Source organism: Raineyella antarctica (genome assembly GCF_900092135.1).
Taxonomy (GTDB): Bacteria; Actinomycetota; Actinomycetes; order Propionibacteriales; family Propionibacteriaceae; genus Raineyella; species Raineyella antarctica.
In genome coordinates this window covers 57,672-102,209 of record NZ_FMYF01000014.1, presented here as the reverse complement: position 1 = coordinate 102,209, position 44,538 = coordinate 57,672, and the positions used below count along the sequence as shown (strand labels likewise).

Here is a 44,538-nt window from a genome sequence, read left to right as displayed (position 1 = left end):
AAGGCCTGCGGCTCCTGCTGCACACGACCACCCTTCAGGCCGCCCGACAGGCCTGGACGCGGCTCGAGGACTGGGTGGAGGCCGCTGACACCGACGAGACCCGCCGGCTCTGGAACACGCTGAACGTGTGGTGGTCGGCGATCGAGGTGTTCATTACCAGCCGGGTCACCAACGCCCGCACCGAGGCGGCGAACACCGCGATCAAACACATCAAGCGGACCGGGCGTGGCTACCGCAACAACGAGCACTACCAGGCACGTATCCTTCTGCGCAGCGCCCGCAGAACCTGCGGCGCCGCCCATTGACCAGCCAAGGCACCACGGTCAACTACGAATAGCCGGCAAGCGGGCCGGACCACCTCCAACTGGCGCCGCCGACTCGCGGACCGCCGGATGGCGCCACGCGCGCAGGCAGTCGATCTCCCTGCCAGTGTGGGGTGGGGCTGCTTCAGCGTTCGTCAACCGGGGACACTGCTGGTATGTCGCTCGCACCAGGAACCCGCACGCTCACCCAGGACGACGGGGAGTTCCTGCTCCTCACCACGGTGGAGGGGCGGATGGCCCGCATGGGCCACGAACTGGCCCTCAGGATCGACCGCTGGACCGCCACCCTCACTGTGGGGCCGGAGGTCAGCGCGACCGCGCTGCAGGTCAGTGCCGACCTGCGCTCCCTGTCCCTCAAGGGCAGTCGGGACCCCGGCAAGCCGGTCTCCGAGAAGGACGCCCGGGACATCCTCTCGAACGCCCAGAAGACCCTTCAGGTCCAGCAGCACGCCGAGGTCAGCTTCACCTCGACATCGGCCGAGGGCACCTGGGAGGCGGTGACGCTCCAAGGGGATCTCACCCTGCACGGCCACACCCGACCACAGGTCCTGCGGGTCGTGGCCACCGAGTCCGGCTACCGGCTCACGGGCCAGGTCGCCCAGTCCGACTTCGGGATCAAGCCCTACAGCATCATGATGGGCGCCCTCAAGGTCGGGGACCGAGTGGACGTGGAGGTGAGCGTACGACTCTGAATTGCGGCCTCACCAGCATGGCGGGCCCTGGCGAGCCGCCAGGCTCACGCCCGCGGGATCGACCTCACCGGTGACACCGACGCCCCGGCCGGCCCCGTCCTGGCTCAGGCCCGACGGAGGGCCGCGAAGGCGTCGAGCAGGTCCCGGGCGGTGCCGTCGACATCGGTGAGCTTCGACAACCCGAAAAGGCCGATCCGGACGGCCCGGTAATCCGGCCGCTCGCCGAGCTGCAGGGGAACCCCGTTCGACACCCGGATGCCGGTGCCGCCGGTGTCGCCCGTGGCCAAGGCGTCGTCGGCGTACACCACCACGACGCTCGGGCTCTCGAAGTCTGGGGCGGCGACCGACGGGTAGCCGAGGTCAACCAGGCCGGCGCGCACCCGGGTGCCGAGCTCCCACTGGCGCGCCCGGGCGGTATCGAAGCCGAGGTCGCGCACCGCCGCCAGCATGCGGGAGTTGGCGATGATCGTGTCGGTCGGCAACGTCGCGTGGTAGTCGACCTTCATCGCGCGGCCGCTGTCGGCGATGCGGGTCCAGTGGGCGAGGTCGAGGGCGAACGAACTGGTCGGCTTCAGCCCGGCCTTCACCGCGTCCGTCATCATCACCATGGCCCCGCACGGGGTTCCGCTCCAGGTCTTCTGGGGGGCGGAGATGACGACGTCGGCCCCGACTGTGGGCATGTCGACGAACAGCGGGCCAGCGGCGATGGCGTCCACCACCAGGAGTCCGCCGACCGCGTGGGCGGCCTCGGCGACCCGGGTGAGGTAGTCGTCGGGCAGCAGCATGCCTGCCGACGTCTCGACCTGGGGCACGAACACGACCTCGGAGCGCTGCTCGGCGATCGCGGCGACCACCTCGTCGACCGGCGGCGGAGCGAAGGGGGCGGTGGGGGCGTCCTCGACCTGGCGGGCCTTGAGGATGCGCACCTCGCGGGCGATCTGCGCCGCGTCGAGGATCGCCGACCATCGGAACGAGAAGAGCCCGTTGCGTACGACTAGGCAGCGCTTGCCGGGGGCGAGTTGGCGCGCCACCGACTCCATCCCCCCGCTGCCCGTGCCCGGGACGAACGTCGCCGAGCCGGCCCGGTAGGCCTCCTGGACGATCTCGAGCGTCAGCTTGAACGCCTCCATGAATTCGGGCGCCGCGTGGTGCGTGGCGTGGGCGGTGTAGACGACGGAGAACTCAGTGTGGGGCATCGGTGGGTCCCTTCGGTGGCGTACCCCCGAATCTAGGCGGCGAGGCCCCGCGGGGCCAGCGGCGCGCGGCGCGGGCATGAATGGGTTCGGGGGCTTTGCCCCCACGACCGCCTGGCCGGCGCGTCCCTGGGCCTGGAGCGGGCCGAGGGCGTGCCCAAGGCGTCCGAGGTCGTCGGCTGGGAGCACGCGGCCCGCCTTGCCGCCGCCACGGAAGCCGTCCGCTCCTTCTACTGGTCCCGCTCGGCCGACCACAGCCGCGAACTGCAGGGCGATCAGCAGGACGTCTGGGAAGCGATCCAAACCTGGGTTCGGCTATCGCGGTGGCGGGAGGACTTCGACTCCGACATCATCCCCAGCACGCACGCCCCTTGGTCGCTGGCCGGCCCCGAGGTCGAGATCCAGCGCATCTACTGAAAGGAACTCCACCGATGGACATGGTCACCGCTGCCAAACAGCTCGCCCATTACCCAAGTACGCGAAACTGGGGCTGCGCGCGTTCTGCATCGGGCACGGACCGTGGTGAACAGGTGTCCACCGCCGAGCATTCTCCCGTTGATCCTCCGCTCAGGGCATGTCCTGCGCCGGCCGCCCGGGAACCGGTCGGGACGGAGCTGCAAGGCGGGTGTCGAAGCGCGTGCTGGCGAGCCGACGTTCAGCAGAGGTGATGAGATCGAGCACTTCGTCGGCGACATACGCCGTGGCATTGCGCTCGATCTTGCGGGTCGTGAGGACCTCCGCCTGCTTCAACTCCTCGAGGGCATTGCCTGCCGCGGGAGCACTGACCCCCAGGATCCGCCTCACCGTGGAAGCCGTCAGCACGGGCGCCTCCGGAAGCGATTCCAGGATGCGTGATGTCGCCGAGCCGGCCCGTGGAGCGGGACGTACCCCCTGTGCCGCACGATAGGCCGCCACCCGTTCAGTCCACTCGGCGCGCAGGTCGTCGATCTTCTGCACCAGTTCCCTGGACTGCTCGACCGCAACCGAGGCGGCGGAGACGAACGTCTCGAGCCACTTCCCCACGCCCAGCCGGGCCGCCGGATCAGCGGCGTTCTCCCCATGACGATAACCGGTCAGGCCGACGACGTACGTTTCGCTCAGGGTCGCCAGCACCAGACTGATCGGCAAGACGGCCGCGGTCGTCACTCCTCGCCTCGCCAGAACAGTGTGGATCAGGGCGCGACCCACCCGGCCGTTGCCGTCGGCGAAGGGGTGGATCGTCTCGAACTGCGCATGCACCATGGCTGCCTGCACGAGCGGACCATGAGCCGATCCATTGAGATAGTCCACCAGATCTGCCATCAGGTCCGGAACATGCTCAGGGGCCGGAGGCACGAACTCGGCTTCCAGGGGATGTCTGCTCGAGCCGCCGATCCAGTTCTGGCGCTCGCGAAGACCATGGAGGCCCGGCTGGTCCGGGAGCAGGGCGCGGTGCAGGTCAACGATGTCCTCCACGCTGACGCGCTCGACCTCGACGAGTCTGGTCGTGGCCTCTCGCACCACTGTCATGTTGTTGGCCACCAAGGCCGCCTGGGTGCTGATGCCACGCACCGGCTCATGGTGCCCCAACTCGGCCAACGCCACCTGCTTGGGCGACGGCGACAACCCCTCGATCTGCGAACTCGCGATCGCCTCAGAGCGCAGCAGGAACCTCGACACGGCGGCGAGCGCGTCACCTCCGGCACCATTGAGCGCCCTGATGCCGCGCTCGACATCCGCCGCCCGTTGGGCGAGAGCCGGCTCCATCACCAGCGGCAGGCCGTCGAACCGATCCGGCACGTACCGCCGGTAAGGTCCACTGACCCGATCCCTGCGAGGCAACCCCTCGGAGTCACCCGCCTCCCAGTACGCCTGCTCCCAGCCGCTCATGCTTTCCTTTCACTACGGCACCATCTATGCAACTTTATGTTGTCAAAGTTTAATGGATGGGCTGTTTGTTGAAGGATGTGAATCTTCGCCACGAGTTCGTGCTGGCTGTCCGGGCCTGTTGACGGGCGCCGCTGGCTGCCGATCAGCCTCTCGGGGATAGATCCTGTGCGTCTGGTTCGAGGACTGTGTTGATGCCCACCCCGATAACGAGCACTGACGTGGTGGCGGCGCTCGCCTCAGCAGCTCAGGAGGCGGGATCGTCCCCGAACTGCCGAAGCTCCTGCGAACAACGGCAGGCGGCGACGATCTTCGCGGCCCAGGCTGTCGAGCAAGCCGGGGCTGTGCGCGTCGTGCATCGGTCGCGGACCGAGCAGCGCCAGGGGGACGACCCCTACCCCGTCGTCGCGCCGGTAGGCCCGCTCCCCCGTGTACACCACCAGACGGTCGACGAGCCGGTCACCGAGCTGATTCGCGAGCCAGGTCAGGTGCACCACGTCGGCGGAGGTGACGGTGTCGGCCAGCTTGACCTCGATCGCCAGCGCGGACCGATCGGGCGCCTCCACCACCAGATCGACCTCGTGCTCGGTGTTCCTGGTCCGCAGGTGCCCGAGCCTCGCGTCAGCAGCCTGCGCATAGACCCTCACCGACTGCGTGACCAGGGACTCGGACAACGCTCCCCAACCAGGTCCCGGTGCCCGGCGAGACCGTACGCCCCTGTCCCCGCAGCAGGCCCGCCTTCCCGACACCGACCAGCCGTGCCTCCAGCGCGGGATCGACCAGGGGGGAAGACATCTTGACGACGCTCTGTTTAACATCCTGCCGCCATTCTCCTTAACATCCTGACGCCAGGTCAACAAGCGCACCGACGAGTACGGCGGCTCCCGGACGCCCGCTCGTCCGACCGTAGGACGGCCCGCTGCTTCCGAGTCTGCTCGCTTCAGGTCGCTGGGCGCCGACCGGCCCTCCGAAGCTCGATCGGACGAAATGGAAACCGGGAGGCCCTGCAGCAGTGGCTCGCCGTGTCACCGTGGTGGGACAGCCTCCGCTTCGTCATCCTGCGGGACCGCGGCGGCATGTTCAACGACGCGTACGCCGGGTATCTCTCGCTTGAGGTTCCTCTTCGCCAGCGAGGTAGCCCCCGAACTCCACATGTGGTGCCGGTCGGGATCATCCGTGAGCGGGTGCCGCCATATGCTCAGGCATGCCTCAGACTGGCCATCTCTTCGTCGTCCAAGCCGATCTCACCCGACTCGCTGCCGATGCCTTCCTCGTTCCGTGCGACACCTACCTGAATGTGGCCGGCGGGTGGCGGCCGTTCCTCGAGCCGGGCACCCAGGAGCAGGCATCGGAGCTCTGGTTCACGCCGCCGGGACTCCAGAACGAGGACGTGTTCCACTTCCTTCCTGACGCCACTCCTGACGTCGAGAAGCCTGCGCCCGACGAGGTCGTCGGTCTGCGCGTGCTCGTCGACACGGTCAAGGCCGAATCCATCCCTGAGATGGTCGAGCATTCGCTGTCTGCCGTGCGGTTCGCGGCGACCAGGGCGACTACACGCGGCGGCCGGGCTCTGCCCCTGATCGCCATGCCGATCCTCGGGGTGGGAGAAGGCAACTTCCGCGGGCACCGGGCCGAGGTCATCAGCGAACTCATCGGGCAACTCCTCGCGTTCGTCAGCGAGGAGCCGGTCGACGTCGCACTCGTCCTGCGCCGCCCCGCGGACTTCGCGGCTGCGCAGTGGGCGCGCGGTCAGGTCACCGACGCCGACAAGACGGCCTGGCCTGAACTCAGCGCCGAACACTTGGCGTTGGCGGATCGTCTGGGGAAGAAGGCCGCCGGGGGTGAACTCTCGATCTTCGCGGGAGCGGGGGTGAGCAAGCCGGTCAACTTCCCGGACTGGGATGAGCTGCTCCAAGAGCTGGCGGACGCCAACGGGAAGACACTCGTCATCCCGGCCGTCCCGCAGGAGCCGGACTACCCGCAGCTCGCCCAGGACATGCAGATCGAGACTCTGAACGAGGACATCGCCACTCGCTTCCGTACGGAGAAGCACGCCCTGGGGCACGCCCTGCTCGCAGACCTCCGTACCCCATCGCTCGTGACGACCAATTACGACCCATGCCTGGAGAACGCTGCAGCAGCCATCCATACGGACCCGGACCCGAAGCTCCGAGTGATCGCCAGGGAACTGGCCCTTGGGAGCCACCCCTGGCTGCTGAAACTGCACGGGGACATCGCCCACCCGGACACGATCGTCCTGACGACCGACCAATACGAGCGTCTCAGGGGAGAGCACAAGGCCCTTCACGGAGTGGTGCAGACGCTCATGCTCACCAGCCACCTCCTGTTCGTTGGTTTCGGGTTCGCCGACAGCGACTTCCTTGGCATGGCCGAGGCCGTTCAGAATGTTCGCGCCCTCGCACAGGAGGACACCAGCACCTCCAAGGTCGGCACGGCCATCGGCCTACTGGAGCCCCCGGCGCCGCACAAGTCTCCGGAATCCGAGCCCGGGAAGCGTACGTACGCCGAACTCGACTACGAGTACCTGGCCCGGGCCGGGAGCGACGTCTCCGAGGCGGCCCGCCTGCTGGAGATCCTGCTGGACCGCCTCGCCTGGCGCTGCCAGGTCACCGGGGACGTCCGCGCCTCCTTCCTGCTGGACCCCGACTACCAGAAGGGCGCCAGCCCCGAGGACGAAGAACTACGCAGGAAGCTCGTGGAGTTGCAGGAGGTCGCCAACCGGCATCGGGAGAGCGCCGCGTACGGAGCTGTAACTGCTCTGCTCCAGGGGCTGGGGTATCGGGAGGACACTCGGTCCGTTCGTCGGTCATAGCGTCGGCCCAGCGCAGCCGCTTCGCTTTCGGCCAGCCGCCTCGCGTCGACGCGTAGCGGCTGCCTGCAAGCGAAGCGGCTACGGGGCTGGCCCGGACGGGTGACTCCCTCGTTCGGCATCCCCACCACGGCCGATCATCGGGAGCAGGTTGTCCCCGTCCCGGTCCCCTCACCTTTCGTCCTCAGAGTCGCCCTTTTGATTGTTGACAGCGAGAACCGCCACAACGCCTCGTGGGAAGGTGTGATCGGGATGTTCACCATCCGTTCTCGGCGGTGCCAGCAGGACCAGACCGCCGATCGCCGGTTCGATCCGCTCCCGGCCACGCCCTCGACCGCGAGCGCCGCAGCGGCGACGACGGCTTGCGCGACACCTGATAACCGCTAGAACGGGCTCCTCGCCCTCACCACCCGGCGGGCCACGAACCCTGATCCCCAGGGGTTCGGGATACCGGGAGGCCCCCCGCCAGGCAATGTCATGACGTACGACAGCAGTCGAGCCATGCCTGCTTCCTCGTCGGCAACCAGGTATCGCAGGGGGTCGATCACGTTTCCGCTGGGGCCGTAATGGTCGCGCTGGTAGCGTCCAGCCCCGTGGTGGGCAACAGACTCTCTCGGGATGACTTCTACGACAGATTGTCGGCGCTGGACGAAGCCGCGATGAAAAAGGCACTGTGGACGCTGTACTGGCGCGGATCAGCGCCCGTTCGCGAGCGGATCATGGCCGCGATCGACCCGGCATCGGCCACCGCGCAAGCAGCGAGGGCGAACGCACCGGTCGATGCTGACAGGGTCAAGGCCGAGGTCAGGGAGTTCGCGGCCCTGGCGCGGCAGGGGGCCTATCTGGCCGGGGACCGCCGCGTCTCACCGAAGGAACGGACGCGCTGGCGGTTCACGTTCCAACGACTTGCGAAAACGACCACCCAGGCCCTTTCTGGCCGCGATGTCGAGCCGGCGGCATCCGCCATGGCCACGCTGATCGATCTGGCCTGCGAGCTGCGGTCCGTCGACTACTTCCGGTCCGACGACCCTGTGGAGGCTGCCCGGTTCGTCGTCTCCGACGCGGCGGCAGTGGCCTGGGCGGCAGTCCGACGCGAGCAGGGCTACCCCGCGTTCTGCGAGCGAGCGGCCGGCCAGTTGGTGCGCTGGGAGTCACGCTGGGGCTGGACCCGCCGGGGCCACGGGTGGGTGAGCGAGCGGGAGACCTCGCTCGCGCAGGTCGTCGCGGGCATGCTTCCCGCCGCCGACGCGTGGGGCCAGTTCGCGGATGCCTACCTGCGCGCTCTGGATTCGGTGGTCGACCAGCGGGGGCCTGCCGACGGACACCGCCGGAGCAGGAAGGAGCGCCGCGAGGATCTTGCCGAGTGGCACGCGCTGCTGCGGGAGCGACTGTCACATGGGGAGTACCAGGACCGCCTCGACGCGCTGGCGAACCACCCCGCCCTGGTCGGGCGCAGGTGAACCCCTCGCTCATCTGTCGATACCTCCGACCACGGCGGGCCAGGGCGTGAACCGCCAGGCGATGGTGGCGTACGGGACTCCTGCCCGTACGCCACCACCCACCTCACTCGATCCTGGCGATCACCGCTCCCTGGGCCACCTCGGCCTCCTCCTCGACCACCAGCGTGATCACGCCTGAGACCGGCGCCACCACCTCGGCATCGACCTTGTCCATCTGGACCTCGGCCAGCAGCTGGTCCTCGGCCACGGTCTCCCCGTCGGCGACGTACCAGGTCGCCAGCACACCGGTGGCCTGCCCGTCCTCCTTGTTCATCTGCGGGAACGGCACCTCGGTCATGCCATCACCTCACGCACGGCCGCCTCGATGCGCGCGGCGGTCGGCAGCACCGCGTACTCCAGCACATGGGCGTACGGGATCGGCGTGTCCGGGATCGCGACCCGCCGCGGCGGGACCTTCAGCAGGCCCACGTCGGTCTCGACCACTGACGCGATGACCTCACCGGACAGCCCGTACGACAGGTAGTCCTCGTCCACCACGACCAGCCGGCCGGTCTTGCCGACCGACTCCAGGATCGCCTCCCGGTCCAGCGGCACGACCGTGCGCAGGTCGATCACCTCCACCGAGATCCCGCCGGACGCCAGCTTCTCGGCGACGTCCAGCGCGTGGTGCACCGACAGTGACAGCGTGACCACGGTGACGTCGGTACCCTCGGCCGCGACGGCGGCCTTGCCGATCGGCACCACGTACTCACCCTCGGGCACCGGGCCGATGCTGCGACGGTTCTTCGCCATCCAGGGCAGCCCCATCACTCCCTTGTGGTACATGTACACCACCGGCGAGTCGTCGCGGATGGCGGAGGTCATCAGCCCCTTGGCGTCGGCCGGGTTGGACGGCACCACGACCTTCATGCCGGGCAGGTGGGCGAACGTGCCCCACAGCGTCTGGCTGTGCTGGGCGCCGTCGGAGTAGCCGCCGCCGACCGCCGTGGCGAGCACCATCGGGACCTTGACGTTGCCACCGGACTCGTAGTGGATCTTGGCCATGTGGTTGTAGATCTGGTCCAGGCAGACGCCCATGAAGTCGGCGAACATCAGCTCCACGATCGGGCGCATGCCCTCGGTCGCGGCGCCGATGCCCAGACCGATAAACGCGGTCTCCGAGATCGGGGTGTCGATGACGCGCTCGCGTCCGAATTCGTCGAGCAGCCCGGCGGTCGAGGAGAAGATGCCGCCGTACGAGCCGACGTCCTCACCCAGGTAGACGACCGAGTCGTCGACGCGCATCTCCTGGGCGATCGCCTCGACCATGGCCTTGGAGGTGTTGAGCCGGCGGACGGGAGTGGTAACGGTCGATGTCATGATCAGGCCTCCTCGGCGAAGACGTACTTGAGCACCTCTGCCGGATCGGGCAGCGGGCTCTCCTTGGCGAACGTGATCGCCGCCTCCACCCGGGAGGTGGCCTCGTTCGCGATCTGCTCGACGGCAGCGTCATCGAGGACACCCGCCTCACGTAGCCGGGCCTCGTAGCGCGGGATCGGATCGTGCTGGGGGACCTCCGCCAGCTCGGGCCGGTAGCCCTGCGCGTCACCCTCGAAGTGCCCGAGCATGCGCAGCGTCGCCACCTCGATCAGCGATGGGCCCTCCCCTGCCCTTGCTCGGGCCACGGCGCGTCCGGCCGCCTCGTACACAGCCTCGACGTCGTTGTCCTCGATCCGCTCCCCCGGAATGCCGTAGGCGGCGGCGCGATCGGCGTTGGAGGCGATGGCGGTGGAGGCCGTACGGGGCACGGAAATGCCCCACTCGTTGTCCTCGACGATGAAGACCACGGGAAGCTTCCACACCGCGGCCAGGTTGAGCGACTCGTGGAAGGCGCCCTGGTTGGCCGCGCCCTCACCGGTGACGGCCACGGCGATCCGGTTGCCCGGCCGCCGGGAGAAGGCGAACGCCGCCCCGAGCGCGGGCGGATAACCCTCGGCGATGATGCCGGAGCAGGAGAAGTGCACGGCCGGGTCGAACAGGTGCATGTGGCCGCCGCGGCCGCGGCCCAGGCCGGTCTCGCGGCCGAAGATCTCGGCGGTCATCCGCTCCAGGTCGACGCCGTGGGCGATGGCGAAGTGGTGCGGGCGATGGGTGGCGGTGACGGCATCGTCCTTGGTGAGGTGAGCGCAGACGCCGGCGGCGACGGGTTCCTGGCCGGCCGACAGATGCATCTCGCCGGGGACGAGGCCCTTGCCGATGTCGAAGCCCGGTCCCTTGTCGGCGTGGTACTCGCGGACGATGGCGAGTTCGTACGTCCGGGACAGGACCATCGTGGCATAGAGGTTGCGCCGGGTATCGGCGTCGAGGTCGCGCCGGGCGGCCGCCTCGCTGGACACAGGCGGGACGGGCGGGACATCTTGTCCCGGAGCCGGACCGGTGACAGAAGTGGACATCATTGGCCTCCGTTGTCGGTGATGTCCCCACTCTCGACCGGCCCGGACGCCGCCGCCAGAGGCGCGTTTTCAGATGGTGATAGAGATCAGGTGACAGGACTCAGGCCACCGGAGCGTAGGCCAGACCGACCAACTGCGCCGCCCTGCGCAGCGGAGCCGGGTCGTGGAGGACGCGGTCGGCGGAGCCACTGGGCACCGAGATGGCGAGGGATGCGGTCACTCCGCCCGATGTGATGGGCACCGCGACACAGGTCGTGCCCAGCGCGTACTCCTCGCGGTCGACGATCACCGACCCGGCCTCGTCGAGGTCGACCAGCAGCGAACGCACCGTCGTGCGGGTCCGGCGCGTCAAGTCATACATCGGGTGCGTGGTCAGGTAGTCGATCAGGTCGTCGTGCGGCAGTCCGCTCATCACCGCCTTGCCCAGTGCCGTGGCGTGGGCGGAGTGCTGCAGCCCGACCCAGAGGTCGACGCGGGGCGCCGCGGGGCTGTCGACGATGTCCAGCAGGTCGACCTCGCCGTCACGATAGGCGGCCAGGTAGGCGGGAGCCTTCATCTCCTCATGCAGAGTCCGCATGACCTGGTGGACCCGCCGCGGCACCGGGCCCTGCTCCTGGTCCTCGACCAGCCGGGCCGGGACGTCGCCGACGATGTACCCGTCGTCGGTGCGAATGAGATAGCCCTCATGCACCAGGGTGCGGAGCAGGTGGTAGGTCGTCGGCAGGGCGATCCCGGACAGGTGGGCGAGCCGCTTGGCGGGGACAGGTCGGTGCTCGTCCGCGACGAGCTCGAGCAGGTGCAGGGCACGGACCACTGACGCGATGAGTGTGGGTTCGCCGGTCATCAGCCTCCTCGGTCACTCTCCGGTGAACGTAGATCGGGGGTGGGGCGGCGTCAAGCGGTTTGCGGCAGATGGCGTGGGCGGTTGAGTCGTCCACGCCGACAAGCGGATGGGTGAGGAGAACCGGTCAATCTGCTCGGCCACCCGGCTTGCCGGGCCGACCACCAGCAGCGGCTCGAGCCGCCAGTACCGCCTCCCGCTGCTCGTCGCTGAGCGGTTTCACCGCCTCGCGGACCGTCACCCCGGACACCCGTACGGCACGGGGCAGCAACCACGCGAACACCAGGTCCGGCCGCTTCCTCCCGGTGTCGCGCAGCACCCAGCCGATGGCCTTGCGGATGAAGAACTCCTTCTCCTCCAGCATCGCGTCGGCGTAGCGGCCGAACCGGTCGAAGTCTCCTTCGCCCTGCCGCAGCGCCAGCAACTGAGCCAACAGTGCCGAACGGCGGATCCAGAAATCCCCGTCGGCCGCCCAACGGTCCAAAAAGGTCCCGAGCGATGGTTCCCGCTCGACCAGCGGCCCGACGACCGAGGCCGCCAGTACGTCCACCAGTCGTGGTGCGTCAGTCCGTCCTGTCCGACCGACTCGCGGACGGTGGAACGGATCGCCGGTACCGAGGTGCCGTAGTGCTCCAGGTCGCTCTTCAGGTACGCCCTCTCGCCTGCCGCCCGCTCGGGTTGGGCCTTGGCAAGCAGTCCCGCATCGATCTGCTCGGCGAGCGCCCGTGGATCGGTCATGGAGCCATCATCCGCCCGTGCGCGTCGGGCCGCAGACGGGCTCCCATCTCGCATGTACGGGGCCGCAGCGATGGACGGTTTTCGCGCGTGAGGCATCCGTACCCGAAAATGACATCGCCGGCCTCGTCATCGACTGGCAACACACGACTGACAGGCTCCGCGCAGTCCGACACGACGAGCCAGTGACAACAGAACCAGCGGTCATCTCGGCCGGCACGAAGTGGGGGGCACGATGCGGCAGGAAGGCACGATCACGCGGTGGGACGACGCGCGTGGGTTCGGATTCATCACTCCGAAGGACGGAGGAGCGCCCGTCTTCGTCCACGTGAGCGAGTTCTCGCGTACGACCCGTCCTGGTACGGGGGCCGTCGTCACCTTCCGCGTGACCCGGGACGACCGGAATCGGCTGCGCGCCTCGGACGTCGGGTACGCGCCCTCCTCAATACCCCGGGCACCGATGACGCGCGGGGTCCCCGCGGCGGCCGCCATTGCCGTCGCCTTCCTGGGCCTGCTCGCCGTCCTGGCGGTGCTCCACGTACTGCCCGTCAGCGTGGTGGCGCTCGCGGTGGTCCTGAGCGGGGTGGCATTCGCCCTGTACAGGGCAGACAAATCGGCGGCTATCCGGGGAGCATGGCGGGTCAGCGAGTCAACGCTCCAGACCGTATCCCTGCTGGGCGGCTGGCCCGGCGCCCTCCTCGCCCAACGGGTCTACCGCCACAAGACGCGCAAACACTCGTTCCAGACAACTTTCTGGATCACCGTCGTCGTCAACTGTGCAGTTCTGGGTTGGATGGCCATCGGCACACCCTTCCCACTCTGACCACCCCCCGGCGACCGGATGGGGGCCCGCCAGGTGGCGATCAGTCGCTCAGCCCTTGAGTGAATGGCCAGCTCCTCGGTGAAGTCCGGCACCGTCGCGACCCTCTTGGACAGACCTGTTCGTTGTGCTGACTGGGATGGAGAAGCGCGCCGACACTGGCCACTTGCCGCCCTGCCCTGGCTTCCGCCACTCGGCGCCCACGGACGAGAGGACACCACATGTCATCCCACGAGCCGGTCGAGAAGGCTCCGGAAGCCTCCGGCGCATCGGCGCCGGGAAGTGGCGGCCCAGACTTGGACACTCCGACTGGGCGTACGCCTTGAAGCGCGCGGGCAAGGAGTTCTCAGCGGCCAGCGGTATCGATCTGTCGGCCATGCTGACGCACTTCACCGTGCTCTCCCTGGCCCCGTCCTGCTGGCGATCTTCTCCCGTCATCTCCCTGATCCTGACCAGCAGGGCCGCCACCCTGACCTCCCTGGTAGCTGACCTGACCACGCGCTACGTACCGGTCGCCTACCAAAGCCCCGCGGCGAACCTCGTCACCATGATCACGGATTCGGCGAGCGGCAGCGGTATCGCCCTGATCATCGCCGTCGGCACAGGCGACAGGCCGCGAGCTGCGCCTTTCCCGCTCCAGGCAGGCGTCCACGGACGGTGAGGAGTCCTCGCCGACCACGGACCCGAGCGCGCAGAGCCCGGAGAACCGCCCGCACGACTCTCCCCTGCCGACCGGTAGGAACAACGATCCTCCCGGAACATCGGGGCAGGCGCACGCCGCGCCTGACTTCTGACGGACTGCCGCCGAGACCTCGCACACCTCGCTGGGCGTGAGAACGGCACAGAAGCAGTCTTCCAGGTGAACGCCCGGAGAAGACTTCCGCAGTACCTCCCGCAGCCCCCACCCCGTGACCCGCCCATCATTAGCGTCGGCGCAGAGATCAGAGAGATCTCTCCAGCAGGCAGAAGGGACGTGCCTCATGCACATCAACCCATTACCTCCGTCACTCGTGTCGGGAGCGTCCACACGAGAAGCGACGTCTTCGCCTTTAGTCCCCGGCTTGACCCGGCGCGGCGCAACGTCCACGGTGCCGGGCGTGGCCGGCAGAAACGCCTTTCGGGTACAGGTGGGCTTTCGGGTACAGGTGGGAAGGAACGAGGCGCAGCATGCCCATCACCCGTAGAGGAATGCTCAGCATGTCCGCAGCCGGGGTCCTGACCCTGGCATACGCCCGTGTCGGCCGGGCCCCCGAAGCGGTCGCCGCAACCATCCCCGGCGGGACCCTCGACGCACGCAGCATCCAGCAGTTCGTGACGCGCCTGGTCGTCCCGCCCGTCATGGCACGCAACCGGGTCGAGACGACGGCCGAGGGCCAGCCCGTCGACTTCTACGAGCTTCACATACGCCAGTTCAACCAGCAGATGCTTCCCGCCGGCAACCCGAAGACACCCGTGTGGGGATACGTCTCCGCCACCGACCCAAACCCCTTGGTCCACACGCCGGCGGCGACGATCGAAACGCCACGTGACCGTCCGGTCCGCGTGCTGTGGCGCAACAAGCTGGTCGACGAGAAGAGGCGCTACCTGCCGCACATGTTCGCAGTCGACCCCACCCTGCACTGGGCCAACCCTGAGCAGCCCCCCGATGCGGCAGGACGTCCGATGACCGACAGGATGCCGTCTTTCGCCGGGCAGCGCTACGTGCCACGCGACCGATACACGAGCGCGGAGGGGACCTACACCGCCTACACCGGCCCGGTTCCCATCTCCGTCCACTTGCACGGCGCCATGGGTCTGGGTGACGAATCGGACGGCTACCCCGAGTCCTGGGTGCTGCCGGATGCGAGCGACATCCCTGATGGCTACGCCCGTCACGGTCGCTGGTGGCAACACCTGAGCGCCAAAGCCACCGCCCTGACGGGGCACACCGTGCCGATCGACGGTCAGCTGGCGCAGTACCCGAACAAGAACCGGCCGACTGCCCTGTGGATCCATGACCACGCGCTGGGCCTCACCCGACTCAACGTGATGGCTGGCTACACCGGCTTCTACATGATCAGGCCGGCCAAGGACTCGGATCAGCCGCTGGACTCTGCCACCGGGCGCCCCGCCGTCCTGCCTGGCACGGGGGCCGACCCGACACGAGCCGGCGAGTTGCCCCACGAGTTGCCTCTGGCGATCCAGGACCGCTCGTTCAACCAGGACGGCACGCTGTTCTACCCCGACAGCCGGCGGCACTTCGACGCTTCCGACACCTTCCTGCCGGCGTCCGGCATCGCTCCGATCTGGGTTCCCGAGTTCTGGGGCAACGCGATCGTGGTAAACGGGCGCACCTGGCCCTACGCCGATCTGCGGGCGCGCCGGTACCGCCTGATCGCCCTCAACGCCTGCAACTCCCGCTCCCTGTCCCTGGACTTCCGCAAGGTCCCCCGCGTCCAGGTCCATCTGATCGGCAACGACGGAGGTCTGCTCCCTCAGGTGGCGGACCTCTTCGCCTCGAAAAATCCAAACTGGGGACAGCTCCCCCTCGGCCCCGGAGAACGAGCCGACCTGATCCTCGACCTCACCGACACCCCACCTGGCCGCTACGTCCTCGGCAACACCGCCGGCGAGATCCTGTTCCCCGGCACCGAGGGATGGCTCATCGACCAGCAGCCGAAGCCCCACGAGACGACGACCGGCCGTGTCATGGAGTTGCGCGTCGGTCCCGCGCTCGGATCTGACCCCACCACGCCGGCCCGCCGGCTGAGGATGCCGGCCATCCCTGATCTTCCGGCGGCGGACAGCACTGTACGAATAGCACTCGACATGACGCATCAGCGCGAGCCTGCCGAGGGCGTGCCCACCCAGGTGTCGACGACCTACCTGTCACAGATCGTGGGGGATCCGCGGAAGGGCCCGGTGAAGGTGGTCCCGAAGATGTGGTCGGATCCGGTCTGGTTCAACCCGCAGGTGGGTGAGACGGTCGACGTCGAGGTCTACAACTGGTCGGTCGTGCCGCACCCGGTTCACCTGCACGAGGTGTCCTACCAGGTCGTCAGCCGCAGTGCCATCTCGTACGACGACGAGACGGGTGACCTGGCGATCGGCCAGTCCCGGCCTCTCGAACCGATCCAGACCGGTCGCAAGGAAACGATCATGGTCTTCCCCGGAGAGATGGCACAGCTGCGCGCCACGTTCAACCACCCCGGGCAGTTCGTCATACATTGCCACCTGCTCGAACACGAGGACAACGAGATGATGGTCCCGTTCCGGGTCGGCCCGGCGGAAGACGGTGCCCCCGGGTCAGTCGCCCACGAGGTGAGCGACATGACGATGATGGACGGCACCGAGCAGGTCTACGACCTGACCATTGACCGGGCCGACAGCGTGCGTCAGATGATGAACCAACCGATCACCCTCGCCATCGGTGGCGCAGCAGCAGCCGCGGCAGGCGGCGGCGCCGTCCTCGCGAGACACCGCCGCCAGCAGCGCGTCCAGAAGGACACCCCTACCGCACCGTCAAGCGCCCAGGAAGGCCTCCGCGAGCCGCCGGTGCAGGGCAGCAATCGATGACTGGTCCAGCGGCCCCGAGGCGACGAACATGTGCGCCATCCTCCTCGGCCACACCACGTCGACCTCCCGGGTTCTGAAGACACCTCCGATCTGCGGCCAGTCGCCGCCATCAGCTGCTCTGCGAGGATGGCTAGGGTGAGCCAGAAGGCCGTGCGGATCGGGGGGGATGACGTGAGTGGCACTTCTGGGCTTCCGTCCTGGGGTCCGGCCCGTACTACCGGCCCCGATGCGTGGTTCCTCGCCTCGACGCCTGACGGGTTCGTCCTGACGACCTCTGCAGGAGTGATGAACTTCACCGGTCGCGACTGCTCCAGACTCTCGGTCAGCCGGTGGTGGTTCGGACGCTCACTGCTCGTCAACGGGCCCGTGGCCGGCAGGTACCGGGGCGTGAAGTCCCAGGACGTTGCTGCCATCCGCTCCGCCATCGCCGGCCGGCTCCAGAGCGTTGAGCTGGGGCCCGTGCTGGACCGCGCTCGCGCCTTCCGGTCGGACTTCAACCGCTTGCTGGAGCAGCATCGCATGCAGGGCCGGTGGATCCCGTACGACCGCGTGGCGGCCGTCCTGCGGCTGCGGCCAACCGACGACGAGCTCGCCCTCCTTCGAGGATCGATGCGGGAGGCCCTCCTTACCCCCGAGGAACGTGAGGCGCTCGACCTGCTGGGGCGCGACTGGACGGCCATCGTCCGTTCCGTCAATGCGCAGATCCTCAGCGCTGAACTGGCAAGTCGCCGGGACTTCTTCGATCGGATCGAGAAGTCGCCGCTGACCGAGGAGCAGGCCCGCGCGGTGGTGACCTTCGACAATCGGGTCCGAGTGGTCGCCGCAGCCGGCTCGGGCAAGACATCGGTCATGGTCGCACGGGCCGCGTACGCCGTGGCTCGGGGGTTCGTGGCGCCCGAGCGCATCCTCATGCTGGCGTTCAACACCGACGCAGCGGCCGAGCTGCGCGCGCGGGTCGCGGCCCGGCTGGAAGCGGTGGGGCTGCCGACCGCCGGGATCCAGGCCAGCACCTTCCACTCCTTCGGGCTCGCTCTGATCGGCAGGGCGACCGGCCGCAAGCCCAGCGTCGCCTCCTGGGTCGGCCGCCAGAGCACCGAGATCGACAAGGTGCTCGCGATCGTGGACGAGCTGCGGGACTCCTCGCCCGAGTTCCGCTACAAGTGGGACACCTTCCGGCTCCTCTACGGGCGCATGTCCGAGACGCCCGAGACCGGCGACCACGACAGCTATGACCGCGACACCCGGCAGAACGGATTCCGCACCTACCGGGGCGAGACCGTGCGCAGTGAGGGCGAGCGCCTCATCGCGGACTGGCTGTTCCTCAACGGGGTCGAGTACCGCTACGAGCAGCCGTACGCCCACGACGTGGCTGACGCCGACCACTCCCAGTACCGGCCCGACTTCTACTATCCGCAGATCGACGTCTGGCACGAGCACTGGGCGCTGCGGGCCGACGGGACTCCGCCCGAGGCCTTCACCGGCTATGCCGACTCCATGCAGTGGAAGCGTTCGGTCCACCAGCGCTTCGGCACCACGCTGCTCGAGACCGCGTGGCACGAGATCGTCACCTTCAAGGGTTTTGCCGCCCTGGACGCCGAGCTTCGCACCCGCGGGGTGGAGCTGGACTGGAATCCCGAAAGGCCCCGGCCCACCTCCGGAGCGCAGCCGATCGAGCACGAACGCCTCGCCCGGACCATCCGCACCTTCATGTCCAACGTGAAGGCGAACTCCCTGACCCGCGACGACCTCGCCGCGCGGCTCGCCGAGCGGCCCAGCCCCCGTACGCGAATCTTCCTCGAGCTGTACTGGGAGATCCACGACCGCTGGGAGCAGGAACTGCGCGCGGCGGGCGCCATCGACTTCGACGACATGCTGGTCCAGGCCGCTGATCTGCTCGAGCGCAGCCCGGACCTGAGCGCGTACGACCTGGTCCTGATCGACGAGTTCCAGGACACCAGCCACTCCCGGGCGCGGCTGGTCCGGGCGCTGTGCCAGGGGCCCGAGAAGTACCTGCTCGCGGTCGGGGACGACTGGCAGGCGATCAACCGCTTCGCCGGCGCCGACATCACCGCCATGACCCGGTTCGAGCAGATGTTCGGGCCTGCGGAGACCGTCCGCCTGCAGACCACCTTCCGCAACCCCCAGACGATCGCCGACATCGCCGGCAGGTTCGTCAGCCGCAACCCCGCCCAGATCGACAAGCGCGTCGTCTCCGCACGCCGTGCCGCCTCGCACCCTGAGGACGGGCCGCCGGTCACCATCATCCGGGTCGAGACACGCGACGGCCTGCAGCGCGCCATCGACGGCTACCTCACCGACCTGGCCACTCGTGCGGCGCAGAGCAGCATCGACGTGCTCGGGCGCTACCGGCACGAGGAGAAGCTGGTCCCCCGCCATGGGTTCCCCGGCTTGGATGTCACCTTCCGGACCGTGCACGCCGCGAAGGGGCTCGAGGCGGACTACGTCATCCTCCCGAACCTCACCAAGGGGATCTACGGCTTTCCCAGCAAGATCGAGGATGACCCGGTTCTCGGACTCGCCATGCCCGGCGACGACGGCTTCCCCCACGCGGAGGAGCGGCGCCTGTTCTACGTCGCGCTCACGCGGGCCCGGCGGGCCGTCACGATCTTCACCGTGGTTGGCCAGGAGTCCCCCTTCGTCGTCGAACTCCTCGACGATCCCGACGTCGTCGTCCAAGGAATCACCCCGAATGCCACGCGTGTACGCGTCTGTCCGGGGTGCGGCCAAGGCACCCTCGTCCTGCGCCGCGGCCCCTACGGCGAATTCCTCGGCTGCAGCCGATACCCCGCCTGCACTCACAAGGCCAAGCTCGATCGTGGGACGGATTCCGGTCGGCTTCGTGCGGCGAGCCCTCGCATGCCTTAGGCCGCACGATCAGGAGGCGGGATCCTCCCCGAACTGCCGAAGTTCTTGAGAACAACGGCAGGCGGCGGCGAGCTTCGCGGCCCATTCCTGTGCCGCCTCCCGCGAGGGCAGGTCGAGGATCGTGATGCCGCCGCTGAACTCCCTGGTCTGCGGGTAGGTGTCATCGGTGACCGTTCCGTCGCCGGCCACGAGGACGGGGGCCACGTCCTCGTCGATCCCTCCGCCGAAGACGTACACGCCGGCAGCCTTTGCCTCCTGGATCACCGCATGCGCAGCGTCGGACACGGCGGCGAAGTCATCCTCGGACAACACCATCGCCGCGCTGGGAAACGAGATCAGGTACTTGGTCATCGGCCACGCTCCTCCTCAGGCTTGCCTGGGACTCCACCGTAGTGCCGAATCGGTCGAAGCACGTCCGGCGCTGGGAAGGCCAGCTCGCGGAACTGCTGCGGAGCATCGATCGCGTTGGCGGACTGGGAGCCCGGGACGACGTCCGAGAACGGACGGAGATGAGTGACGCCGAGGAGCCGCGTCGCTTCCCTGCAGCCGCGGCCCGTCGACCTGACGCGGCTGCATGGAAGCGAAGCTGCTCGGAACCAACGTGTCGCACCATCAGTCGAGCCGTCGACCACCGCGCTCCAGGTGCTCGCGGCGGCAGATCTGGACATGACGTGCCGCAATGCCGGGACCGCTGTGCGCGGGGCACTCTGGCTCGGCGGCGCACCGGCCGGTCAGGCGGGCCGACCGGGGACAGGTCGGGACGGAGCCTCCAGCTCGGGTAAGCGCTTCGGCGCGGGAGGCATGAAGTCGGCCGCGAGCGGATGCCTGCTCGAGCCGCCGATCCAGTTCTGTCGCTCACGGGGACCATGGAGGGCAGGGTCCTGCGGCAAGAGGGCCCGTTGCAGGCCGACGAGATCGTCGACCGTGACACGATCCAGATCAACGAGTCGCGTGGTGGACTCCCACACCACCGTCATATTGTTCGCCACCGGAGCAGCCTGCGCGCTAATCCCACGGACCGGTTCGTGGGTGCCCGAGCTCTGCCAGCGCCACCTGCTTGGGCGACGGCCACAGCCCCTCGATCTGCGAACTCGCGATAGCTCCGGAACGCAGCAGGAATGTAGAGCGTGGGCATGACCTCATGCTGGCAATCTGCATGCAGGTGGCCGTGGGATCGCGCTGGTAGCGTCCAGCCTTGTGGCGGGCGACAGACTCTCTCGAGATGACTTCTACGACATGTTGGCAGCGTTGGACGAAGCCGGCCTGAAGAAGGCGCTGTGGACGCTGTACTGGCGCGGATCGGCGCCCGTACGGGAGCGGATCATGGCCGCGATCGACCCGACATCCGCCGCCGCGCAGGCCGCCAGGACGAACGCACCTGTCGACGCCCATGCGATCGAGGCCGAGGTCAGGGAGTTCGCGGCCTTGGCGCGGGATGGCGCCTATCTGGCCGGGGACCGCAGGGTCTCGCCGAAGGAAAGGACGCGGTGGCGGTTCACTTTCCAGCGTCTCGTGAAAGCGACCACCCAGGCCCTCGCCGGTCGCGATGTCGAGCCGGCTGCATCCGCCATGGCGACATTGATCGAGCTGGCCTGCGAGCTGCGCTCCGTCGACTACTTCCGGTCCGAGGACCCCGTGGAGGCTGCTCGGTTCGTCGTCTCCGAGGCGGCGGCGGTGCTGTGGGCCGCGGTCCGGCGCGAGCAGGGCCACGCCGCATTCTGCGAACTGGCGGCCGGCCAGTTGGTGCGCTGGGAGTCGCGCTGGGGCTGGACCCGCCGAGGCGAGGGGTGGGTGAGCGAACGGGAGACCTCTCTCGCGCAGGTCATCGCGGGCATGCTCCCCGCCGCCGACGCGTGGGGTCAGTTCGCCGACGCCTACCTGCGCGCCCTGGACGGGGTCGCCGACCAGCGGCGTACTACCAAGGGACGCGGCCGGAGTCGGAAGGAGCGCCGCGAGGATCTGGCCGAGTGGACGGCGCTGCTGCGGCAGCGACTTGCGCACGGAGAGTACGAGGACCGACTCGACGCACTCGCGAACCATCTCGCCCTGGTCGGGCGCAGGTGAGCCGCCCGCGGGCACCGAGGCGTCACGCCTCGGGTCGCCGCAATGCCTCCCTGGCAACGGGGGCGTTCGCTGCCGCGTCCTCCCGCCATCCGTTGAGCGCGTCGAGCACGTCCAGCGTGGGGCGCGCCCACGCGTACGCCGCCTGACGCATGGTTGCGCCGGTGACTGCCCAGCCGAGGTCTTCCAGCAGCGCCCCACCGTCCTCCGCCGAGTCATACCAGTCGTCCCCGGCGGCGTTGGTCAACAGCACCAGGAGGCCAGCGTCTCGCTCCTCCGGCCGACCCAGCGGGAGACGGGAAGCGATGTGCCGCCACAGCCCCCGCGGATCATCGGCCAACTGCTGGCCCGCCTTGGTCGCCAGCAGCATGCCCCGACTCTTGCGCAGCAGTCCGAGCGAGACCGCCGATTCGCGCAGCTGGAGGACCGGGAACGTGGCGTCCTCCCGAGTCCCGATGCGCACCCAGCGCCGCTCGATCACCAGGCCCTTGAAGACCACCTTCATGACCGTCGGCGGCAGGTAGCCCGCCGCGGTCAGCCTCACCCCGTCCCCCACCGTACGCAGCAGATGGGCGTAGGGGTGCACGGCCGCAGCGACTTGCTCGTCGCTCAGCCCGGCCGGCCCACGGGTCGCCCGACTGATCAGCTCACCCACGGGCGACAGCCCCGAGCCCCCGGCCTTGTAGAGCAGGTCGACGATGGCGGGATGCCACTGCGTGAGGTCCGGCATCACCCCGGCCGCGAGCGCCTGGTTGACCTGGTCGACCGAGAACTCCGCCGGGTCGAATCCCTCCGGGAGCCAGGCCAGCCGCTCCGCCATCCACTCGTCGTCGGCGTCCGCGCCGGCCAGCCCGGCCAGGATCTCGTCATAGCCGCCGATCCCGCCGACGTCCTCGGGCGGGCAGGCCTGCTCGCCTGCCACGCACACCGCATCCGGTTCATCGGCCGCGCGCTCCTCGACCGACTCGAGGAGCAGCGTGTGTCGCCAGTTGTCCCCGAAGTCGTAGGTGTACGCCAGCCGATCCCCCGCGCTCGCCAGCACCTCGCCGAGGCGTACGTCCGCCTCCCTGATCCCGTCCTCGTCGACCCCGTCGAACGCATCCATCTCGTCGAACGGAGTGAGGAACGGCTGGACCGGTCCGTCCGTCGCCGCGGCCCCCATGGTGAACTGATGCAGGTGCGAGTCGGTCCATCCCATCACCTCCTGCAGGATCCCGTGCAGCTGGGCCAGGGTCAGATCGCTCGCCAGCCGGACTCTCCGCCAGATCGGCGGCTCGGCATCGTCCAGATCGATGCGTACGACGAAGGTCGCCGGTGTCTCTCGCCGCGGCAGCAGGACCGGCCGGTGCAGCGGCGTCCGACGACCGGGGAACGGGATGACGTTGTCACCCGGACCGGGGTGCATGACCTGATCGGCATCCACGTAGCTCTCCTCCCGTACGCCGACGCCGGAGGCCGACGCTCGACTCTGCAGCGATTCCAGCAAGTACCGTGGGTCAGCGCAACACCGACAGAGGTGGCGCTCGGCGGCAGGTACGTCTGCACGCGTAGACTCGTCGCATGACCTCCGGCAGGATCACCGCGGACCCCGGCATCATGGCCGGGGTACCGACGATCCGTGGCACTCGCGTCACGGTGTCAGCGGTTCTGGGACAACTCGCTTCCGGCTCCACGGTGGAGGAGCTGCTGGCCGATTATCCGTCCCTCACGCGCCAGGACGTGCATGCGGCGCTTGCTTTTGCTGCAGAGTCAATGCCCCAGAACCGACCCGTCGCGGCTGCATGAAGCTTCTGGTCGACGAGAACCTGTCACCCCGTGTCGCCGCGGGGCAAGCAGCCCTGCTGCTCGCCAACTTGGGTGCGCTGGAAAGTGATCTGCTTCAGGGTGTTGTCGTGTCGCTCAGTAACACTCATGTACGGGTGCGACGTCTGCCCCTCGGCCGAGGAACCCCAGCAACGGGCGAGGCCGGCCGACGATGACCGCTGGTGCGCGGTCGGTGACGAGATCGACTGGCAGCACCGCGGCGACTACATCGCCAAGCACCGGCAGACTCCTGACGTCGCGGACGAGGCCTTCGCTGACACTTGCGGGGCTCCCCGCCATGTCCGCCCCGCGCTAGCGTGGCGTCCATGGCCCGCACGCTCGTCCTCATCCGGCACGCCAAGACGAAGAAGACCCATCCACTGGGCGACCACGCGCGCAAGCTCGCTGAGCGCGGCGTCGTCGATGGCCAGGCGCTCGGCCGCTGGCTCCAGGAGGAGCAGTTGCTCGCCGACCTCGTCCTCGTCTCGACCGCCACGCGCACCCTCCAGACCACCGAACAACTGATCGCCGGGGCGGGGGCAGGCGACGTCGAGGTCCGGCCCGAACGCGCGCTGTACGACGGTGGTTCCACAGGCGCTCTCGAAACAGTGCGGGAGGCGCCGGAGGACGTGCGCACGTTGTGGGTCGTCGGCCACGAGCCAACGATGAGCACTCTCGCGCTGGCGCTCGCCGACGAGGCGCGGTCCTCTGCTGGGGCGCTGGACAGCGTACGCAAGCACTTGGCGACGGCAGCCGCCGCGGTGCTTCTCGTCGAGGTCGCCTGGTCCGACCTCGCCCCGGGTCTGGCGAGGCTCGAGACGGTGCACACCGCCCGAGGGTGAGGCGGGCGCCCTGACGTCTGCTCAGTCGTCCATGGCTTCGATGCCGAGTTCGGCCAGCTCGCCCATCCGCTCACGCATGTGCCGGATCAGCTGTGGCTCCGGGGGCTGCCAGTCGAGGATCTCCTCGACGACCCGCACGGGCTCGCTCGTCCGGTAGGAGCGGGTGGGGTTGCCGGGAAAGCGCTTGTCGGTGACGTTCGGGTCATCCTCGATGGTGCCGAGGGGCTCGACCCGGTAGACCCGGCCCGGGCCTTCGCCGTCGGCCAGCGCGGCGGCCAAGGGGGCTCCCTCGCGCCTGGCTGTCAGGTAGATATGGTTGGCCGTCCGCCGCGAGCCGTAGTTCGACCGCCAGCCCGGCCTCAGCAGGTCACCCGGACGCAGATCGGCCTTCGTCCCGTGGAAGAAGGGGCCCGGGTCGTCCACCACGCGCGGGGGTGGTGCCGGATCGCGGAGCATGCCGTCGAGGCGCTGCATGAGGACGGCGACCCGGTTCCGTCCGCCGGGCGCCCGCGGATAGCGGGCCAGCACATCGTGGACGACCGGGTCGGCCCGCTTTGCGGCGGCGGTGATCACGTATTCCGCGACCACCGGGTCGTCGCCGCGTGCCAGCTCGGCCGCCCGGGCGGCATGCGTGGCAGCGCCCAGGATGTGGCGCACTTGCGTCGCCTTCGCCAAGGGATGCAGGTAGGCCGCCGCAGCTGCATCGCCGGCCGCGTACGCGGCGTGCCGGGCGGCCTCGGTCGGTGCCTCTCTCGCCGCGCGGTGGGCCTGCGTCGCGGCCGTCCGCTGGAGACGTGAACGGGCGGCACCCGCACCGAAGGCCCGGGCGGCCTCCAGCGCCGCTGCCGGACGCGGGTCGTCCGGGCAGGCCTTCACGAACAGCACCAGTGACGGCTCGGCGCACGCCACCGCATACCGGACAACGGCGCGCAGCTCCTCCATCGTCAGCTCGAAGTCACCCGACGCCCTCTGCATGTCATCGAGTCTGGCACCACCAGGCGATCGCTAGAAGGCACGAGGTAGAGGGTGTGACGGCGATTCGGACTGGGAGCCCCAGGACGACGTCCGGGACCGGACGGAGATGAGTGAATCCGAGGAGCCGCGTCGCTTCCCGTCAGCCGCGTCGGGTCGACGCGAAGCGGCTGGCTGGAAGTGAAGCGGCTCGGGGACCAATGTGTCGCACAATCAGTCGGGGCGGCGACCACCGTGCTCCAGGGTGCTCGCGACGCCAGATCTCCACTCAACACCTGGCCAGCCTGTGATCTGGCAGCTGGCCCGGCGGCCGGTGAGCCCCACGAGGACGCCCCGAGCGCCCTTGGCCGGGACTACGCTCGATCCATGTCCCGACCGGATGCGTACATCACTCCCCTCGCCGAGGCCGGACCGATCGCCTCGGCCGGCGGCAAGGGGGCCAATCTCGGCGAGCTGGTGCGCGGTGGATTCCCCGTGCCGGAGGGGTTCGCGGTGACCACGGCTGCGTACGACCAGTTCGTGGCCGACAACGACCTCAGCGACCGCGCAGCCGCCCTGGCTGACCACGGCAACACGGACGCCATCGACACCTTGTTCACGGAGGCCGCCCTCGCGCCGGAGCTGGCCGCGGCGATCACCGCGGCGTACGTCGCCATCGGCGAGGGTCCGGTCGCCGTACGCTCATCCGCCACCGCCGAGGACCTGCCCGGCGCCAGCTTCGCGGGCCAGCAGGAGACCTACCTCAACATCAGCGGCCCCGACGCCGTCCTGGCGGGCGTCCGCCGCTGCTGGGCATCGCTGTGGACGCCGCGGGCGGTGGCCTACCGCGCCCACCGCGGGGCAGGTGACAGCGGGACAGACGACATGGGCCCCCTCAGCATCGCCGTCGTCGTCCAGCGCCTCGTCCCGGCGGACGTGTCGGGTGTCCTGTTCACCGCCAACCCCGCCACCGGACGCCGCGACGAGACCGTGATCACCGCGGCCTGGGGGCTCGGCGAATCCGTCGTCGGAGGCCGTGTCGAGCCGGACGAGTACGTGGTCCGTACGACTCCCGAGGGCCCGCAGCTGACCGTACGGGTCGGCGACAAGCAGGTGATGACTGTGCCCACGGATACCGGTTCGGCCGAGGTCTCCACCCCGGACGTCCGCCGCCATGAGCAGACCCTCACCGATGCCCAGGCCCTCGACCTGGCTGCGCTGGGTGGCCGGGTCGCCGCCCACTTCGGCGTCCCGCAGGACATCGAATGGGTGCTGCACGATGGCACCTTCCAGCTGGTACAGGCCCGCGCGATCACCGCGCTGCCCGAGCCGACCGGCGAGGTCCCGACCGAGTGGCCCGTCCCCCGCCACGGCAGCCTGTACTTCCGGGCGAGCATCGTCGAGCAGATGCCGGATCCGCTCAGCCCACTGTTCGCCGACCTCGTCCGGACCGCAGTACCCAAAGGCCTCAGCGGCCTGCTCGGCGAGCTGTCCCCGCGGATGGGCCGGCTCGACATCGACTTCCCTACCATCAACGGCTACGCCTTCTACGACTACAGTCGCCGGGCCTTCAGCGCGATGCTGTCCCTCAGCCCGGGATTGGTGCGATTGATCGGGCAGCCGGGGTTCATTCTCGACCGGTGGCGCGATCGGGAACTGCCGCGCTATCGCGACGCCGTCGCCGTCTGGGCCGACCGCGACCCGGCCACCCTGGCTGCGGCCGATCTGGTCCGCGGCGCCCAGGAACTGCTCGACGCCGGCTGCCTCTACTACACGACGGTCCAGACCATCATCCCGGTCGCCGCCACGGCCGAACTCACCTGGACCGCCCTGTACGAGCGCGCGCTGCGCCGTCCCGGCGGGACCGCAGCAACCGATTTCCTGCTCGGGTTCGACTCCACCCCCATCGCCGTGGAGAAGTCCCTGGCCACGCTGGCCGCCTGGTGCCGTACGGACGCCGGGCTCACCGCGGCGCTGCTCGCGGAGGCAACCGACCCCCTCGGCGAGACGCCGCCGGAAGGGGTGGACGCCTCGGTGTGGACGCAATGGCGTGCGCGACTGGGTGCCCACCTGTCGGCGTACGGGCACACCACGTACAACCTCGACATCATGAACCCGGTCCCGGCCGACGACCCGATGCCGGTCCTGCAGTCACTGCGCTACCGGCTGGGTGGCACGGCGACCGATCCGTCCGAGCGCCAGCAACGACAGGCCGCCGAGCGCGAACGCCTCACCCGCGATCTGTTCGACCACCTCGACCCGGTGCGTACGGCCCTCGCCCGCCGCACCCTGGCGTCCGCCCAGCACTGGGCACCGGTCCGGGAGGACGCGCTCGCCGCGATGGGGCTCGCCTGGCCGGTCATCCGGCGCCTGGTCCGCGAGGCAGGGCGCCGGATGACCGACGCCGGTGTCCTGGCCGCGCAGGACGACGTCTTCTGGCTCACCCTGACCGAACTCCTCGACCTCGGCCCCGGCGCGGACGACGGTGAGACCCTGCCCAGCTTCGCCGAGCAGATCGCCGCGCGCAGGGCCACGTGGCGCGGGCAGGCCCTGGCGACGCCGCCGCAGTACCTTCCGGAGAGCCGCGCGATGCGGGCGTGGGAGGGCTTCCTGCCGGCCCGTGAACAGGACGAGGGGCCGGTACTCACGGGCACCACCGGTTCCGGCGGCCGCGTCACCGGGCACGCCCGCGTGCTGAAGGGGCCGGCTGACTTCGCGTCGTTCGTGCCCGGGGAGATCCTGGTGGCCTCGATCACCACCCCCGCGTACACGCCGCTGTTCGCCCAGGCCGCGGCCGTGGTGACCGACGTCGGTGGCGTGCTGAGCCACGGCTCGATCGTGGCGCGCGAGTTCGGCCTACCCGCCGTCCTCGGCACCGGATCGGCCACCAGGCGCATCACCACCGGCGACCTGATCACCGTGGACGGGATCGCCGGCCAGGTGCTGCTGGAGGGTGCCCCGGAGTCGGAACCGGCGAAGCGCCGGTCGGGCACGCTTGTCATCGCCCCAGTGGCTGCGGTGGTGGCGATCGGCGGCGCCCTGGTCGTCCGCGCATGGCGGCGTTGACATCGAGGGAATGTGCAGGCTCAAGGCGTACGGGCCACCCCCGCTCGCCGGGACTGCAGTGATCTGGTCTCCGCCTCAGGAGCCCCGAGCAGGCCTGGGGTGGTGACGGCGAGCCTCAGCGATCCACGATGACCCCGGAGCCCTCTGGCAGTGCTACCCAGCCGCTTCGGTTCCAGCCAGCCGCTTCGCGTCGACGCGAAGCGGCTGGCTGGAAGCGAAGCGGCTGTTCGCGCGAGATGCCGCCTGTCACGGCCGCTCAGCCCACGTACGACGTGCGTGCGGAGCTCAGAGAAGTTCGCGGATATCCGAGCTGGCCGGCCGAGTACCAGTACGGCGCCGTCAGAGCCGGGAACAGGGGAATACATCTGGGTGTCAGCCCAGCCCGATGTGCGGCGACCTGGAGCAGTTGGGTTCCTGCTCCGGCCGGTGAGGGACTCGAGCGCGTCCACGCTGGGACGTGCCCGGGCGAACGCTGCCCACGCAGGTCGCCCCGGACCTCAGCCATAGGCGTCCAGGACCGTGATCTCCATCGGCATCCGGTTGCGGCGGCGCAGCCGTCCGGCCAGCACGTTGCGTACGCCACGGGTCAGGATCGTCATGCCGGTCAGGTCACGGAACTCCGCCCGGTCGGAGGTCACCAGCCCGAGCAGCGGACGCGCGGCGACCTCCGGGGTCTGTCCCCACAGGCCGACGACGACCTGCAGCCCACCCAGCCGCGTCTCGTAGCCCGGCTGCGAGCTGACCTTACCCAGCAGGTCGGTCATCACCAGGCCCGGGTTCAAGCCGTGCACCCTGACCCCGGTCCCCTTCGTCTCGGCCTGCAGTGTCTCGGTGAACTGCCGGACCCACCGCTTGCTGGAGGCGTACGCGTTCTGCAGCGCCACCGGCCCCCGATCCCCCTGCCCGTAGACGTTGACCAGATCACCGTGACCCTGGCCGAGGAACACCGGCAGCGCGGCCCGCGAACCGTGGAAGGTGCCGAGGATGTTCGTCCGCACCACCCGGGTGAAGTCGTCCACCGGCGTGGAGGCCGTGGGACCATAGACGCCGGAGGCACCGGCGTTGTTGACCCAGATGTCCAGCGTCCCGTGGGCGAGGGCCTCGTCCCGCAACGCCTCGACATCGGCCCACTCCGCCGTGTCACAGCGCCGCCCGTACGCCTCGATCCCCTCGGCCCGCAGCTCGTCCTCGGCGTCCACGACATCGACGTCCGACCTGGCGGCCAGTACCACCGTGGCGCCGCGCCGGCCCAGCAGTCGGGCCATGGCGAGTCCCAGCCCGCGCGTCGATCCGGTGACCACCGCGACGCGGCCCGCGAGAACGTGCTGTTGGGGATCCATGGGACTCTCCTACGCCATCCGGCCCCGAGTGACAAGGGCCCGACGCGCAGCGGTCTCCTTACGTCGCAGCACCGCCTCGCGCTGCTCGTCGCTGAGCGGCTTGACCGCCTCGCGGACCGTCACCCCGGAGGCCCGTGCGGCCCGCGGCAGCAGCCACGCGAACACCAGGTCCGGCCGCTTCCTCCCGGTGTCACGCAGCACCCAGCCGATCGCCTTGCGGATGAAGAACTCCTTCTCCTCCAGCATCGCGTCGGCATAGCGGGCGAACCTGTCGAAGTCTCCGTCGCCGCGCCGCAGGGCGAGCAACAGAGACAGTAGGGCCGAACGGCGGATCCAGAAGTCCTCGTCGGCCGCCCAGCGGTCCAAGGTCGCACCGAGCGAGGGCTCCCGTTCGACCAGCGGCCCCACGACCGACGCGGCCAAGGCATCCACCAGGGCCCACGTACGCGACGCGCGCAGCAGCCGTTCCAGCAGGTCGATGTCACCGGCACCCAGGACACCCCGGTACGCCACTAGGGCCTCGACCGCAGCTGCCCGGCGCTCGTGCACCGGCACCTCCCACAGGGCCTCGACCAGGGCGACGAGTTCGTCGTGCGCCAGGCCGTCCCGCCCGACCACCTCTCGGACGGTGGAACGGATCACCGGCATCGACACGCCGTAGTGCTCCAGATCGCTCTTCAGGTACGCCTTCTCCCCTGCCGCTCGCTCGGGTCTGGCCTTGGCACGCAGCCCTGCATCGATCTGCTCCGCGAGCGTACGTGGATCGGTCATGGACCCATCATCCGCGCTGCCCGGTGCCTGATGGGCCGCCGTCGGACTCCCACCTTGCACAGCGAACAAGAAGGGGGCTTGTCGATAGCCAGAGATGGGGCTGCCACCGACCTACGCTGGAGCCATGTGCCGGAACATCCACCAACTCCACAACTTCGAGCCGCCGGCCACCCAGGACGAGGTGCGCGCCGCGGCGCTCCAGTTCGTCCGCAAGGTCAGCGGGTCCACGAAGCCCTCACAGGCCAACGCGGAAGCGTTCGACCGCGCCATCGACGAGATCGCCGAGGCCACCCAGCGGCTGCTCGATGCCCTCGTGACCACCGCACCTCCGAAGGATCGAGAGGCCGAGGCCGCCAAGGCGAAGGAACGGGCCCGGCAGCGCTACGGCATCCCGGCGTAGCCGCAAGAACCGGGCCGATGGGAGCTCGTCCGGGGCTGGTGACAGAGCGTTGGCTGACCTACGTTGGTTCGATCACCCGAGGTTCGACCGCTTGAATCGGAGGAGGACATATGAGCGATTTCGATGTCACCGTGAAGCGCGCCATCCACGCGCCTGCCGACCGCGTCTGGGCCACTCTCACCGACCCCGCGCTGGTCTCGAAGTGGATGATGGGGACCACCGTGTCGAGCACCTGGAAGATGGGCGCATCCATCACTTGGACCGGTGAGTACCAGGGCAAGGAGTACACCGACAAGGGTGAGGTGGTCGAGGTCGAGGAGAACAAGCGCCTTGTCCACACCCATTTCAGCGGTATGTCCGGGGCCGAGGACAAGCCCGAGAACTACCACCGGTTGGATTGGAAGCTGTCCGATGACGGCGACACCACGATGCTGACACTCGTCCAGTCCGGCGCTCACTCGAAGGAAGAGGCCGACCAGTTCAAGCAGCACTGGGACGCCATGCTGGACGCGCTCCGCGACACCGCAGAGGCTTGATGCCGGCTGGTTCGCCAGGACACCGGCGGAATGCCCGGATGTGCCACAGCGGGCCCGGCATCGCTGTCCGACCTCCTGACGCCGGTGCATGCCTGCAGGGAGGATGAGGGCCGCGGTAGCCGTACGCTCGACCCCCACCGCCCACACGCCGCTAGGCTGTCCCCACCCGATCGCGACGACGCGCGGGTACCGGGAACGACCGCGAGGCAGGGCGACCATGAGCAGCAAGCGACGACGGATCGGCGTGCTCACCGCCGGGGGCGACAGCCCGGGGCTCAATGCGGCGATCCGCGGTCTGGGCAAGGCGGCGATCGGCCGCCACGGGATGGAGGTCATCGGCTTCCGCGACGGCATCCGGGGTCTGGCGGAGAACCGCCACATCCCGCTCGACTCCACCGCCCTGTCGGGCATCCTCACCGTCGGCGGCACCATCCTGGGCACCTCGCGCGACAAACCGCACAAGATGCGCGTCGGCGACGAGGTCGTCGACATGGTCCCGACCATCGTGGAGAACTACGAGAAGGACCGGCTCGAGGCGCTGGTCTGCATCGGTGGCGGCGGGACCGCGAAGAACGCGCAGCGCCTCGCCAAGGCGGGGCTGAACATCATCCACCTGCCCAAGACGATCGACAACGATATCGCGCACACCGACACCAGTTTCGGCTTCTCCACCGCGCTGGGCATCGCCACCGACGCGATCGACCGCCTGCACTCCACGGCCCACTCCCACCACCGGATCATCGTGGTCGAGATCATGGGACACAAGGCCGGCTGGCTGGCCCTCGGCTCCGGGATCGCCGGGGGCGCCGACATCATCCTGCTGCCCGAGATCCCGTACACCCTCGAGTCGGTGGCCGCCTCGATCCAGGCCCGGGCCGCGCGCGGCCACAGCTTCTCCGTGGTGGCGATCGCCGAGGGCGCCCGCGACCTGGTCCGGTCCGCCGACCTGGCCGCCGCCGAGACCCTCGTCAAGGGAGCCGGCACCCCGGAGGCGAAGGCCGCGGCGAGGACCCACCTGCAGACTGTGCTCGCCTCCCACCGCAGCAACGCCTTCGACCTGGCCGAGGCGCTGGAGCAGGCCACCGGCCTCGAGTCGCGCGTCACCGTGCTGGGCTACGTCCAGCGCGGCGGCACCCCCGACGCGCAGGACCGTCTGCTCGGCACCCTGCTCGGCGGGGCCGGAGCCGACCTGATCGCCGAGGGCACCTTCGGGGTGACCGTCGCCTCCCAGGGCCAGGCAGCGGTCCCGGTCCCGCTCAGCGAGGTGGCCGGCAACCTCAAGACCGTGCCGCTCGACCACCCGTGGATCGCGGCGGCGCGAGCCGTCGGCACCGGGCTGGGCGACTGACTCCCTGCCGGCTCCGATCAGCGCTCGAGGTCAGTGCAGATGCAGACCTTGTTGCCGTCCGGATCGGCGAGCACCCAGAACGACGGCGCGTGCGTGTCGTCGACCAGCTTCCCGCCTGCGTCGAGAGCCGCCTTGATCCGCTCCTCGGCTCCGTCGTGCGGCACCCAGACATCGGGGTGCCAGCGCTGCGCGGGCGGCTCCGGCAACGGAGCGGACTGCTGGAACCAGACCCCCGGGGCGTACGGTCCGGTCGCGACGCTCTCCTCGCCGTCCTCGTCCTCGAGGTCCGCGTCGAGGACCGCCGCCCAGAAGCGCGCGAGCCGGGAGCCGTCGTGGGTGTCCAGGCCGTACTCGACCACCGTGTGCCCGGTGTCGGCCACGTGCCCCGCGGTCAGGGCGAGGTCGCTGATGATCCGGGCCAGGGTGAGGTCGCGGTCGGTGACGCCACCGACGTCGTGGCTGGACAGCTTCACCTCCAGGCGCGGGTAGGTCAGGATGACATCGGGATGGTGATCAGCAGCCTCGGCCGCTTCGCCGATCTGCTCCAGCAGCTCCAGGCCGTACGCGAACCCGCCGGTCTCGTACGCGGTGTAGAGGGCGTTGTTGATCATCCGCCAGTCCGGCAGGTCGGCGGCGATGACATCGGCAAGCTTCAATCGGTCGCTCATGCTTCCATCCTTGCGCCGATCCGGGCGACCAGGTCAAGATTCAGTTCGTGGATCGAGCTGCCATCTGGCGGAGGATCATGTCCCGGAGGACCTGTCGACAGCGGTCTGCTCGCCTTCGCGCCCCGGGGCGATGACGACGAGTCCGGCTGCCCGTGCGGCTTCCGCCATCCGCAGGTCGTACGTCACCAGACAGTCGGCGGCGATGCCAATCGCTGATGCCAGATGCACGGCATCCAAGGACCGCAGGTGCTCACCCGGCAGGAGTCCTGCTTGCAGGAACACCGTCGGTGTCACCTCGTACAGGTCGATGCGGTCCAGGAGCTCCGTCACCTGCCGCTGCCGGAGCTCCGGGGAGCGGTGCGCGGCGCGTCGCATCTCGGTCTCCAGCAGGTAGCAGGCCACCAACGTGGGGTGGTCGGTAGTGATCGCCTCGATCAGCGCCTCCGATTCCCGTTCGGCCAGAACGAGCTTCAGCGCCGCCGAGGTGTCCACGTACCAGATGCTCATCGTTCGTCGCGGAGTTCAGCCAGGATCTCGTCGGACGACACCGCCGAGTGCACCAACTCAGTCACGGAGAACACGGCAGGCCGACGAGCCGGACGGAATCCCGCCGCAGTGTCCCGATAGGGGACCAGGCGGGCGACGGGCGCCCCACGGCGCGTGACGGTGAACTCCTGTCCCTGCTCCACCTCGCGCAGGACCCGACCGCTCTCGTTTCGCATCTCGCGCTGGCTGATGGTCTTCACACCTCCAATGTAGCTACGGCGTAGCACTTTTGTAGCCCCTACCGGCAGTAGGCCACGTCTCCACGGGAACCCCAGCCTCCTCGGCCCGCACGCACCCGCACGCCGGCCAGGTGGCTTTCGGTTGAATCAGGCGCCCGGCTGGGGATCAGTCATGTCGCCGGTGCGGAGCGGACCCGCCGGCCCGTAACGCAGGAGCACGGCTCCGTTCTCGGAGGCGATCGGCGGACCCAGGAGTTCGAGGGTTGCGGGCGCAGCGCCGTCAGGGAACACCTTGTTGCCCTGCCCGATCACGAGCGGGTACACCCACCGCCGTAGTTCGTCGTACGCGCCCGCCGCGAGCAGCGAGTGGACGAAGCCGATGCTGCCGATCACATGGATGTTCTCGTGCCGCTCGCGCAGCGCCGCCACGTCGGCGACGGCATCCGTCCCCAGTTGGGTCGTTCCGCGCCAGTCGAGCGCGGGCGTTCCGCGAGAGGCCACGTACTTGGGGATCTCGTCGAATTTGCGGCCGATCCGCCCCTCGCCGTCGCCCTCGGTGTGCTGGGGCCAGTAGGCGGCGAAGATGTCGTACGTCCAGCGGCCGAGCACGAGGGCGTCCATGGCGTCGATGCCCTCGGTGACCTGGCGGCCGACGGTCTCGTCGATGAGCGGCGCCTGCCAGCCGCCGTACGGGAAGCCGTACGAGGTGTCCTCCTCGGGGCCTCCCGGCGCCTGCGCGACGCCGTCGAGAGTGGTGAACAGGTCGATCGTGATGCGTCCGGCCATGGCCGGCTCCTTTCCGGGAAGGGGACACGCTCCGAGCGCGACCCCGGTGTCGATGGGGAACCGTCGTCCGTCCCTCCGATTGTCGACCACTGCAAGGGATTGGCACTCCTCAGGCAGACGTTGATGCCGAAACCGTCGGACCGGTCAGCATCGTGGAAGCATGGAAGGCAGCAGCATCCGCTGAGGAGGATCCCGATGCCCGATCAGGCGCAGCCACCCGAGGACGACGTCGCCGTGCTCCGGAGGCGGAGGAGTGAGCCGTGACAGACCCATGGGTGGTGCGGTACGAGGGTTACGACGCCCAGGACGAGGGCCGCCGGGAGGCCCTCTGCACCGTGGGCAACGGCTACATCGCCACCCGCGGCGCAGCCGCGGACTGCGCCGCCGACGACACCCACTACCCCGGGACGTACGGCGCCGGCCTCTTCAACAGGCTTGAGGATCGGATCGAGGGCCGGACGGTCGAGAACGAGAGCATGGTGAACCTGCCGAACTGGCTGGCGACCCGCTTCCGGATCGACGGCGGACCGTGGTTCGACATCGACCGGGCCGAGATCCTCGCCTACCACCAGGAGCTCGACCTCCGGCGAGCCGTGCTGACCCGTTGGCTCCGGGTCCGTGACGAGGCCGGGCGTACGACCTCCGTCACCGAGCGTCGCCTGGTGAGCATGGACGTCAAGCACGCCTGCGCCCTGGAGATCACGTACGTCCCGGAGGACTGGTCCGGCCGCCTCGAGATCCGCTCGGTGCTCGACGGTACGGTCGGGAACACGCTCGTGAAGCGCTACCGCGCCCTGTCCGGTGACCACCTCGCCCTGGTGCGGACCGCCGTCCCCTCCCCCGAGTCCGTGCTGCTGGAGGTGGTGACCAACCGGTCGGCGATCCGGGTGGCGATGGCCGCCCGTACCGAGGTGTGGGGCAACGGCCGACGCATCGAACCCCAGCGCGGGATCGTGGACGAGGGAGCTGTCGTCGGGCACCACCTGACCCTCGACGCGCACCGGTCGGTGCCCGTGACCCTGGAGAAGATCGTGACGGTCTTCACCGGCAGGGATCCGGCCATCTCCGAGCCGGCCGCCGAGGCGCTCGCCTGGCTGCCGCGGTTGGGCCGGTTCGACGACCTGCTGGAGCGGCATGTCCTGGCGTGGGAGCACCTGTGGGAACGCTTCCACCTCGACATCGACAGCGATGGCGCGACGGTGCGGATCCTGCGGTTGCACCTGCTGCACCTGCTGCAATCGGTCTCCCTCAATTCGGTCGACCTCGACGTCGGGGTCCCCGCGCGCGGGCTGCACGGCGAGGCCTACCGCGGCCACATCTTCTGGGACGAGCTGTTCATCTTCCCGGTGCTCAATCTCCGGGTTCCGATACTGACACGCTCCCTGCTGCGGTACCGCTACCGTCGGCTACCCGAAGCGCGGGTCGCCGCCCGGGAGGCCGGCCATTCGGGGGCGATGTTCCCCTGGCAGTCCGGCAGCGACGGCCGCGAGGAGAACCAGAGCCTGCACCTCAACCCGGTCTCCGGGCACTGGCTCCCCGACCCCACCGCCCGGCAGCGGCACGTGGGGATCGCCGTCGCCTACAACGTGTGGCAGTACTACCAGGTCACCGACGACCGGGAGTTCCTGATCCACTACGGGGCGGAGATGCTGCTGGAGATCGCCCGGTTCTGGGGCAGCATCGCGACCTACGACCGGGCCCGGGGCCGCTACGTGATCCGCGGGGTGATGGGACCCGACGAATTCCACACCGGCTACCCGGGGCACGAGCAGGAAGGCATCGACAACAACGCCTACACCAACGTCATGGCCTCCTGGGTGCTCCGGCGGGGCCTGGAGACCCTGCACCTGCTACCGGCACAGGAGCGCCACGAGCTGCTGGAACGGTTGGACCTGCGGCGCCAGGAACTCGAACGGTGGGAGGTCATCGCGCGCACGCTCTTCGTCCCCTTCCACGACGGCATCATCAGCCAGTTCGAGGGCTACGACGACCTCCTGGAGCTCGACTGGGACGCCTATCGGCAGAAGTACGGGAACATCCGGCGCCTCGACCGCATCCTCGAGGCAGAGAACGACACGGTCAACCGCTACAAGGCCTCGAAACAGGCCGACGCCCTCATGCTGTTCTACCTGCTGTCCGCCGACGAGCTCCGGGAGGTGCTCGGGCACCTGGGCTACCGTCTCCCGCCCGAGGCCATTCCCCGGACGATCCACTACTACCTCGACCGGACCTCCCATGGCTCGACCCTGTCGGCGATCGTCCACAGCTGGGTGCTCGCCCGGTCCGAGCGCGGGCGAGCCCAGGAGTTCGTGATCGAGGCCCTCGAGTCCGACGTGGCCGACATCCAGGGCGGGACCACAGCAGAGGGCATCCACCTGGCCTCGATGGCCGGCAGCGTCGACCTCTTCCAACGGTGCTTCTCGGGTCTGGAGCTGCGGCAGGACCGGCTGTACCTCACGCCGTACTGGCCCGAGCCACTCGGTGCGATGGAGTTCGCCATCCGCTACCGGGGACATCCGCTGACCCTGCGCATCCATGGCGACTGCGTGGAGGTCCAGGCGGCCCCGGGGAGGCAGCGCCCCATCGAGGTCGTCTGTCGCGGTGAAGTCGCCGAGCTCAGGCCAGGGGCGAGGGTGGGCTTCCCGCTGTGACAGAACCGCTCCCGGTCCCCTGCGTACGACTCGCCGGCAGGTCCGCCTGCACCTGCCGGCCGTACCCACCGCCGCCAGGAGTCTCGATCACCAGCGTGTCGCCGGGCCGGACGTCGGTCGAGTCGCACCCTGCGAGCTCGACGGTACTGCCATCGGCACGTTCCACCCAGTTGTGTCCCAGCGCGCCGGGTGAGCCACCGGCCATGCCGTACGGCGCGACCCGGCGATGCCCGGACAACGTACTCACCACCATGGCCTCGGTGAACTCGATCCGACGGACACCGCCGTCACCGCCATGCCACCGTCCGGCGCCTCCGCTGCCGCGCCGGATCGCGAATTCCCGGAGCAGCACGGGGAAGCGCCATTCGAGCACTTCGGGGTCGGTGAGCCGCGAGTTCGTCATGTGGGTCTGCACCACGGACGCCCCGTCGAATCCGTCCCCTGCCCCGGAACCTGATCCGAGGGTCTCGTAGTACTGGTGCCGCTCGTTGCCGAAGGTGACGTTGTTCATCGTCCCGGATCCCTCGGCCTGGACGTGCAGCGCGGCGAACAGCGCTCCGGTGATGGCCTGGGAGGTCTCGACGTTGCCGGCGACGACCGCGGCCGGGTAGGTCGGTGCGAGCATCGTCCCTTCGGGGATGACGATGTGCAGCGGGCGCAGGCAGCCGTCGTTGAGGGGGATCTCGTCGGCGACCAGGGTCCGGAACACGTACAGCACCGCGGCGGTCGCCACCGACGACGGGGCGTTGAAGTTCGAGTCCAGCTGGGGTGAGGTGCCGGTGAAGTCGATGGTCGCGCTGCGGCCGGCCCGATCGACTCTGACGCGCACCGCGATCGTCGCGCCGGAATCCATCACGTAGCGGTGTTCGCCGTCGTCGAGCCTGTCGATGACCCGGCGCACCGCTTCCTCGGCGTTGTCCTGGACGTGGCGCATGTAGGCCTGGACGACCTCGAGGCCGAAGTGGTCGATCATCGTACGGACCTCGTCGATGCCCTTCTGGTTGGCCGCGACCTGGGCGCGCAGGTCGGCGAGGTTGGCCTCGGGATTGCGGGACGGGTAGGGCGCGGCCGCCAGCAGGCTCCGGGTGGCCGCCTCGCGGAACCGTCCGTCCTCGGCCAAGAGCCAGTCGTCGAACAGCACGCCCTCCTGGTGGATGTCGTGGCTGTTCGCCGGCATGGATCCGGGGGTGATCCCGCCGATCTCGGCGTGGTGCCCGCGCGAGGCGACGAAGAACAGGAGGTCCTCGCCGGCATCGTCGAAGACCGGGGTCACCACGGTGATGTCCGGCAGGTGGGTGCCGCCGTGGTACGGGTCGTTGACCGCGTACACGTCACCGGGCCTCAGCGCGCCGGCCCGGCGGCGGATGACCTCCTTGACGGTGGTCCCCATCGAGCCGAGATGGACCGGGATGTGCGGGGCGTTGGCGACCAGGTCACCGTCCGGGTCGAACAGCGCGCAGGAGAAGTCCAGCCGCTCGCGGATGTTCACCGACTGCGCGGTCGCCTCCAGCCGGAAGCCCATCTGCTCGGCGATCGACATGAACAGGTTGTTGAAGATCTCCAGCAGCACCGGATCGGCCTCGGTGCCCGCCTCGGGCTGGGCGGGTGCCACCACCCGCTCGGCGAGCAGGTGGCCCGACGCGGTGAGCGTCGCTTGCCAGCCGTCGTCGACCACGGTGGTGGCGTTGGCCTCGGCGATGATCGCCGGCCCGGTCACGGTCTCCCCCGGCCGCATCCGTTCCCGGTGGCGCAAGGGGGCTTCGCGCCACGATCCGCCGGCATGGAACCGGACGCTCTGCGGTGCGCCGGCGGTGTCGGCGGTGTCGGCGGTGTCGGAGCTCTGCTCGCCGAGGTGGGACAGGTCGGGTTGCTCGGTGAGTCCGGTCGCCTCCGCCGCGACCGCTCCAGCGATCAACGGGCGGTCCATCAGGAACGAGTACGTCGCGCGGTGGGCCGCTTCGAACGCCGACTTCATGGCGTCCAGCCCGGCGAGCTCGACCGGGATCGCCGTGTCGGTCCCGTCGTAGCGCAGGTGGACCCGGCGAACCACCCGGATCCGCTCGGCCGGGATGCCCTCGGCGAGCAGTTCGGCGCGCGCGGCCTGCTCGAGGGAGTCCGCGACGGCGGCCAGGGTCCCCAAGGCGGCGCTGTCGAGTCGGACCTCCACCGACTGTTCCCGGATCGCGGTGGTGTCGGCCAGGCCGATCCCGAGCGCGGAGAGCACGCCGGCCATCGGCGGGACGAGCACGGTGCGGATGCCGAGCGCATCGGCGACCGCACAGGCGTGCTGACCGCCGGCGCCGCCGAAGGTGGTCAGCACGTAGCGGGTGACGTCGTGCCCCTTCTGGACGGAGATCTTCTTGACCGCGTTGGCCATGTTCGCCACGGCGATCCGCAGGAAGCCCTCGGCGACCTGTTCGGGCGACCGGTCGTCACCGGTCGCCGTCCGGATCGCGGCGGCCAGGTCGGTGAAGCGGTCCCGTACGATCCCGGCGTCCAGCGGCTGGTCGCCGGCCGGACCGAACACGGCCGGGAAGTGAGCGGGCTGAATGCGGCCGAGCATGACGTTGGCGTCGGTCACGGTGAGCGGGCCGCCGCCGCGGTAGCAGGCCGGACCGGGGTCGGCTCCGGCCGAGTCGGGGCCGACCCGATAGCGGGTGCCGTCGAAGTGCAGGATCGAGCCGCCGCCGGCGGCCACCGTCTGGATGTCCAGCATCGGCGCGCGCAGTCGGACCCCGGCCACCTGGGTGGTGAAGACCCGCTCGTAGTCACCGGCCCCGTCTGTAGTGGCGTAGTGCGACACGTCCGTGGACGTGCCCCCCATGTCGAAACCGATCACATGGTCGAACCCGGCCAGGGCCGACATCCGCACCATGCCGACGATGCCGCCGGCCGGACCTGACAGGATCGCGTCCTTGCCGCGAAAGTGCCTCGCCTCGGCCAGCCCGCCGTTGGACTGCATGAACATCAGCCGTACGCCGCGCAACTGGTCGGCGACCTGGTCCACGTAGCGGCGCAGCACCGGGGACAGGTAGGCGTCGACCACGGTGGTGTCCGCTCGGGGGACCAGCTTCATCAGCGGGCTGACCTCGGAGGACAGCGAGACCTGGTCGAATCCGATCTGCTCGGCGAGCTTGCCGATCTCCCGCTCGTGCGCCGGGTACAGGTAGCTGTGCAGGCACACCACCGCGACCGTACGAATCCCGTCGGCGTGGGCCTGGCGCAGCTGTTCGCCAAGCGCTTCGAGATCCGGCGCGCGCAGCACCGTACCCTGCGCCGTGACACGCTCGTCGACCTCGATCACCCGCTCGTACAGCTGTTCGGGCAGGACGATGTGGCGGTCGAAGATCCGGGGACGATTCTGGTAGCCGATCCGTAGCGCGTCGCCGAAGCCGCGGGTGATCACCAGCAGGGTGCGCTCCCCCGTACGTTCCAGCAGGGCGTTGGTCGCGACGGTAGTGCCCATCCGCACCGCCTCTACCTGCGAGGCCGGCACGGGCACGTCGTCGGCGATCCCGAGCAGGGCACGGATCCCGGCCACCGCGGCGTCGCGGTAGCGGGTCGGGTTCTCCGACAGCAGCTTGTGCGTCACCAGCCGCCCGTCGGGCCGACGTGCCACGACGTCGGTGAACGTACCGCCCCGGTCGACCCAGAACTGCCATCCCGTACCCGCCACCAGGAGTCCCTTCGTCGTTACTGATCCGGTCCGGCTCTGGGCCGACTCGTCACGCTGGCCAAAACCGTTGCACATTTTGCCTGGATTCAGTACAGCTGACGCTCTTCTCGGCCATGGGGCATCAAGGGGCGATGGAGGAGTCCACGCACAACCTCTTCGACACAGCAATGGGGCCGACCACCTGAAGGCGGCCGGCCCCATCCGTGTTCCAGCAACGAACGTCAGTGTGTCGAGAAGCCCAGGTCGATCTGCGACTCACTGGCCTCGGGCCAGCGCGACGTCACGACCTTGCGACGGGTGTAGAAGTTGAACGACTCCGGCCCGTACATGTGGGTGTCCCCGAACAGCGAATCCTTCCAGCCGCCGAACGAGAAGGCGCCGATCGGCACCGGGATCGGCACGTTGATCCCGACCATGCCCGCCTCGATGTCAAACTCGAACTCCCGCGCGGTCTTCCCGTCGCGGGTGAACACCGCGGTCCCGTTGGCGAACCGGTTGACGTTGATCAACTCCACCGCCTCGTCGTACGTGTCGACGCGTACGACCGACAGGACGGGCCCGAAGATCTCCTGGTCGTAGACGTCCATGCCGGGGCGCACCTAGTCGATCAGGGACGGGCCGATGAAGTAGCCGTCCCCGTCGAATTCGTGCTCCCGCCCATCGACCACGACCGTCGCGCCCTGGGCCGCTGCCCCCTCGATGAAGCCACGGACCCGGTCCAGCGCCTGCCGGGTGATCAGCGGGCCCATCTCCGAGGACGGGTCACTCGCCGGCCCGACCCTGAGGCCGGTCGCACTGACCGGTGTCGGCGGCACCACTGTGACCGTCGGTCTGCCCTCACCCACCGCGGAGGCCACGATCACCCCGCTCGGCCTGACCGCGGAGGCCCGGACGATCGTCGGCTCCTACTTGGGATCGGCCGTCCCGTCGCGCGACATCCCGACGTACGCCACGCTGTGGCGGGAGGGGAAGCTGCCGGTCGAGGCGCTGATCTCGTTGACGATCACTTTGGACCGGATCAATGAGGCGATGGACCAGCTGGCCGAGGGTTCGGCGATCCGGCAGGTGATCGTGTTCGGCGAGTAGGCCCGGCGCCACGAGGCCTGCACCAACCCTATCGGCGAGCAGGTGAACCGTCGGGGTAACCGCGAGCAGTTCCCGGGTCGCGGCGATCCCCCCGGCCGGTGCTGGATCCGCGGCAGATCCGCGGCAGATCCGCCGATGGGATGACCGGTGGGCGATGGGTGGCGTCCAGGGCCAACGCCACGACGTCGCCCAGCTCATGCCGGGCCGCGTACGCCTCGCGCTGGCGTCGGGCGCCGCCGCCGTTGCGCAGGATGTCGGCGACGACCTTGTCGACCGCCGTGTCCTCGTCGTACTCGGTCAGTACCGGGCGGACGACCTCGAGCAGCCGGGCCACCACGTCCCTTGCCGGGGCCAGACCACCGGTCGCGGGATCCACCAGCTGGTCGTCGAGACCCCAGCGGCTGGCCCGCCAGCTCCAGAGGGACAGGTGTGAGGCCGGGACCTCAGGTGCTGGCTCGCCGTGCCGCCAGGCACGCGCTGCGGTCTCGACCAGTGCCCGGACCAGGGTGGCGAGCACGGCGGCGTGCCCGGAGTCCAGGCAGATGTCGGCCACTCGCACCTCGACGGTGGGGTACTTCTCCGCCAGCCGGGCGTCGAAGTACAACATGCCCGGATCCAGAGGCACCCCTGTGCCCAGCATCGCCGCGCGATGCCGGTCGTAGCCGGCGGCTGAGCCGAAGACGTCGGTGGGGCCGGAGGCAGGCCACCTGGACCAGACCTGGTAGCGGTAGGACGCGAACTCGGTATCGACGCCGCCCCAGAACGGCGAGTTGGCACTCAGGGCTAGCACCGTGGGCAACCAGACCCGGATGCGGTCCAGCACCGCTACGCCCTCCTGCCGTGAGTAGATCCGGACGTGGATATGGAAACCGTTGCTGAGGTGGTCCACGGCGATGAGCCCGAGCTGCTCCCCGATCCTGAGATAGCGCGAGTGGGGTGCCAGGTGCGGGGAGAGCGGGAAGGGTGCGGTGGGCAGCGCCAGCACATGCGCGCCGACCCGGGCGGCAGCCTCCTCGGCCAAGACACGGCCGGCTGCGATCGCCCTGAGCTGGTCCGCCAGGGTGCTCTGCGGCGCGGAGATGACCTCGAGCTGCTCCTGCTGCAACTCCGCGGTCACCTGCGGCCACGTGGATCCGGATGAGGGCCGCACGCTGCTGTCAGCGGCCCGCGTCCCGACCGGAAGCGGCCGGAGGGTCTCCTGGTCAACCACCAACAGTTCTTCTTCCACGCCGTACGTCCGCACGGCATCATCCCTCCCCCGATCGGCGGTGCACTCCCGAGAGGGCATGGATCTCACCCGATCCCTGGGTTCGGCAGCCGCATCGCCGCCAGACCCGGCAGACAGAGCGCGTCGCGGATCAGGCCGAGGGCTGCGACGAGGTCCGGGGACTCGAACTCGCCCGCCCCACACGCGGCACCGACCTCAGGGAAGGCGATCTTCCCGCCCACACCGCCCATGGTCGTGCTCCCGTGTTCGTCCGATCAGCGCCGGCTGCTGGTGGGGGCCCAGCCACCCCTGAATTCCTAGGAATCGATGGAGCAAATACTAGCCCCGTGTCCTTCGCGATCGCCGCGATGGATCATCAGCGGGGTGGATTGATGTCGGGGGCGAAGCGGAAGCGCAGCCGCACGCTGTCGTCGTACGGGACCACGATCGTGGAGGCGTCCGGCGACCAGTTGTCGGGGACCAGGTACAGGCGCCCGCCGCCGAAGACCAGCAGGCGCAGCCCGAAGTACCGGTAGTGGTACTTGGTGCTCGTGGCCGGCTCGCCCTGGACAGGGTCGTTGGCGGGCAGTTGCTGCAGGCTGATCGCGTTGTTGCCGGGCGAGAGTCGCTCCTGGGTATCGAGGACGACGGCCGGGAGGGTGGAGAAGTCCGCCGCGAGGGCTCGCGCCTGTCCGAGCCCCCACCACTGGGCGACGGTGGCGGTGGTCCAGAACGTTCCGGCGACGAGCACCAGGACCAGCAGCACCACCAGGCTGCGGCCCTCCCGGGCGCCACTGAGCGTACGAGCGATCGACGCGGCGTACGCGGCCAGTCCGGCTCCCACCGCGAGGATGAGGGGCGTGACGAACGGGTAGAACGGCCATGACCCGAGCACGGCGAACAGGAAGGCCAGGGACAGCCCTGCCAGGAGAAGGGCCGCGCCCGCCACTGCGATCACGGTGACCACCCTGTGCTGACGAGGCGCTCC

Annotated in this window: 39 protein-coding genes and 3 pseudogenes (1 of these 42 cut by a window edge); 19 read left to right on the top strand and 23 right to left on the bottom strand. The window is 69.3% G+C overall.

Annotated features, from left to right (window positions below):
• A partial coding sequence (locus GA0111570_RS16080) for a transposase (protein ID WP_139283291.1) occupies window positions 1-305 on the top strand: 305 nt, incomplete at its 5' end.
• Between the two features lie 173 nt (window positions 306-478).
• Complete coding sequence (locus GA0111570_RS16075) at window positions 479-1,015, top strand: YceI family protein (RefSeq protein ID WP_092613590.1); 537 nt, start codon at window positions 479-481, stop codon at window positions 1,013-1,015.
• Window positions 1,016-1,119: 104 nt separating this feature from the next.
• Here the strand turns inward: GA0111570_RS16075 and GA0111570_RS16070 are convergent, their stop codons facing one another.
• Window positions 1,120-2,211, bottom strand: coding sequence for an aminotransferase class V-fold PLP-dependent enzyme (locus GA0111570_RS16070; protein WP_092613588.1), 1,092 nt, complete (start codon window positions 2,209-2,211; stop codon window positions 1,120-1,122).
• A 150-nt stretch (window positions 2,212-2,361) separates the two neighbouring features.
• Between GA0111570_RS16070 and GA0111570_RS16065 the strand changes: the two genes are divergently transcribed.
• Window positions 2,362-2,625 carry a hypothetical protein gene (locus GA0111570_RS16065; protein WP_092613586.1) on the top strand — a complete coding sequence of 88 codons (264 nt, stop codon included), beginning with the start codon at window positions 2,362-2,364 and terminating at the stop codon, window positions 2,623-2,625.
• A gap of 150 nt (window positions 2,626-2,775) precedes the next feature.
• On the opposite strand, the gene GA0111570_RS16060 is transcribed toward GA0111570_RS16065, so the two are convergent.
• Together GA0111570_RS16060 and GA0111570_RS16055 are read right to left on the bottom strand one after the other, a co-directional pair.
• A complete protein-coding gene (locus GA0111570_RS16060) occupies window positions 2,776-4,077 on the bottom strand; it encodes a Fic family protein (protein ID WP_092613584.1) in 1,302 nt (433 codons plus the stop codon).
• Between the two features lie 236 nt (window positions 4,078-4,313).
• Window positions 4,314-4,748, bottom strand: a complete 435-nt coding sequence (locus tag GA0111570_RS16055) for a DUF4143 domain-containing protein (protein WP_217634228.1) — start codon at window positions 4,746-4,748, stop codon at window positions 4,314-4,316.
• A gap of 530 nt (window positions 4,749-5,278) precedes the next feature.
• Here GA0111570_RS16055 and GA0111570_RS16050 point away from each other — a divergent pair.
• Entirely contained in the window at window positions 5,279-6,907 is a 1,629-nt protein-coding gene (locus GA0111570_RS16050; RefSeq protein ID WP_092613582.1) for an SIR2 family protein, read from the top strand.
• Window positions 6,908-7,497: 590 nt separating this feature from the next.
• The gene (locus tag GA0111570_RS17780) at window positions 7,498-8,364 is read left to right on the top strand and encodes a hypothetical protein (RefSeq protein WP_175557542.1); all 867 of its coding nucleotides are present in this window, start codon (window positions 7,498-7,500) and stop codon (window positions 8,362-8,364) included.
• A gap of 103 nt (window positions 8,365-8,467) precedes the next feature.
• On the opposite strand, the gene GA0111570_RS16040 is transcribed toward GA0111570_RS17780, so the two are convergent.
• The 5 genes from GA0111570_RS16040 to GA0111570_RS17905 all read right to left on the bottom strand — a co-directional run bounded on the left by GA0111570_RS16040 (window position 8,468) and on the right by GA0111570_RS17905 (window position 12,190).
• Window positions 8,468-8,701 carry a biotin/lipoyl-containing protein gene (locus GA0111570_RS16040; RefSeq protein WP_092613580.1) on the bottom strand — a complete coding sequence of 78 codons (234 nt, stop codon included), beginning with the start codon at window positions 8,699-8,701 and terminating at the stop codon, window positions 8,468-8,470.
• The gene (locus GA0111570_RS16035; protein ID WP_092613578.1) at window positions 8,698-9,723 is read right to left on the bottom strand and encodes an alpha-ketoacid dehydrogenase subunit beta; all 1,026 of its coding nucleotides are present in this window, start codon (window positions 9,721-9,723) and stop codon (window positions 8,698-8,700) included. Before GA0111570_RS16035 ends, GA0111570_RS16040 begins: the two co-directional genes overlap by 4 nt.
• Before the next feature lie 2 nt (window positions 9,724-9,725).
• Window positions 9,726-10,739, bottom strand: coding sequence for a thiamine pyrophosphate-dependent dehydrogenase E1 component subunit alpha (locus tag GA0111570_RS16030; RefSeq protein WP_245703258.1), 1,014 nt, complete (start codon window positions 10,737-10,739; stop codon window positions 9,726-9,728).
• Window positions 10,740-10,896: 157 nt separating this feature from the next.
• Entirely contained in the window at window positions 10,897-11,640 is a 744-nt protein-coding gene (locus GA0111570_RS16025; protein WP_092613576.1) for an IclR family transcriptional regulator, read from the bottom strand.
• A gap of 124 nt (window positions 11,641-11,764) precedes the next feature.
• Complete coding sequence (locus GA0111570_RS17905) at window positions 11,765-12,190, bottom strand: DNA alkylation repair protein (RefSeq protein WP_281245222.1); 426 nt, start codon at window positions 12,188-12,190, stop codon at window positions 11,765-11,767.
• A 417-nt stretch (window positions 12,191-12,607) separates the two neighbouring features.
• Between GA0111570_RS17905 and GA0111570_RS18360 the strand changes: the two are divergent.
• From GA0111570_RS18360 to GA0111570_RS16000, 5 genes and pseudogenes are all read left to right on the top strand, one after another.
• A pseudogene (locus GA0111570_RS18360) lies at window positions 12,608-12,787 on the top strand (cold-shock protein); the annotation flags it as partial.
• A 45-nt stretch (window positions 12,788-12,832) separates the two neighbouring features.
• Window positions 12,833-13,195 (top strand): DUF1294 domain-containing protein, encoded by a 363-nt coding sequence (locus tag GA0111570_RS18190; protein WP_245703257.1) that lies wholly within the window; start codon window positions 12,833-12,835, stop codon window positions 13,193-13,195.
• A 319-nt stretch (window positions 13,196-13,514) separates the two neighbouring features.
• A complete protein-coding gene (locus tag GA0111570_RS16010; RefSeq protein ID WP_139283290.1) occupies window positions 13,515-13,853 on the top strand; it encodes a hypothetical protein in 339 nt (112 codons plus the stop codon).
• Window positions 13,854-14,389: 536 nt separating this feature from the next.
• Window positions 14,390-16,747, top strand: a complete 2,358-nt coding sequence (locus GA0111570_RS16005; protein WP_175557541.1) for a multicopper oxidase family protein — start codon at window positions 14,390-14,392, stop codon at window positions 16,745-16,747.
• A gap of 285 nt (window positions 16,748-17,032) precedes the next feature.
• Complete coding sequence (locus tag GA0111570_RS16000; protein WP_175557540.1) at window positions 17,033-19,633, top strand: UvrD-helicase domain-containing protein; 2,601 nt, start codon at window positions 17,033-17,035, stop codon at window positions 19,631-19,633.
• Between the two features lie 9 nt (window positions 19,634-19,642).
• On the opposite strand, the gene GA0111570_RS15995 is transcribed toward GA0111570_RS16000, so the two are convergent.
• Window positions 19,643-19,984, bottom strand: a complete 342-nt coding sequence (locus tag GA0111570_RS15995; RefSeq protein ID WP_092613566.1) for a YciI family protein — start codon at window positions 19,982-19,984, stop codon at window positions 19,643-19,645.
• Between the two features lie 885 nt (window positions 19,985-20,869).
• Between GA0111570_RS15995 and GA0111570_RS17775 the strand changes: the two genes are divergently transcribed.
• A complete protein-coding gene (locus tag GA0111570_RS17775; protein ID WP_175557539.1) occupies window positions 20,870-21,697 on the top strand; it encodes a hypothetical protein in 828 nt (275 codons plus the stop codon).
• A 22-nt stretch (window positions 21,698-21,719) separates the two neighbouring features.
• Here GA0111570_RS17775 and GA0111570_RS15985 read toward each other — a convergent pair whose 3' ends face one another.
• Window positions 21,720-23,117, bottom strand: coding sequence for a plasmid pRiA4b ORF-3 family protein (locus GA0111570_RS15985; RefSeq protein WP_092613565.1), 1,398 nt, complete (start codon window positions 23,115-23,117; stop codon window positions 21,720-21,722).
• A 137-nt stretch (window positions 23,118-23,254) separates the two neighbouring features.
• On the opposite strand from GA0111570_RS15985, the gene GA0111570_RS15980 reads away from it, so the two are divergent.
• Entirely contained in the window at window positions 23,255-23,479 is a 225-nt protein-coding gene (locus GA0111570_RS15980; RefSeq protein WP_092613564.1) for a DUF433 domain-containing protein, read from the top strand.
• Window positions 23,480-23,823: 344 nt separating this feature from the next.
• Window positions 23,824-24,339 carry a SixA phosphatase family protein gene (locus tag GA0111570_RS15970; RefSeq protein ID WP_092613562.1) on the top strand — a complete coding sequence of 172 codons (516 nt, stop codon included), beginning with the start codon at window positions 23,824-23,826 and terminating at the stop codon, window positions 24,337-24,339.
• A 21-nt stretch (window positions 24,340-24,360) separates the two neighbouring features.
• Here GA0111570_RS15970 and arr read toward each other — a convergent pair whose 3' ends face one another.
• Window positions 24,361-24,795: an NAD(+)--rifampin ADP-ribosyltransferase gene (arr, locus tag GA0111570_RS18355; RefSeq protein WP_217634229.1), complete on the bottom strand. Its 435-nt coding sequence runs from the start codon at window positions 24,793-24,795 to the stop codon at window positions 24,361-24,363.
• Between the two features lie 132 nt (window positions 24,796-24,927).
• Window positions 24,928-25,281, bottom strand: a pseudogene (locus GA0111570_RS18350) (putative immunity protein); the annotation flags it as partial.
• Between the two features lie 396 nt (window positions 25,282-25,677).
• Here GA0111570_RS18350 and GA0111570_RS15960 point away from each other — a divergent pair.
• Window positions 25,678-28,356, top strand: a complete 2,679-nt coding sequence (locus GA0111570_RS15960) for a PEP/pyruvate-binding domain-containing protein (RefSeq protein WP_092613560.1) — start codon at window positions 25,678-25,680, stop codon at window positions 28,354-28,356.
• A gap of 497 nt (window positions 28,357-28,853) precedes the next feature.
• On the opposite strand, the gene GA0111570_RS15955 is transcribed toward GA0111570_RS15960, so the two are convergent.
• Window positions 28,854-29,696: an SDR family NAD(P)-dependent oxidoreductase gene (locus GA0111570_RS15955; RefSeq protein ID WP_092613559.1), complete on the bottom strand. Its 843-nt coding sequence runs from the start codon at window positions 29,694-29,696 to the stop codon at window positions 28,854-28,856.
• A 9-nt stretch (window positions 29,697-29,705) separates the two neighbouring features.
• Window positions 29,706-30,467 (bottom strand): DNA alkylation repair protein, encoded by a 762-nt coding sequence (locus tag GA0111570_RS15950; protein WP_092613558.1) that lies wholly within the window; start codon window positions 30,465-30,467, stop codon window positions 29,706-29,708.
• A 124-nt stretch (window positions 30,468-30,591) separates the two neighbouring features.
• On the opposite strand from GA0111570_RS15950, the gene GA0111570_RS15945 reads away from it, so the two are divergent.
• From GA0111570_RS15945 to GA0111570_RS15935, 3 genes are all read left to right on the top strand, one after another.
• Entirely contained in the window at window positions 30,592-30,867 is a 276-nt protein-coding gene (locus GA0111570_RS15945; protein ID WP_092613557.1) for a DUF2277 domain-containing protein, read from the top strand.
• A 110-nt stretch (window positions 30,868-30,977) separates the two neighbouring features.
• On the top strand, window positions 30,978-31,403 hold the full coding sequence (locus tag GA0111570_RS15940) for an SRPBCC family protein (protein WP_092613556.1): 426 nt from the start codon (window positions 30,978-30,980) through the stop codon (window positions 31,401-31,403).
• Window positions 31,404-31,620: 217 nt separating this feature from the next.
• Window positions 31,621-32,751 carry a 6-phosphofructokinase gene (locus tag GA0111570_RS15935; RefSeq protein ID WP_092613555.1) on the top strand — a complete coding sequence of 377 codons (1,131 nt, stop codon included), beginning with the start codon at window positions 31,621-31,623 and terminating at the stop codon, window positions 32,749-32,751.
• 17 nt (window positions 32,752-32,768) lie between these two features.
• Here the strand turns inward: GA0111570_RS15935 and GA0111570_RS15930 are convergent, their stop codons facing one another.
• The 4 genes from GA0111570_RS15930 to GA0111570_RS15915 form a co-directional block, all read right to left on the bottom strand.
• Window positions 32,769-33,419, bottom strand: coding sequence for a VOC family protein (locus GA0111570_RS15930; protein ID WP_092613554.1), 651 nt, complete (start codon window positions 33,417-33,419; stop codon window positions 32,769-32,771).
• Between the two features lie 75 nt (window positions 33,420-33,494).
• Entirely contained in the window at window positions 33,495-33,926 is a 432-nt protein-coding gene (locus GA0111570_RS15925; protein WP_092613553.1) for a type II toxin-antitoxin system VapC family toxin, read from the bottom strand.
• Window positions 33,923-34,165, bottom strand: a complete 243-nt coding sequence (locus tag GA0111570_RS15920) for a type II toxin-antitoxin system Phd/YefM family antitoxin (protein ID WP_217634226.1) — start codon at window positions 34,163-34,165, stop codon at window positions 33,923-33,925. Before GA0111570_RS15920 ends, GA0111570_RS15925 begins: the two co-directional genes overlap by 4 nt.
• Before the next feature lie 126 nt (window positions 34,166-34,291).
• Window positions 34,292-34,930 (bottom strand): dihydrofolate reductase family protein, encoded by a 639-nt coding sequence (locus GA0111570_RS15915; RefSeq protein WP_092613552.1) that lies wholly within the window; start codon window positions 34,928-34,930, stop codon window positions 34,292-34,294.
• A gap of 260 nt (window positions 34,931-35,190) precedes the next feature.
• On the opposite strand from GA0111570_RS15915, the gene GA0111570_RS15910 reads away from it, so the two are divergent.
• On the top strand, window positions 35,191-37,581 hold the full coding sequence (locus GA0111570_RS15910; RefSeq protein ID WP_092613551.1) for a glycoside hydrolase family 65 protein: 2,391 nt from the start codon (window positions 35,191-35,193) through the stop codon (window positions 37,579-37,581).
• Here the strand turns inward: GA0111570_RS15910 and GA0111570_RS15905 are convergent.
• Both GA0111570_RS15905 and GA0111570_RS15900 read right to left on the bottom strand, forming a co-directional pair.
• A complete protein-coding gene (locus GA0111570_RS15905; RefSeq protein WP_092613550.1) occupies window positions 37,547-41,257 on the bottom strand; it encodes a hydantoinase B/oxoprolinase family protein in 3,711 nt (1,236 codons plus the stop codon). The genes GA0111570_RS15910 and GA0111570_RS15905 overlap by 35 nt on opposite strands.
• 221 nt (window positions 41,258-41,478) lie before the next feature.
• Window positions 41,479-42,006: pseudogene (locus tag GA0111570_RS15900) on the bottom strand (aldehyde dehydrogenase family protein).
• Between GA0111570_RS15900 and GA0111570_RS15895 the strand changes: the two are divergent.
• Window positions 41,990-42,343 (top strand): MDR/zinc-dependent alcohol dehydrogenase-like family protein, encoded by a 354-nt coding sequence (locus GA0111570_RS15895; RefSeq protein WP_217634224.1) that lies wholly within the window; start codon window positions 41,990-41,992, stop codon window positions 42,341-42,343. The pseudogene GA0111570_RS15900 and the gene GA0111570_RS15895 overlap by 17 nt on opposite strands.
• A 28-nt stretch (window positions 42,344-42,371) precedes the next feature.
• On the opposite strand, the gene GA0111570_RS15890 is transcribed toward GA0111570_RS15895, so the two are convergent.
• From GA0111570_RS15890 to GA0111570_RS15885, 3 genes are all read right to left on the bottom strand, one after another.
• Window positions 42,372-43,631 (bottom strand): glutamate--cysteine ligase, encoded by a 1,260-nt coding sequence (locus GA0111570_RS15890; protein WP_245703256.1) that lies wholly within the window; start codon window positions 43,629-43,631, stop codon window positions 42,372-42,374.
• 5 nt (window positions 43,632-43,636) lie between these two features.
• Window positions 43,637-43,792: a hypothetical protein gene (locus GA0111570_RS17770; protein WP_175557538.1), complete on the bottom strand. Its 156-nt coding sequence runs from the start codon at window positions 43,790-43,792 to the stop codon at window positions 43,637-43,639.
• Between the two features lie 134 nt (window positions 43,793-43,926).
• Window positions 43,927-44,538: the 3' portion of a hypothetical protein gene (locus tag GA0111570_RS15885; protein WP_092613548.1), read on the bottom strand. It continues 249 nt past the right edge of the window; the window shows 612 of its 861 coding nt (coding positions 250-861); its start codon lies off the right edge, out of view — the gene reads right to left on this strand; it ends in the stop codon at window positions 43,927-43,929.

Coding starts and splice junctions, on each gene's coding strand:
- GA0111570_RS16075 (WP_092613590.1), top strand. CDS start 479: ATGTCGCTCGCACCAGGAACCCGCACGCTCACCCAGGACGACGGGGAG.
- GA0111570_RS16070 (WP_092613588.1), bottom strand. CDS start 2,211: ATGCCCCACACTGAGTTCTCCGTCGTCTACACCGCCCACGCCACGCAC.
- GA0111570_RS16060 (WP_092613584.1), bottom strand. CDS start 4,077: ATGAGCGGCTGGGAGCAGGCGTACTGGGAGGCGGGTGACTCCGAGGGG.
- GA0111570_RS16050 (WP_092613582.1), top strand. CDS start 5,279: ATGCCTCAGACTGGCCATCTCTTCGTCGTCCAAGCCGATCTCACCCGA.
- GA0111570_RS16040 (WP_092613580.1), bottom strand. CDS start 8,701: ATGACCGAGGTGCCGTTCCCGCAGATGAACAAGGAGGACGGGCAGGCC.
- GA0111570_RS16035 (WP_092613578.1), bottom strand. CDS start 9,723: ATGACATCGACCGTTACCACTCCCGTCCGCCGGCTCAACACCTCCAAG.
- GA0111570_RS16025 (WP_092613576.1), bottom strand. CDS start 11,640: ATGACCGGCGAACCCACACTCATCGCGTCAGTGGTCCGTGCCCTGCAC.
- GA0111570_RS18190 (WP_245703257.1), top strand. CDS start 12,833: ATGACGCGCGGGGTCCCCGCGGCGGCCGCCATTGCCGTCGCCTTCCTG.
- GA0111570_RS16005 (WP_175557541.1), top strand. CDS start 14,390: ATGTCCGCAGCCGGGGTCCTGACCCTGGCATACGCCCGTGTCGGCCGG.
- GA0111570_RS16000 (WP_175557540.1), top strand. CDS start 17,033: ATGAACTTCACCGGTCGCGACTGCTCCAGACTCTCGGTCAGCCGGTGG.
- GA0111570_RS15995 (WP_092613566.1), bottom strand. CDS start 19,984: ATGACCAAGTACCTGATCTCGTTTCCCAGCGCGGCGATGGTGTTGTCC.
- GA0111570_RS17775 (WP_175557539.1), top strand. CDS start 20,870: ATGTTGGCAGCGTTGGACGAAGCCGGCCTGAAGAAGGCGCTGTGGACG.
- GA0111570_RS15980 (WP_092613564.1), top strand. CDS start 23,255: ATGACCTCCGGCAGGATCACCGCGGACCCCGGCATCATGGCCGGGGTA.
- GA0111570_RS15970 (WP_092613562.1), top strand. CDS start 23,824: ATGGCCCGCACGCTCGTCCTCATCCGGCACGCCAAGACGAAGAAGACC.
- arr (WP_217634229.1), bottom strand. CDS start 24,795: ATGCTCCGCGATCCGGCACCACCCCCGCGCGTGGTGGACGACCCGGGC.
- GA0111570_RS15960 (WP_092613560.1), top strand. CDS start 25,678: ATGTCCCGACCGGATGCGTACATCACTCCCCTCGCCGAGGCCGGACCG.
- GA0111570_RS15955 (WP_092613559.1), bottom strand. CDS start 29,696: ATGGATCCCCAACAGCACGTTCTCGCGGGCCGCGTCGCGGTGGTCACC.
- GA0111570_RS15950 (WP_092613558.1), bottom strand. CDS start 30,467: ATGACCGATCCACGTACGCTCGCGGAGCAGATCGATGCAGGGCTGCGT.
- GA0111570_RS15945 (WP_092613557.1), top strand. CDS start 30,592: ATGTGCCGGAACATCCACCAACTCCACAACTTCGAGCCGCCGGCCACC.
- GA0111570_RS15940 (WP_092613556.1), top strand. CDS start 30,978: ATGAGCGATTTCGATGTCACCGTGAAGCGCGCCATCCACGCGCCTGCC.
- GA0111570_RS15935 (WP_092613555.1), top strand. CDS start 31,621: ATGAGCAGCAAGCGACGACGGATCGGCGTGCTCACCGCCGGGGGCGAC.
- GA0111570_RS15930 (WP_092613554.1), bottom strand. CDS start 33,419: ATGAGCGACCGATTGAAGCTTGCCGATGTCATCGCCGCCGACCTGCCG.
- GA0111570_RS15925 (WP_092613553.1), bottom strand. CDS start 33,926: ATGAGCATCTGGTACGTGGACACCTCGGCGGCGCTGAAGCTCGTTCTG.
- GA0111570_RS15915 (WP_092613552.1), bottom strand. CDS start 34,930: ATGGCCGGACGCATCACGATCGACCTGTTCACCACTCTCGACGGCGTC.
- GA0111570_RS15890 (WP_245703256.1), bottom strand. CDS start 43,631: ATGCCCTCTCGGGAGTGCACCGCCGATCGGGGGAGGGATGATGCCGTG.